Here is a 56252-nt window from a genome sequence, read left to right as displayed (position 1 = left end):
CGAGCTCGATCACTACGTACGGCAGGACGATGCCGAAGGCCAGACCGAGGACCAGCTCCAGCGCGATCTTCCCCAGGGATGCTTCGGCGTGACCGGCGGTCGGTCCGGCCGCGGCGATCAGGATGAGCACGACCGGCAGGGCGAGCCTGTCGTTGATGCCGCTCTCCACGTTCAGCAACTGCCGCAGCTTCGCCGGGACTTCCGTGCGTCCGACGATGGCGGAGGCGAACACCGGGTCGGTGGGCGCCAGCACCGCACCGACCAACAGCGAGGTCGTCCAGTCGAGGCCGACCAGATAGTGCGTGACCAGTGCCATGCCCACGAACGCCAATGGCATGCCGAGCCCGAGAGCGCGGGCGGGGTTGCGCCAGTTCCCCCGCAGCTTGGGGAACGAGACGTGCATGCCGTCGGTGAACAGCACCGCGAACAGCGCCAGATCGGCCGTGGCGGACACGATCTCGCTGTCCGGCGTGATGTGGATCAGCTCGAGGAAGCCGTCACTGACGAGCGCGCCGCCGACCAGGAAGAGAAACGACGTCGACAACACCGTCCGGGCCGCGAGACCAGACAGGAGCACCGCGATGAGCAGCGCTACCCCGAAGACGACGACGAGCACCATGACCCGGACCCCGATCGGCGAAGACACCTCTGTCAAAGACCGCCGACCAGGCTTCCCGGCACACCGCGAGGAACCCTACACGTTCTTTACGCGGCACTGACAGTATCCTGTCGTGCAGTCAGATAGGTCGCGCATTGCCGGATTCCGGCAGGGAGCGCTTCCTGATGTCGGGTTCATCCAGTGCTGCGGCCTCCCTCCGACAGGGCGCGAAGGAGCCCGATCTGCTGCAGGACCGCTCGCACCCGCTCGTTGGCATGCGTAAGGACCAGTCGGGTGCCGCGAGCACGGGCGGCGCGCAGGGCTGTGAACAATGCCGCGCAGCCGTCCGGACTCAGGTACCTCACATTCGCCAGATCGATCTCCAGCACTTGCGGCCCGGCGTCGACGAACCGCACGAGGCGGCGGCCCGTCGCTTCGGCGTTCCGTGCGTCCAGATCGCCATGCAGACGGACCACGTCATGGACGTGGGAGCCCGGGGGCCCGCGTCGTCGGCGGCGGAAGCGGAAGGGACGCATCGCAGGCTCTCCGGGGCAGGCGGGCGTGTGCTCGCCGACCAGGCTTCCCGGCACACCTGTAGGCAGCGTATCGAGCGCTTCGCGCGGGGGCTCGCTGCGTGCGTCCGGGCGGTGGCTTCTGACAGGGCGGCCGTTCGCGTGGCAGCAGGTCCGCCGTGCGACCGGTCATGCGTGGCCGACGACGTCCTGGCTGTCGATGCTTCGGTCGGTGCCCGATGAAGAGGGCGGGCTGTCCACGACCCGTCCGCTTGGTGTGGCGCCGGAGAAGACGGATAGCGACGGGCTCGCTGTAGCGGGCGGTGAGCGGGCCGAGGACGACGAGGATCAGGACATAGGCAGTGGCCAGCGGGCCGCGCGAGGGCTCGATGCCGGCCGTCACTGCGAGCCCGGCGATCACCAGAGTCAGTCGCAGGACGACGAGCAGCAGCTTCTCCGGATCCTCGCTGGAGACAAAGCGGGAGATGTCCGGCCGTAGCGCACCGCGAGAACCGCCACAAGGGCGGCCGCCCCGAGGGCGATGGCTAGTGTGACGCTGCCCGCGGCCAGACCGGTCGGGACACCTTGAGCGTTCGCTTGCCTATCCGGAGTGCTTCGCCGATGAAGACGGAAAAGTAGATCCAGGTGGGAGAGGGCTGGCCGAGGGCGGAGCCTGCTCCAACTGCTGGACCCTGTCGCCAGGTTGACCGCCCCCCGTGTCCCCGGTGGTGGACAGCCAGGACCAGGCCCCCAGCGTCAGAGTGATCGCGGCCGCGGTGGCGATGACGCGGCCCACGCGCCGCAGCCTGGCGCGAGCGTCGAGGTCCCGCCAGGCCGGGCCGCTGTGCGGTTCCTCTGGCTGCCACAGCTCGCCGACCGCGTCCGTCCTCACGTGTGAACGCCGCGTCCCCTCTGGCCCGTCCGTATTCCCCTTCTCGCCGTCGGGCTGCGGGTGCGGATGCCACCCATGTGCCCGCTCCTGTGCGGAGGGTTCCCTGGGGGCAGAAGCACGGATGGCGTGCTCGCTGTCGCTGAGGAACTTCAGCCACTCCTTGTCGGGTATCGATGGCGTGCCCTCCGGCTCGTCGGGTATTTCGCCGTTGCCCGACTCTCGGGTGGTCACCGTCGCTTCGCCCCCTCTGGCCAGGCAGGCCGCGCCCGGCCCTCGGGTGAAGTCGGCTGTCCTGCCGTGGAGTTGTCTCTCGTGCCCCCTCGCGACGACGTGCGGCAGCAGTCGTGGCCTGGCGGCGAGAAACCGTACACAGTGCGGGGCCCGCCGACGGCCGGCGCGCGGTTCCGTTCCGCACAACCCTGCCGGTGTCACTCCTGGGCGCCGAACAGTACTCGGCCGTCGGCTCGGCCCCCGGCTCGATCATTGCATAGTGCAAAATAAGATCGCCAGTCCCGCCGACCCGCTTTCGCGAATCTCTTTTGAAGTCTGCGACAGGACGGCGGCACGTGAGCAGGTGCGTCGAGCGCAGGGTGCGGTGACGATTCCGGATGCCGGAGCCGAGGTCCCTGTCGAGGGTGGGCATCGCGTGTTCTCGGAGCGGGCCCGGTCAGGGGCGACGGGATGTCGTGGCGGCATCGAGCCGGACGAAGGGGATGGCGCGTCCGGCTTCACGGAACGACGCCTCGCTGCCGTCTGCGGGCAGGCCCATGAACGCGCACAGGCGTCGGGCTGTTCTCGGGTGCCGCCGGGCGTAACGGGCCATGACCTCCGCGCCCTCATCGGTCGTGAGGAAGTGGGCGGTGACGGCGTGGTGGCGGTTGCCGAACTGGATGACGGTCTTCGGCTGCGCGCGCAGGTTCTGGTACCAGGTGGCCTTCGAGCCGAACCCGGCGGTAATGGTCCAACTTTCCCCAGAGGGGTCGTAGGACACGACTTCGAGGACTGCATGACGGTCCAGGCCGGTGACGCGGCCGGTGTGATGCAGCAGAAGCAGCCGTTTCCCGAAGATCGGCCCCAGCCCCGCGCGGAACAGAACGATCGGCAGCCGTGCGGCCAGGCGCCGCCATCCGGTGGGGAGTTCGAGGCGGCGGGGTGTTTCGGTGTGTCCGCGCGTCATGGTCGGCCTTTCAGGGGTCGGGAATGTCGGCTCTCGGACTCGATTGGGTAAAGGCCCGGTACGAGAGCCGTCTCGCGCGACCAACATTTGCATAGTCTAAAGGTGTGAGAGGGGCACCTGGGCAGGGTGACCTTCCAGTGTCGCCGCACCACTGGAGTACGCCGTGATCGACGAGAAGCAGCCGCCGAGCGGGACGACTCTGTCCTGGATGCCGGTCGCGGTGATGGCTGCGGTCGCGGGTGTGGACGTGGTGGCCGGCCCCGGTGTGGGGCTGCTGCCGTTGGTGTCGCTCGGGCCCGCGTTCTCCGGGCTGATCGGTGGATGGCGGCGTACGGCGCTGATCGGCGTGGTGGCGTTGCTGCTGTGTGTCGGGCTCGGTCTCTACAACGGGCAGTTCGAGGAGCGCCGGGGCTTCGCGGCTCTGGGGTCGGTGGCCGGGGTGACCGGTGCGGGAATCGCAGCGGCAGTGATGCGTTCGCGCCGGGAGGCGGAGCTGGCCAGTGTGCGGTCGATCGCGGAGGTCGCCCAGCGCGTACTCCTGCGACCGGTGCCGCTGACCGCGGGACCGTTGCAGGCTGCGGTGTCGTACACCTCGGCCGTAGCGGAGGCACGCATCGGCGGGGACCTGTACGAGGTGGTGGCCTCCCCGCATGGTGTCCGGGTGATCGTGGGCGATGTGCAGGGCAAGGGACTGGCCGCGGTGGAAACGGCCGCGGTGGTGCTCGGCGCTTTCCGGGAGGCCGCCCACGACGAACCCGACCTGGTCGGCCTGGGTGAGCGTCTGGAGCGCAGCGTGGCCCGGGAGTTGGAGGGGGAGAAGTTCGTCACCGCGATCCTCGCCGAGATCGGCACCCGCCACGAGGCCGTCTTCCTCAACTACGGTCATCCGGCCCCGATGCTCGTCCGGCGGGACGGCACGGCCGACTTCCCGCAGCCGCCCTCATACGCGCTCCCTCTCGGCCTGGGCGCGCACGGAGCCGAGGGCCCCAATCCGTTCCGCGTGGACTTCGCGCCCGGCGAGCAACTGCTCCTGTACACCGACGGAGTCACAGAGGCCCGCGACGACAGGGGCCGGTTCTACCCACTGGCCGAGCGTGCGTACTTACTGAAGGACTCGGACGCGCACCAGGCCCTGCAGGCGCTGCGCGCGGACCTGGTTCAGCATGCCGCCGGACCGGCCCACGACGACGCGGCGATGCTCCTGCTGCGTTACCACGGTCACGCTCATGGTCATGAACAGGGAAAATCTGCCCCTGCTGGGTGAGTGAGCAGAAGCTTCGGCACGATAGAAAGGATGTATGCCCGAGCATGAGACCCGCCCTGATGCCACAGACGATGTCGATGCGGTCACCCGTGCGGTGCTGACCGCGTCGCGCCTGCTGGTTGCGGTCTCAGCCCGCTCACTGGCCGCGGTCGAGGAACGGGTGACGCTGCCCCAGTTCCGGATGCTGGTCGTGCTGTCCACGCGCGGCGCCACCAAACTTGTCGCGCTCGCCGACCTGCTCCAAGTCGCGCCCTCCACGGCGATGCGCATGGTCGACCGGCTGATCGCCGCCGGGCTCGCCGACCGGCAGACCAATCCCGGCAACCGCCGCGAGACTCTGCTGCGGCTCACCGAGGAGGGGCGGCGCATCGTGGAGGACGTCACCGCGCGGCGCCGCGACGAGATTGCCGCGATCGTCGAACGGCTCACCCCGACGCAACGGCTGGCGCTCATCGAGGCGCTGACCGCCTTCAATGAGGCCGGGGGAGAGCCGCTGGCCCCGGCGCTGGACGATCAGGAACCGCATCCGCTGGGCTGGGCGGTGGATGTCGCGGTGGCTCGCGACGCCTGATGGTCCCGGGAACGGGTGATACCCGGACCGGGGGGCGCGTCTTTTTCCCCCTCGCCACGTTTTGCATAATGCAAGCGAATCGTGAAGGCGACGTGGCCTCACTGCTTCATCTCAGCAGCGCGGGCACGCTTGTGTGTCCGGCACCGGGGAATGCGGATCATCGGTCCGCGCCACCAGGATGAGACGGCAGACGGATGCCGAGCGACCAAGGAAGAACGCGGGGTGGACATGCACATGCGCCGACCGCCTCTACCCCCGTCCCCGTCGCAGCCGCATCTGTTGGACCACGTCCGCACGGTGGTGTGGGGGCCGGCGGAGTTCGTCGGCCTGCCGCCGTGGTGGCTGACTGGGGAAGGGCTCCTCGCAGGGGTACTCGCGGCTGGTGCCATTGTCGGCACGGGGATCGCCGGTGCCTGGTACGGAGTCCCCGGGATGGCGCACGGCGAAGCCGGGCTTGTGTGTGCCGCCGCGCTCGCCCTCTACCTCAGCGTCGTGCGGGCCGGACGGGCGCTGATCGGCGTCGTCGCCGTCCTCGGAGTATTCCTGGCGCTCCAGACGCCCCAGGCGGCCGCGGGCGTGGTTCTGGCGGAACGGGGACGTGTGGAGTCAGCGATGGTGACGTCCGTGGAGGGCGTGGCAGCGGTCGGCTCCGGCCGTGGCCGCTATTTCTGCTCGGTGGCCGACCAGGACGGTGTCCCGCTCAGCGTCCGCATCTGGCGGGGCTGCGAGCAGACCACCCGCCCGGGGGACGCGCTCGCCGTCGTGTATGACCCGAAGGGACGGGTGCCGCCGCGCGGTGTGGAGGGCGACGCTTCCTGGACGCGGCCTCTTCATGGTCTGGGTAGTTGGGCTGCCGCTCTCGTCGCCGCGTGTGTGATCGCGGTCGTACGCTCCTACCGACTCTCGCACACCGGATCCGATGCTCATGCCTCCCCGATGTCCATCGCGGAAGACTGACGCGGCTGCGTAAGGCCGCGTTGCTGATCACCCGGCCGTCGGGCTGGGGGTGGGTGTCGGGGAGCTGGTGTTGACGTCCAGGTCGGGGCGCGGGGTGAGGACGACGACTGGGGCGCCCGGCTGGGGTGCGGGCGGAGTGAGCTGCTCCTTGGGCAGCTTGGGCGGGTTGGTCTGCTGAAAGTTGACCTGGTCGAAGTTGACCATCCCGGTCTTCTCCAGGACTGTGATGTGATCCAGGACCGTGTCGTTGGCCAGGTCGGCCAGTTGACGGACCAGGGTGTTTTCGGTGCTGGCCCGGATCTTGGCGATGACGGGGAAGATCTGGCCGTGCGTCACCCGCATGATGCTGACCGCGGTCGAGTCGAATTCCCTGCCGCTCTTTGAGTCCACGGTCGCCACGAACTGCTGCTGCTGCGGACTTGCCTGGTTGGGCAGGGTGATGTTCAGTTCCGGCGCGATCTTGCGGCACATCACGTCGAGCCCGGCGTGCCCGACCACCAGATGCTCACCGGCCTCCTTCATCTCCTTCGTCGTGCCGCGCTCCATCGCCATCTCGCCCAGGGGGTACTCCCAGAGCCCTGCGGCGCGCACCTTGACCACGAAGTCGCGGTCAGCCTCGGTGAGTGGGCCGTAGGGCGTGTTGGCGATGATCCGGGATGTGTTGGTCGCGGTCTTCTCCACGCCGAGCATGGCCGGATAAGCGAGCGCGGCGAGGGTGAGGACCAGTGCGCCGCCCACGACGGCGGTGCCGATGGTGTTGCGGGAGATGGGCATGGAAACCTCCTATAGCGTTCGGGCTGTGTCAGGAGGTACGGGCGGGGTACCGCGAGCAATCATTGCACTGGGTAAATTTTGCATTCTGCTTGAGGGGCAGGGTCACATGTGCGGCCTGTGCGACTGGACTATGCGCCTTACGCGCACTGGCGCTCCAGCGCGGGCGACGCGCTGGAGCGCTTGGACATGACATGTGAGCGTCGCTGTCAGGCTGCGGCGATGCCCTCCATGCCGGACTCGGCGAAGACGGGCAGTCCCTCGGCTGTCGTGACCTTGGTGAGGGCGCCATCGGCCTCGACACGGAAGCCGTCGACGGTGCCGGAGACGGCGTTCTGGACGTAAACGAACCTCTCGTCCTCGGTGACGGCGAGGTCGATCACGCCCTGGGAGTTGGCCGAGGGCGGCGTGGCGATGCCCACCTCGTTGGTCAGGGACAGCTTGCCGCTCTTGTCCATGCGGTAGCCGGTGACGGTGGAGTTGCCGGTGTTGCCGCCGTAGAAGTACTTGCCCGCACGCTCCAGCCAGCACAGGGTTTCCTGCCCGTTGGGCAAGGGCTGCTGAAGGACCTTCAGCTTGCCGCCGTGGGTCACCTTGTATGTGGTGACTGTGGACTTCTCGGCTTCGGCGACCAGCATTCGCTTGCCGGACGCGTCGAAGCTGATCGCGAACGGGACGCCGCCGGCCGACTTGTTGACGACCGGTTCGGCGACTGCCGGTAGGCCGTTGCGTTTCATCGGGAAGACCACGACGGTGTTGTTGCCCTTGGTGGTGACCACCAGGTTGCGTCCGTCCGGGGTGAACTCGACCTCGCCGGGCGAGGTGTCGAAGCGCGGTATGTCCTCGTTATCCAGGCCCAGCGAGCGATGGGATCCGGGCAGGGGCTTCAGTCCCTTGCCGGTGATCCTGAAGCCCTGGACGCTGCCCGCGCCGCCCGCGTTCATGACGTACGCGATCCTGCCGCGCACCGCGATGCTCGATGGGAATTCCCCACCGGAGTCGAGGACTTGGCGGTCCTTCAACTGTTGTCCTTCGACGCGGAACGAGGTCACCGTGCCGCTGCCGGCGTTGACTGCCAGGAGCATCCCCGAGCGGTCGTCGTAGACCAGGGAGCCCTGGGAGGCGAGGGAATCGGTGGGGGCGTCGATCTGGTCGCCGCCCTTGCCGCCGGTGGCGAACGTTCCCGCAGGTTTGAGCTTGCCGTCGTCGTCCCGTGCGAACACGTGGATGGTGTTGCCGTCCAACTCGTTGCCCTGCACGAAGACGGCATGGTCGGCCCCGGCGGTGGGCCCCGAGTACTGACTGGCCGACGCCAGGGACACGGCCACGGTGGCGGCACCGGCGACGGCCAGAGCGCCACCGCCGATCACGATGCGGCGCGTCCTGGACTTCGCCCGGTGACCGCCCCGCGTGTCGCCGACCCGGCTCCTGCGGCCGTCGTCCCTGTGACTGCTGTGCATGCTCATGTCCCGCTCCTTCGGCTCTGTGCGGTGCTGTTCACGGCTGTGGAGGCACCAGAGTGGCCAGAGTGAGCAGATAGCCGATGCGAAACCGGGACTGCGTCAGATTCTCGTAATGGCTTTCTGGTGACTGAGCGGCAGTGAGGCTCTCTGGGATGCCGGCGCGCATCGCGTAGTTGAACGCCACATGCCACCCAGCCGCTCTGCGGAGGGGATAACTCAGCGGTCGGCTGCGGTGTGCACCGCGCGCAGGGCGCTCTGGTGGCTCAGCCAGCCGACCGGCTTGGTGCGGCCGGGGTCGAGAACCGGCACCCCACTCCCGGGGGCGGTGACCAGGGTATGCAGGGCCTGCGCGAGGGGTTGGTCCGTGGTGACGGGCGCGGGTGGCTCGGCGAGTTGCCCGACTCGCTCTGGGGCGCTCCCCGGCTCCTCCGTGAGTGCCTCACCGACGGCCTGAGCGGTGACGACCCCGACGTAGCCCCCGGTGTCGTCGACGACGGGGAGCGCTCCGTGGCCGGACAGGCTCAGCAGGTCGGCGGCGTCGGCGAGGGGTGTGGATGCGGGCAGGGGTGTGGGCAGCGGTTCCATGACCCTGCCGACGTGCTGGGCGCAGATGCGGGCACCAGGGACGGGGCCTTCGAGGTCGATCCCGCGGCGGCGCAGCTTGAGGGTGTAGATGGTGTCGTTCGACATCAGGCGGCCGGTGGCGGTGGCCAGCACGATGGAGAGCATCAGCGGCAGGATGATCGAGTACTCGCCGGTGAGTTCGAAGAGGATGACCACGGCGGTGATCGGCGCGCGGGACGCGCCGGCGAAGACGGCACCCATGCCGACCAGGGCGTAAGCCCCCACTGCGCCCGCTGCGCCGGGCAGTAGAGCATGGGCTCCGATGCCGTACGCGGAGCCGAGCATCGCCCCGATGAACAGGCTGGGAGCGAACACACCGCCTGAGCCGCCGATACCGATCGTCAGGCTGGACGCCAGCATCTTGCCCGTCAGCAGCAGGAACAGGAAGCCGACTGCGTACCCGCCCTCGGTGGCCTTCTCCAGCACCGGGTAGCCGACGCCGTACATCTCCGGAAGAGCCAGCAGCACCAGGCCGAGCGCCAGCCCGCCGACCGCGGGGCGCAGCCATTCCGGACCTCGCCATAGCCAGTCACAGGCGTCCTCGACCAGGTACAGAGAGCGGGTGAAGCCCACCCCGACCACGGCCGCGACGACGCCGAGCAGCGCGAACAGCCCGTACTGGGCGAAGTGGTCGATGTGGAAGTCCGGCAGTTTGAGGAAGGCCACGTCACCGAAGGCGGCGCGGCCGATCACGCTCGCGGTGACGCTGGCCAGCACCGTCGCCCCGAACGCCTCCGCGCTGAAAGTGCCCAGGATCAGCTCCATGGCGAAGAAGACACCGGCCAGCGGGGCGTTGAAGGTGGCGGCGATGCCGCCTGCCGCACCACAGGCGACCACGAGCTTCATCCGCCCCTCGGTCACCTTGGGCACCCGGCCGAGGGCCGAGCCGAGTGCGGAGCCGATCTGCACGATCGGGCCCTCCCGGCCCACGGAGCCGCCCGAGCCGATGCACAGCGCGGAGGCGAGCGTCTTGACCACCGCGACCTTGGGACTGATCCGGCCGCCGCGCCGGGCGACCGCCAGCATCACCTCCGGTACCCCGTGCCCGCGGGCCTCCTTGGCGAACCGGTGCACCAGCGGCCCGTACAGCAGCCCGCCGAGCACCGGGGCGAGCAGCACGAAGTACGGGCCGAGCCACGGCACATGCGGATTGCTCACACCAGGAGTAGCCGCATAGTCGGCGTGACCGGAGAAGGCGTGCGTGAAGCTTTGGATGCACCACCGAAAGGCGATCGAGCCGAGACCGGCCCCGCCGCCGACCACCACGGCGAGCGCCATCAAGCTCCATGAGGCGCTATGCAACCCCGCGAACCTGATTTGAGACGCGAAGCCGCTCGCACGCCTGTCTCCCTTGACCGCCGGTATGGCATCCATTGCTTTCCCTTCCTCAGTTTTGCATTATGCAAGACTCTGGGATGGTTCCAGGCGGGGTAAGCGCGTTGGGAGATCAACAGCACATGGCAGACGCATCCGCTGTGCGGCGTACACGGTCCACGGGACCGGGACTGGGGCCATGGGACTGTCCGCGGCCTCCGGGGGGTGAGCGGGGCAGAGCGGCGCCTGTGGTCGTGCACCAGCCCTTCAGCGCCGGTGGCCGTCAGGTGTCGGTCAGGGGCAATGTGGTCGGTATGGCGCGCAGTGTGGCAGATGTCCTGGCCGTGGTGAGCTGGATCGGCATCGCTCTGGATCCTGAGGAGGCCGGGACCACGCCTTTGATCGAGTGGCGGGGCGGGGGAGTCGATGTCTGGCAGTAGCCGCGCTGGTGGCAGCGGTCGCTCCTCTGGCGCAGCCGGGGCGCGACCGCCGCAGCTCTGCCCGAGATCTCCAAGATGCGCGCGTCCAGCCGGTGAACGCGGCTGACAGTGGACTTGAGGGTGCGTTCCTCGCGTTCATCATGGCTGGTGCGTTCCAGATCCTGTTCGGGCTGTGCAGGCTTGGATCACTGATCCGCTACATCCCCCACCCGGTCGTGTCGGGCTTCATGGGCGGGATCGCGGGGGCCGTTGTGCAGTAGCTGACCCGGTGTGCGGGTTTGGGTGAACATGCGCGAGACCCTCGTACGCTGCAGGTGATTAGCCGTCACTGCTCGTACGAGGGTCCCGCCATGGATGCCACGACCTTCGTCGTCGAAGTGTTCTGCCTCGTCGACGACTGGCTGCACGACCGGCGCCTGCGCCGCCGTGGCCCGCGTCCGATACTCGCCGACAGCGAGGTGCTGACCATCGAATGCGTCGGCGAGTTCTTCAACATCGACACCGATTCCGGTCTGTATGACCACTTCCGCCGCTGGTGGGGTGAGCGGTTTCCCGGTCTGCGCCGGATCCATCGCACCACGTTCGTGCGCCAGGCGGCGAACCTGTGGCGGGTCAAGAGGGAGCTGCGCCGGCATCTGCTGACGCAGGTGGACTGTGATCCGCTGCTGTCCGTCCTGGACAGCACGCCCATCCCTATCTGCCGCTTCGGCCGCACCTACCGCTGCCGCCGCCTGCGCGAGGTGGCCGCCTTCGGCCGCGACGCGACCGCCAAGCAGACCTTCCTGGGATTACGCGCCCACCTGCGGATCTGCTGGCCCGGCGTCATCGTCGACGGCAGGCTCACCCCGGCCAACACCGCTGACCAGGCCGTGGCACCCGACCTGCAGCGCGGCGCGCTGGGCGCGCGTGCTGTGGTCGAGGAGCCAGTCCGTGACGTTACCGCCCTTACGGTTGTGGGAGGTCAGCGATGCGGCGTTGGCGAAGCCGCCCACCAGGAAGAAGATCGGCATCACGTGGACCAGCCAGGTGATCGGGCGGCCCCACGGCAGCACGGCCAGGGCGCTGAAGCCATCCAGGCCGCGGGCCCCGCCGGTGACCACGATGACCATCCAGTGGCCGAGCACCACGATGAGGATGGCGAGCGCCCGCAGCACGTCGACATGGGCGTTCCCGCCCTGGGGGTGTGTGCTCCGCGAACCATTCTCCGAGGTCGAGGCCGCGCGCGTGCGGCGGAATGCCCGTACGCTGCCTGTGCGGGCTCGTCGTCGGCGGGAGCGCTCATGGGCACCGTTGATCCACGTAAGCAGGGCCGCGAGGCTTACGAGCGGCGGGCGTGGCGGGACGCGTATGAGCAGCTGTCGGCCGCCGACCGGCAGGCCCCGCTCAGGGCTGATGATCTCGACTGGTTGGCGCGGGCGGCGTACCTGGTCGGATCCGTCGACGCGGCAACCGAGACTTGGGAGCGGGCCCATCACGCGTTCCTGGACCGAGGGGATGTGGCGCCGGCCGTGCGGTGCGCGTTCTGGCTGGGGCTCACACTCGTTCTGCGCGGCGAGCACGCCCGCGGTGGGGGCTGGCTGGCACGAGCGCAGCACATCCTCGAGAACACGGCGCTGGACTGCGTGGAGCAGGGGTATCTGCGCATCCCGATGGCGCTGCGGGCTCTGGGCGGTGGCGATCCCGAGGGGGCGAGGCGCTCGTTCGTGGAGATCACCGAGATCGCCGACCGGTTCGACGACGCCGACCTGCGGGCACTGGGGCGACTGGGGGAGGGCCAGTCGCTGGTGGCCCAGGGCCGGGCGACGCAGGGTGTGGTGATGCTAGACGAGGCGATGGTGGCGGTGACCACGGGAGAGGTCTCGCCGGTCGCTTCCGGGATCATCTACTGCGCCGTGATCCTCGCCTGCCGCGGGATCTTCGATCTTCGCCGCGTGCAGGAGTGGACCGTGGCACTTAGCCGTTGGTGCGCTACGCAGCAGGACCTCAAGCCCTACCGGGGCCAGTGCATGGTGCACCGTTCGGAGATCATGCAGTTGCGCGGTGAGTGGTCCGACGCGATGGACGAGGCACGGCAGGCGTGCGAGCACCTGTCCGCCCTGCCCGGTGACCCGGCGATGGGCATGGCGCTGTATCAGCGTGCCGAACTGCTTCGGCTGCGCGGCGAGATCTCCCGGGCCGAGAGTTGCTACCGAGAGGCCCGCGCCTGGGGGCACTCGGCGCAGCCTGGATTGGCCCTGCTCCGGCTGGCACAGGCCCGGCTGGACGACGCGACCGCCGCCATTCGCCGGACCCTCGTGGAGACCGAAGGGGCGGAGGAGCGGCTCAGGGTGCTGATCGGCTATGTGGAGATCGAGCTTGCCGCCGGAGGTGTCGAGGACGCTCAGATGGCGGTGGACGAGCTCGGCAAGATCGCGGCCGACTTCGACTCGCCGTACCTGCGGGCGGTGGCCGCGTACGCGCACGGGTCCGTGCTGCTGGCCGCCGGCGATCCGGAGGCCGCGTGCATCGCCCTGCGCCGGGCGTGGGCCGCCTGGCACGAGAACGACGCTCCCTACGAGGCGGCGCGGGTGCGGCTCCAGATGGCGCGGGCGTACCGTCAGGTCGGCGATCACGACACGGCCGAGATGGAGCTGGAAGCCGCGCGCCGGGTCTTCGAGCGGCTGGGCGCGGTGCCGGCGCTGGAGCAGGTGTGGGAGCTCATGGGCCAGAGGGGTCGGGCAGCGCGCACGAGTCCCGGAGGCTTGACCCCGCGCGAGATCGAGGTGCTCCGCCTGATCGCGACCGGTGCGTCGAACCAGCAGATCGCGGACAGTCTCGTGATCAGCGACAAGACGGTTGCCCGTCATGTGAGCAACATGTTCACCAAGCTGGGTGTTTCGTCGCGGGCCGCCGCGACCGCGTACGCCTACGAGCACAACCTCGTGTAGGACCTGGCCCCCTGCATAGAAATACCCACACGGCGTGCACCGGCAAATTGGTTGACACGGCTGAAGCGGACGTCGCTGCCGGACTCGGACCCTTACCTCGTAGGCACCGAGGAAGGAGGCCGTGATGAGCACTCAGGACAGGGCAACACGACCGGAGCGATCCACCGGGCAGGAGTATCGCGGCCGGCTGCTGGCTGCCATGCCGCTGACCGAACGGCGCGTGCAGCTGGGGACTGTGTCCACCGCCGTCCTGGAAGGCGGGGACGGCCCACCTGTCGTGCTGCTGCACGGCCAGGGCGAGTTCGCCGCCATCTGGATCAGGGTGATCCCCGACCTGGTCAGGACCAACAGGGTGATCGTTCCCGACCTGCCCGGCCACGGCGAATCGGTGGTACGCGATGGCCCGCTCGACAGCGAGGCGGTCCTGACTTGGCTCGACGAGCTGATCGACCAGACGTGCCAGGCGAGGCCGCCCGTGCTGGTCGGCCACCTGCTGGGTGGCGCGATCGCCGCGCGGTACGCGGTGCACCACAGCGACCGCCTCGCCCGCCTGGTCCTGGTCGACACGCTGGGCCTGGGCTGGTTCCGGCCGGCGTCGAGCTTCGCGGTCCCCATGATGGGCTTCGTCGCCCGACCGACTCCGAAGAGCCGGGACCGCTTGTTCAATCACTGCTTCCTCGACATGGACCGGGTGGGCGCGCAGGTGGGGGAGCAGTGGGAGCTGTTGCTGGCCTACGCCCTGGACCGTGCCCGCACACCCAGCGTGCAGGCGGCGATGCGCCGCCTCATCCCAAGGGTCGGCATGCCACCGATCCCGTCCGGTCATCTCACGCGCATCGGTGTTCCCACCGACCTGATCCACGGCCGCTACGGCCTTCAGGTACGGCTGCGGACCGCGGAGGCGGCGAGCGCTCGGTACGGCTGGCCGTTGCACGTGATCGAGGACTGCCGCGACGACCCCGCTGCGGAACAACCGGAAGCGTTCCTGGAGGCGCTGCGCACGGCGCTGGGGGCGTCACGAGAGACCGGGGGATCGGGAGAGGAGGAGCCCGAATGAGTACGAGAATGTTCGAGGCCGCCGGACTCGGAGGCGGGCGCATCGGTCTGACCTCCGCTCGGATTGAGCAGCTCAGCACCCGGCTTGAGGGGCCGCTGCTCGCGGCCGGGGACGAGGGCTGGGACGAGGCCGTCCTGGTCTGGAACGCCATGGTCACCGCGACGCCGATGCTGGTCGTCCAGCCGGTCTCGGCCCAGGACGTGGCCACGGTCGTCCGGTTCGCCGCGGACCAGGGCCTGCTGCTGAGCGTCAAGGGCGGCGGCCACAATATCGCCGGCACGGCACTCGCCGACGGTGGGCTGACCCTCGACATGTCCCGCATGCGCGAGGTCACCGTGGACCCGGCCGCCCGCCTCGCTCATGTCGGTCCGGGATGCCTGCTGCAGGACGTGGACCGGGCGACCCAGCGGCACGGGCTGGCGGCGGTGCTCGGCTTCGTGTCCGAGACCGGAGTCGCCGGCCTGACCCTCGGCGGCGGATTCGGCTACCTGACGCGCCGCTTCGGCTGGGCGGCCGACAACCTGGAAGAGGTCGAGATCGTCACGGCGGACGGAAGGATCAGGACCGCGAGCCGGGCGGAGAACCCGGACCTGTTCTGGGCGCTGCGCGGAGGTGGCGGCAACTTCGGCGTCGTCACCCGCTTCACCTTCCGGCTGCACGAGGTCGGCCCCGTCATCACCGGTGGCCTCGCCGCCTGGAGTGCCGACCGGGTGGACGAGGTTCTCGCGACGTACCGGGAGCTCACCGCGTCCGCTCCCCGCGAGCTGACGGCAGTGGCGATCATCCGGCTCGCGCCGCCCGCGCCGTTCGTCCCGGACCAGTGGCATCTCAAGCCCGTCGCCGGGCTGCTCGTATGCCACAGCGGGACCAATGCCGAAGCCGACCTCGCCCCGCTCCGTGCCCTCGGAGAGCCGATCTTCAACCTCATCGGTGCGAAGCCCTACGCAGTCCAGCAGTCGATGCTCGACGCGATGGAACCCAAGGGGCTGAACCAGTACTGGAAGGCCGAGTTCCTCCCCCACTTGCCGGACGAGTACCTTCCCACCTTCCGGGACGCCGCGCTCGACCTCGCCTCCCCCTTGTCTTTCTCCGTCATCTTCCACCTCGCCGGCGCGCTGAACGAGGTCGACGACGGCGGTGCCGTCGGCAACCGAGAAGCCCGGTTCATCAGCGGCTTCTCCGGAGTGTGGCCGCCGCACGCCGACGGAGACCGCATCGTGGGCGCGGTCCGTAAGGGATGGGAGCAGATCCGGCCGTTCTCGACCGGCGGGAACTACGTCAACTTCCAACTGGCCGAGGACGACGCCAACAGAACCGCCGACGCATACCGGGGCACCTACGAGCGACTCCAGCAGATCAAGGCGCGGTACGACCCCGACAACCTCCTCCGCGTCAACCGCAACATCCGTCCGAGCGGGCCGCCCACACACGAAAGTCACGAGCCACCGCTGGAGTAATAGGCACTGCCCGGCGAAGCAGGCCGACGACACCATCAATTGCGGAAGGAGGAGTCAGGACGAGTCAGACTGACTCTTCCGCCGCACGGCATAGCGGACAGGTCAGCCGCCGCGCCGACTGGTCATGTATCACCTTGCCGGGCTGGGCGGGCTCGCGCACTTGCATTGGTTCCGAGTGCACGTGTTCTGTGCAGACAGCGGCGCCACACAGCCGGCAGATGGCTACTGCTGCGGAGGCGCGCCCCGACTGGGCGCATTCATAGCAGTTCATGGGCGGACCTCTCAGCCGAGGGGGCTGACAGCGAGGGCCTGACTCGCTTGCTGTGCGTCTCGGAGTGTCCCGGTTGCAGCTCCGTAAACGTGGTTGCCGCAGCCCATTCGTGGACCCTGTGACATGCAGTCGAGCAAGCACGCGTGGCGGCGTGAACCGGGGAGATCTCCCCCTGTCCGCGCCGACATCATCGGGGACAACTACCTGGCGCTTCCCACCCTTCCTGGGCTCCTCCGCCGTTCTGTCGGGGCTTATCGATGACAGCGCCTACGCCGCCACATGGGCGTGGCGAGCGACTTCGTTGAAGCCATGGGCGGCGAGGGCGGGCCGGACGTGCTGTGGTGGCTCTGGCCATTGGCGCCGACCTGGGCGACAACCACAGCCATCGGTGCCTGCGCCGACGTCGTCGCGCTCGGCATCGTCGAATAGGGGGCTGTGGTCCGCAGTGACGGTGGCCCACCGTCCGCAGGCAGCCCCGACTATCGGGACGGTAGGCCCGGGGCCCGCCTTACGCCTCCAGATCGATAACCGTCTTGACATGCAGTCCACCGCGTGGCGGTGAAGCCGTCGAGTTCCTTGATGCCCCGCTCGGTGTAGCGGCCGTTGCGGCACATGCCGAACCGGCCGTAGGCGCACGCGCCGCACGGCAGGGGTCGGGGCGGCGGACCACGCCGGCCACCAGGTCGCCTCGGTGGAAGCCGGTGGTGCCCGCCGGTGACCGGAGTACCTGGCCGAGGGACTCGTGGCCGATCACGAACCGGTCGCGGCCCTGGGGCGCGCTGCCGTGCTGCCCCTCGGCGATCTCCCGGTCCGTGCCGCACAGGCCCACCGCGACACCCTTTCACCAACAGCTCACCAGGACCCGGCTCAGGACCGGGCAGGGTTTCCAGGCGCAGCGAATCACGCTGGCCGGGCGCGACCGTCAATGCCTCCATGACCGCCCTGAGTCCCCCCCGCGTTCAGAAGAACACGTCAGCCGCCCGCTCCAGGACGTTCCGGTCAAGGGTGCTTGCCCGGCTTGACCGCATGAACCTCGAAGACGTCACCGCACACTCGGAAGGCGTCCGCCGGTGTCCGCAAGGCCCAAGTCGATCCTGGTGGGTATGCCTGGACCTGTGCGGCAGGACGCCAGCACGGCTTGTCCGTCACGCCCTCGACGACGGTGTGCAGGGCCGCGTAGGCGCTGCCACCGGGGCCAAGAGTCACCGCAGGGGCGTCCGGGCCCTGGCGCTCGGCGGGCTCGCCGATGCGGTTGCCCGCGGAGTCGATCAGGGTGACACCGGGGTAGCCGTGGAGCGAACAGGGCTGTGCGCTCGTGTTGGTGAAGACCAAGGGGACGTAGCGGTTGCCCGCGCCGGGCGAGACACGGCCTAGAGACAGGTCGAGGTGGTCGCGGGTGCAGCGGGAGGGCAGAGTGGTCGACTCGTCACTCGGGCCCGTCGTCGGTGCGCTCGGAGTATGCGGAGCGGACTCGGTGGGCGAGGAGGCCGAGGTGGTCGGCGTCGACGGCTCGGCACCGCCGCCTCCGCATGCCGCGGCCGCCAGGACGGCACTCACGATCACGATGCTCGTACGAGAGTGCCGTATGCGGCACCTCCTGCCAGGCGGGTCGACCGCGCGACGGTCGCCCAACTGATCCGTGTTGGTCATCACGGCTGGCTGGGCAGACGAGGGAACGGCGGATACACGTAGCCGGTCCCCCAGAACGGCGCGTATCCGTAGCGCTGGTAGACGCGGTCGTAGAACTCGTTCCGGTCCACGAGCTCCGGGTCGTACTCGGGCGTGTCGACCACCTGGTCCCGGGTCCGGTCAATGCGCACCCGGTCCTCGGTGACGTCGGCGACGGCGTCGACCGGGATGTAACTCTTCTTCTCACCGATACCGAGGAACCCTCCGTGCTCCGTGACGAGGAAGCGGACTTTGTGCTCCTCTTCGTCGACGAGCAGGTCGGAGACCTTGCCGAGTTCGTTGCCCGAGCGGTCGGTGACCTTCCGGCCGCGGCCGTCCTCATCGGCGGTGGTGATCGCCTGGCGGGAGTCGGAAATCCTCGTCAGGACAGGGATGTCGCCGGATTCCATGTGGCCTCCCTTGAACGGCACAACAGGGCAGGCAGACACGACAGCCGAGCCGGGAAGCCCGGTGCTTCCTCCACCTCCGGTTCCCCTCTCGGTGGATGCCATTCCCGGCATTCCTGGCGTTCTTCTAGCGGGTTCGACGGCGTGCGAGGGTGTCCGGAGGGTGACGGAGCGCCCACCGGAGCAGCAGCAGCCCTGCGGTGAGGGAACCACCGAGCCCGGCGGTGAGGTCGGCGACGGTGTCCTCATAGCCGACCGGAATCCCGCTGTGGAGCACATCGACGGCCAGCCACTCGTACATCTCCCACACGACCGCGACCGCGGCGCCCAGGCCGGTGGTGATCAGCGGGACAGCGGCGCGGCGCAGGGCCGGGTCACCAGGCGTGGGCAGCAGGCGCCACCGGGACAGCAGCAGGTGCAGCGTGGCCGCAGTGGCGCCGGGCGTGACGGTGTGTACGACAGTGTCGTACCAGTCGGCCGCGCGGTACCAGTGGCCCACGGACGACCATGTCGCCCAGGTGAGCGCGGCGCAGAAGACAAGATCGAGGAACGCCGGGAGGCGGGTGGCGCGGGGCACGAGCAGGGCCAGGAACATCAGCCCCAGAAGTACGGCGCCTTCCCCGGAGCTGACGGCCACGGCGATGGTGCCGGCCAGCGCCGCGACGCGAAAACCATCGGCGATGAGCCGCACGACGCTGGCCCGGACAACGGGCATACACCTCCGACTGCCCCTTTGAGCACTGGATAGTCGCGCCGCTCGCGGCGTGCCGCGAGCAAGCCCTTATCCGACGCTGTGGCGAATCGAGGGAGACGGCACCGGCCGGAGACGTGCAGTCACGCGCCATTCGCGGAACCCGGCACGTCTACGGCAGCGACCGGCACCGTAGGAGAGAGGGCCTCGGATGCGTGTTGAGCGGATCCACGCGCGCTGCGGGATCATCCCGTTGTTGCTGCTGCTCGCCACGACAGGGTTCGTGCTGCTGCTCTTCCTCGTGCGCGGCAACTGGGGGCGGCTGCGTCAGGGCGACCAGGCGGTGGCCGACGGGCTGAACGATGCCGTGGCCGGACACGACGTGATGGTGAGCGCTCTACGAGTGGTCACCCACCTCGGCGGAAGTCCGATGCTGGCGTGGCTGATGACCGTGGGCGTGGTGTGGCTGCTGGTGCGCCGCCAGATGCGCGCCGCCTTTTACGCGGCGGTCACCGCGGTGGGCGCCTGGATCCTGGTATCGGTGGTCAAGGCGCTGGTGGGTCGCCTGCGCCCGGTCGTCGACGAACCGCTGGTCTCCGAGTCGGGGCTGAGCTTCCCGAGCGGTCACGCGCTGAGCACTCTGGTGTCGTACGGCGTTCTGCTGATCGTGTTCTGGCCTGCGGCAGGCCGGTCCGTGCGTCGGCTCCTCCTCGGCGCGGCGGTGCTGGTCGTGATCCTGGTGGGCTTCACCCGTATCGCGCTGGGAGTGCACTACCTCAGCGATGTCGTCGCCGGCTGGCTGCTGGGCGCCGTCTGGCTGGCGGTCACAGCCGTGGCGTTCCGGCACTGGCGGCCCCGGCGCCTGCTGGGCCGCCCTGTGCCGCCCGCCGTCGGCGGCGACGCAATCGAGCAGTCCCGCGTGCCATCCGCGCTCCCGGTCCTCGGGTCGGTTCCCGAACTGCGACCGGTGCCGCATCCACATGAGCGCGCCCTGCCTCACCCGTGGGTCGGCGTGGCAGAACTGCTGGTCGCCTGGACTCTGATCGCCGGCGCGCTGTACGGCCTGGGAACCCTCGTCGACGGGGCGGGCCCGAGCTCTCAACCGGCCGGCTGGGACCGCGCGGTGACAGAGGACCTGGTGGACCTGCGCACCTCCTGGATGAACGAGGTGGCCGTGGGGCTGCGGGCCCTGGGGGGCGCCCCCGGGATCGTCGCCGGTGTCGCAGCGGTCGGCCCGCTCGCCGTGGCCGTCACGCGCAGCTGGCGGCCGCTGGTTCTGCTGGGCCTGGCGCTGGTGGGTCAGGTCACGCTCTTCCTGGTCACCTCGGCTCTGGTGGCGCGCTCTCGGCCCGATGTGCCACACCTGATCTCCGAGTTGCCGCCCACGGCGAGCTTTCCCTCCGGTCATGTGACCGCCACTCTGGCCCTCACCGCGTGCACGGCGATCATCGTCTTCCGCGCCACCGGACGCCTCTGGCTGCGGTCGGGAGCCGTGATCTTGGCCGTGCTCGTCACGACCACGGTCGCCTTCGAGCGGGTGTACGCGGGTGCCCACCATCCGAGCGACGTCGCTGCCGCCGTGCTGCTGGCCGGACCCTGGACCGCGGCCTGCTGGTGGGTCACCCGGCCGTCCCCGGCGGCCGAGGCGGCGGAACGGTCGGTCCTCCGAGTGGCCGGATAGCTGGTCGGAGCGGAGGAGCCGCATATCGCGCTGTTGCCGGCGCGGAGCCGCACGACCCGCGGTCGGCGCAACTGCACCCCGAGCGTCGCCTCCCGGGGATGCATCTGACCGCACGGCCATGCTCATGGCCGTCCGCCTGACCGATGCCCCATCGGGTACTCGCCGGCCCTGATCGTTTCCGCTTGCCTGACGAGCCGCAGGGCAGCGAGCCCATGGAGTCGCACTCGGACCCGGCTGTCTGGAGCGATCGGCGGGTTCAGCCTGGTTGTGCGGGGTCCGTCCCTCGGCGTAGATCCTATTTTGCCGGAGGGCGGCAAAGTGCGAGGGGGTGAGACGGCAGTGGCCGAGCACGCTGAGCTGTCGTCCGGCCGAACTGCAGGGGTACTCCGTCACCACATCGCCGGATCGAGAACCATGCGAATAGGGGGTACTGCGCCGTGCCCCGAAGCGGCTTCTCGTTGGCCAGGAGGACCCCATGGATCCTCCTGGCAATGCTGGCCTGCGTGCTCCTCGCTCCCGGCACAAGCGGGGCGCAGACGCCGAGTGTGCTCGTGACGCAGATCGACGACACCATCACACCGGTCATCGCCGACCACCTGGAGGACGGGCTGCGCGGCGCCGAGCAGAACGGGTACGAGGCACTGCTGGTGGAGATGGACACTCCTGGTGGACTGCTCCAGTCCACCAGGGAGATCGTGCAGGACGTCCTGGCCTCCGACGTTCCGGTCGTCGTGTACGTCACCCCTTCCGGGGCTCGTGCGGCATCGGCAGGCGCATACATAGCGCTGTCCGCCCATGTCGCCGCCATGGCGCCGGGGACGCACATAGGGGCGGGCACGCCGGTGACCGGGCAGGGCGAGAAGGCGAGCGACAAGGTCGTCAACGACGCGGTCGCCTTCGCGGTCTCGATCGCCGAACAGCGGGGGCGCAGCACCGAGTTCGCCCGGGACATGGTCCTCGAGGGCAAGTCGGTTGCCGACCAGGAGGCACTGCGCCTCGATGCCGTCGATCTCGTGGCCCCGTCCCGGGACCAGCTGCTGATCGAGCTGGACGGCCGCAGGGTCGTAGTCGGCTCGGACGGTGCGGAGCATGAGGTGGTACTGAACACCGCACAAGCGCGGATCGTCGAGCACGAACTCGGCTTCTTCGGCGAGCTGCGGCAGTGGCTTGCGAGCCCGGAACTGGCGTACCTCTTCCTTTCCATCGGCACGCTGGCGGTGATCTACGAACTGGCCAGCCCCGGCATGGGCTTCGCCGGTGTCATCGGGGTCGTCCTCCTCGTCCTCGGGTTCGTCGCACTCAGCGTCCTGCCGTTCGACGTCGGCGGGTTGCTGCTCCTGGCCCTTGCTGCCGCCCTGTTCGTGGCAGAGGTGTTCACCCCGGGGATCGGAATCTTCGCCGCCGGAGGAACAGTGGCCCTGCTGTTCGCGGGCGTCTTGCTCTTCCGCGGCGAACTCGGCGTGGATCCCGCCGTGCTGTGGCCGACAGCCCTGGTGGTGGGAGCCGGCTCGGTGCTGGCCGGCCGACTGGCCTGGCGAGCCAGGAAGGCACCGACCACGACCGGGCACGAGGCGCTGCTCGGCCGCGAGGCGGTCGTTCGGAGCGCTGCGGGCGGTACCGGTCAGGTATGGCTCGAAGGCGCCTGGTGGACAGTGCGCGGTCGTGACGACGCCGTGGTCGCCGAGGGGCGACACGTCCGTGTCGTGGACCACGACGGACTGGAACTGATCGTCGAATCCGCCGAGCCCGAGCCTGGGCACGGCACCGAAGAGGAGGACGGACCATGAGCGCGAGCCTCGTCGGCATCATCGCCGGCGCAGTCGTTCTGCTCCTGCTGCTGATGGCGTCGGTGAAGATCGTGCCGGAGTACGAGCGCGGCGTGATCTTCCGTCTGGGCCGGATCATCGGAGCCAAGGGACCGGGGCTGTTCTTCATCATTCCGGTCGTTGACCGGATGGTCCGTGTCTCCCTGCGCACCGTCACGATGGACATCCCACCGCAGGACATCATCACCAAGGACAACGTCACCGTACGGGTCAACGCCGTCACCTACTTCAACGTCGTCGACCCCAACCGCTCCGTCGTCGCCATCGAGGACCACATCAAAGGCACCTCGCAGATCGCCCAGACCACACTGCGCAGCATCCTCGGACAGGTCGACCTCGACGAGCTGCTGATCAACCGGGACGAGATCAACCAACGCCTCCAGCAGATCATCGACGACGTCACCAACCCCTGGGGCGTCAAAGTCACCCTCGTCGAGGTCAAGGACGTCGAACTCCCCGAGGCCATGCGCCGCGCCATGGCTCGCCAGGCCGAGGCCGAGCGCGACCGCCGCGCCAAGGTCATCCACGCCAAGGGCGAGTACGAGGCCGCCCAGACCCTGGCGGACGCCGCGGAACGCATCGAGGGCCACCCCGCGGCCATGCACCTGCGCATCCTCTCGACCATGGCCGAGATCTCCAGCGAGCGGAACTCCACCCTCATCTTCCCCCTCCCGATGGAGGTGCTCCGCCTCGTCGACATGCTCCGGCAGCCCTCGGACGCCGCACAGGGCGGCAGTGCGCGCACTGCCTGACCGTAAAGAGAGGTGATCAGCATGGGCTCTTCCATGGACGACCGACGCGTCCTCGCGGACATGGAGCGATGCCTCTCCCGCGACGACCCCGACCTGGTCACGCTGATCGACACCCTCAACCGGCAGTTCCCGGACAACCAGGACACCGACAGTCGGAACGACGGCGGCGGCGGAGGGCACGACTGGCGCTGGAAGGCAACTGTGGCCTTTGTCGTCGTGCTGGTAGTGGGTCTGATCCTCACGCTCATTTTCAGTGGCTCGCCGTCGGCCGAAGACGATCCGGCCTCGCCGAACGGCCGCGCTCCGGAAGTCTCCTCGGTCTCCCCGGTGCGCCCGGGTCAGTGATCCGGCGATGCCCCGGTAGGCGGCGAGGCGTGCGTGCTCCTGGTCGGTACGCCGCTCAGGAATCGCGCGGTGTTGACCAGGCCGACGAGGCTGAATGCCTGTGGAGTGTTCCCCAGTTGGCGCCAGGCGAGGGGGTCGTACCCCTCGCTGAGCAGGTCCACGTCGTTACGCAGGGACAACAGACGTGCGAAGAGCATGCGGGCCTCGTCGCTTCGCCCGATTCCGTGCAGGGCGTCGGCGAGCCAGAACGTACCGGCCAGGAAAGTGCCTTCGTCCCCGGGCAGCGCGTCGACTCCGCCGTCGGCCTCGGGACGGTAGCGCCGCAGCAGGCCGTCTTCGCACAGCTCATGCTGTACGGCCTCGACCGTGCCCATACGCGGATCCCGCCAGGGCAGGAAGCCGACCCTCGGCAGGAGCAACAGCGCGGCGTCCAGGCCGCGGGAGCCGTAGAACTGGGTGAACGTGGCGCGCTCGGCGTCGTACCCGTGTGCGCATACCTCGGCGTGGATGGTGTCGCGCAGGGCGCGTCAGCGGTCGACCGGACCCGGCAGGCCGTGGCGCAGGACGGTGTCGACGGACCGGTCGGCAGCGGCCCAGGCCATGACCTTGGAGTGCACGAAGTGCCGCCGTGGACCGCGGACCTCCCACAACCCGTTCTCCGGCTCCGCCCAGCGGCCTTCCAGGTGGTCCAGCAGAGCGCGCTGCAAGTCCCCCGCGGCGTCGTGCGGGGCGAGGCCGGCGTCGCGGGCCATGTGCAGGGTGTCGAGGACCTCGCCCCAGACGTCCAGCTGGAGCTGGTCGGCGGCGGCGTTGCCGATGCGTACAGGGGAGGAGCCCTCGTAGCTGGACAGCCAGTCCAGAGTGTGTTCCGGGAGCCGACGGGCGCCGTCGACCGCGTACATGATCTGGAGTTTCGCCGGATCTCCGGCGCCCGCGCGCAGGAGCCACTCCCGCCAGGCCGCTGCTTCGTCGACGACGTAGCCCGTGCCCAGAAGGGCCTGCAGGGTGAAGGCGGCGTCCTGGAGCCAGCAGTAGCGGTAGTCCCAGTTGCGCACGCCGCCGATCCGCTCGGGCAAAGAAGTGGTGGCCGCGGCGAGAACCCCGCCCGTGGGCGCGTAGGTGAGGGCCTTGAGGAGGAGCAGCGAGCGCCGCACACCTCCTGCGGCCACCGGCCCTCGTAGCGGCACCGGGACAGCCACGAGGTCCAGAACGCCTCAGTGTCCGCAGGGGCCTTGTCCGTCACCACGGGCTCCGGACGGGGCTGGTGGGAGGGAGAGTGCGTCAGCACGAAAGGCACGCGTTGTCCGGCGCTCACCGTGAGCTCGGCGATTGTGGTCAGGTCCTCGCCGCGCAGTTCCACGGGGGTGTGCAACCAGAAGGCGTCGGGCCCGGCGATCGCGGCCAGGTCCGGCCCGCTGCGCCGCACCCAGGGCACCAGGTAGCCGTAGTCCAGCCGCAGCCGCAGCTCCATGCGCATGGTCACGCGCCCGGACAGGCCCTCGACCACACGCACGACATCCGCCGCCGGGCCGCGCAACGGCATGCAGTCCACCACTCGTACGTCACCCTCGGCGGTGCGCCATTCGCTCTCCAGGATCAGGGTGTCGTCGCGGTATCGGCGGCGGGCGGCCGGACCGCCGGACGCCGGCGCCAGCAGCCATCGTCCGGCCTCCTCGTCGTCCAGTAAGGCCGCGAAGCAGGCGGGGGAGTCGAAGCGGGGCAGGCAGAGCCAGTCAATGGAGCCGTCGCGGCCGACCAGCGCGGCGGTGTGCAGATCACCCAGCAGGGCGTAGTCCTCGATGGCTGCGGCCATAGGCACTCCCGGTGAGGTCGGGTACTTCCGTGGTACCGGCGGGGCGCGGCTCTGCGTGTGCGCGATCGGAACGGCTGATTGAGCCGAGTTCCCTGTAGAGCGTCCTGCACACGGCAGGGATCGGCGCGGGCGGCGTGCCTGAACGAGGGGTGGTTGACGAGGGACGACGAGCATGGGGTGCCGAATGCTCCCTGCTCCTGCTCGATGGGCTCGTCAGTCGAAGTACGACTCGAGCGTGCCGCGGCGCCGGATGTCCAGCGTCGCGCAATGGAACGAGCCGCCGAAGGGCGCGTAGTGCAGCAAGTCGCAGGGGATCGGCTCGAAGCCCCACCGCTCGAGTGCGCGCAGCATACCGGTGTGGTGGCGCTCAGCGATCACGCGCTTCTCGTCGACCATGAGCACGTTCATGCTGAGCCACTTGCCGCACATCGAGGTGATCCTCAGCATGCGATTGTCGATCGGGTCGGGCTCGGGGGCGACCAGGACGTCCCACGAGTTCAGGACGTCGGGCAGGTGGTCGACGTCGACGTATTCGGGATTGACCAGGACCTTGCCGGGCGCGAGCGGAAGAAATGTCGTGTCGATGTGCATGGGTGTGCGACAGCGGCTATCGATCTCGTGGATGCGATACGCGGGGCCGAGATGACGACGCAGCCACTCGATGCCCATCTGATTCGTCACATTGCTTCGTGTGACGAACAGATCCCGGCCCGCGCGCACGAAGTCTGCGGCATCGAAGACCGGCTCGAACTCGGTGAGGATGTGACGCAGCGGCTCACCGGGCTCAGGCGCACGGAAACCCGGCTCGAACAACGCATCGGTGAGCTGCGGCTTCGGCGCCGCCGTCCATCGGGCGCCGCGCCGGAAGTAGTCCTTGAGGAGCGTGCGGTAGGAGTGCGTCTCGAAGTACCGGCACGGCCATGCCATCGGTGTCTCGATGATCTCGTCGCCGATAACGAGCAGGCTGTCGCGCGGACAGGTGTTGCAGAAGCCGCGCGACGACCACTCGGGAGTGCCGAACCGCTGCCTGTGGTCGACTGCGTCTGGGCGCCTGACCGTGATGCCGAGGGACCGCAGCAGTGAGATGAACTGATCGAGTTCCCGCTGCGCCTGCTCGATGAGCATCCACGGATATTTGAGGCCGCCGGCAAGCCTCAGCAGCCGCCCTGTCCATGGCGGGACGTTGCTCGCCACGGCCGGATGGCGGGAGGGGATCGTCGCGCCGTCGAGGCGCCCGACGATGATCTCCTCCAGGGGATCCCACTCATTGTGCGAGTTGACCGGCGAAGCGAGAGGTTCCGCAGCACCGGCGGCCATTGGAACATCGCTTCGTGCAGCTGTCGTCGAGACGTCGTTCCTCTGTACGGCTGTCATCCTCATCCGCTTTCGCTCACATTAGTTCCTACATGCGGCGATTGCCACATTACGTGACGTGAGCGCCTCGGGCTTGTGCACGTCAAGGAGCAGGACCAGCTCCCGCTGACCTAAAGCCCGCAGCGACGGCAGCAGACCTCAACCGGGGGGCAGCTGAGTAAGTGACCCGTGACCAGTGGCCGGCGGACTGGTGGCCATCGACACAGATACCCCGCCAGTCACTGAGACCGGGCCAGACCAAACGCGATACTCACCGGAGAAGCGGTGGCCAGAACACCGCAGACGACCCTCACGGTCGTCGGCGTCAGCACCCGATTGACCCCGACCCTGTTCGACATGAAGTCGTGGATCCGCCACGCGGCATCGCGATAGTTGAACGCCACTACCAACATGGCGGCAGCGAAGACCAGCCCCCACCCGAACTCTGCCCACGCACTCATCGATTCCCCAACAGAGACCCGACGCTCAGTATCGGTCCTGGCAGTACCCAACCCCCATTGGCGCGCCCTGTCCCAGGTCGAACCCCTGCGTGCCGATCGCTTCCCGACCCGCAGGATGTACGTCCCTTCGGAGGGTGGTCCGGCGCGGGTCGACGCTGTTCCAAGGTATTTCCCTAAGGTTGATCGCAAGAGGGCGGACAGCGGGAGCAGCCTGTGATCTTCTTCCGGCGGACTCGTCTGAAGGCGCGCACGGTGAAACTGAGGATGAGGAGGGCGGCGGAGCGGACCACGTGGGCCCTGGACGAGCGGTCGCCGGTCGGTGAGACCGGTGGGCTGCTGCGCAAGGCTTTCCCCGGTCACTGGTCCTTTTATCTGGGGGAACTGGCCCTCTACAGCTTCGTCGTCCTCATTCTGACAGGTATTTACCTGACGCTGTTCTTCAAGCCGTCCATGACGGAGGTCGTCTACAACGGTTCTTATGCGCCACTGGACGGAATGCGGATGTCGGAGGCGTTCGCCTCCACCCTGGACATCAGCTTCGACGTACGCGGTGGGCTGCTGATGCGCCAGATGCACCACTGGGCAGCCCTCGTGTTCGCGGCGGCGATCGGGGTGCATATGCTGCGGATCTTCTTCACCGGAGCCTTCCGCAAACCCCGCGAGGGAAACTGGGTGATCGGTGTCACGCTGTTCGTGCTCGCCATCGCAGAGGGTTTCGCCGGCTACTCGCTGCCCGATGACCTGCTCTCCGGAACCGGCCTGCGGATCGCGCAGGGCATCATGCTGTCGATCCCGATCGTCGGGACCTATGTCGCGATGTTCGCCTTCGGCGGTGAGTTCCCCGGCGAAGAGATCATCGGCCGACTGTTCGGGCTGCACATTCTGTTGTTGCCGGGTCTGCTCCTTGCCCTGGTGACGATTCATCTGATCCTGGTGTTCTACCTGAAACACACTCAGTGGGCGGGCCTCGGCAAGACCAATCGCAACGTCGTGGGCAAGCCGATGCTCCCTCAGTTCGCCACGTCCTCCAGCGGGCTCTTCTTCATGGTGTTCGGTGTGCTGGCGGTGCTCGGCGGGATCGCTCAGATCAATCCTGTGTGGCTGTACGGGCCTTACCGTCCCGACCTTGTGTCGACCGGCTCGCAGCCCGACTGGTACGTCGGCTTCCTGGAAGGCGCGCTGCGGCTCATCCCGCCATGGGAAACCGCGATCGCCGGGCAGACCCTGATGTGGAACGTCCTCCTGCCGGCCGTAGTGCTACCCGCCGCGCTCTTCGCGGTCCTGTACGCGTATCCCTTCATCGAGGCGTGGGCGACCGGCGACCGGCGTGAGCACCATCTGTGCGACCGGCCACGGGACCGGCCCGTACGTACCGGTTTCGGTGTCGCCGGGATCGTCTTCTACGGGGTGCTGCTCCTGGCCGGCGGCAACGACATCGTGGCACTTACCTTCCGCGTCTCCCTGAACGCGCTGACCTGGGTGCTGCGCGTGGCCGTGATCGTCCTGCCCGTGCTCGCCTTCCTGGTAACCAAGCGGGTCTGTGTGGCGTTGCGGGACGCAGAACACGAACGGCTCACCGAGGGCATGGAGACCGGCGACGTACGGCAGACGATCGAGGGCGGCTACACAGAGAGCCACCGGCCGGTCGAGGCTGAGCAACGCCACGTCCTGGAGCGGGGGAGTCTGCCGGTGGCACCGCCCCGCGAACCTGGCGCTTCCGCGGACAAGCGCACGAGGCTTCGGTCGGTGCTCCACAAGTGGTACACGGCCTCCTCGCACCCCCAACGGCTGCCGGGGGACGCCGAAGAGGAGGCCCCAGTCGAGTCGGCCGCCCAGCGGTCCGTTCAGAGCGGCCGGTCGGCGGACGATTCGCGGGAGTCCTGACGGCCCACGTGCTCGAGGACCATGCCGAGGACACCCAGCGCCAGCATTCCAAGGCCGATCAGCAGCAGCCACAGCCCGAAGACCACACCCAGCGCCGCGATGACGAAGCCGGTCGCGACGATGATCGGCCAAGGGCTGTCAGGCGGAAGGAACTCCACCGGGCCGACACTCGGAGCCACTTCGGCATCCTTGCGGTCCTGAGGTCGGCGTCCACGCCGCCGGTACTGGACGGCGAGGAAGAAGGACACCAGTGACGCCATGACACAGGCCACGATCAAGACGGCGGTTCCGGCAGGTTCGGCTGAGAACCATCCATAGATTCCGGCCGTAGCCGCGAAGAACGCCGCCACGCCGGCGAAGAGTACGGCTTCCGTTTTCATCCGTGGCGCCTCTTCTCTTCCTCCTTGATGTCGGGGCGATGCAGGTCGAAGGCCGGCGACTCGGAGCGGATGCGTGGCAGCGCGACGAAGTTGTGGCGCGGGGGCGGGCAGGAGGTCGCCCACTCCAGTGAACGCCCGTATCCCCAGGGGTCATCCGACTCGATGTTCTTCCCGTACCGTGCAGTTTTCCAGACGTTGTAGAGAAATGGCAGCGTCGAAAGGCCGAGCACGAATGAACCAATGGACGAAACGGTGTTGAGCACAGTGAACCCGTCGGCCGCCAGATAGTCCGCGTAGCGCCGGGGCATTCCCGTTTCCCCGAGCCAGTGATGCACCAGGAACGTCGTATGGAAACCCGCGAAAAGAGTCCAGAATTGAATCTTCCCGAGTCGCTCATCGAGCATTTTCCCGGTGAACTTCGGCCACCAGAAGTAGAACCCGGCGAACATCGCGAAGACGACGGTGCCGAAGAGAACGTAATGCAGGTGAGCGACAATGAAATAGCTGTCGGTGAGATGAAAGTCCAGCGGTGGTGACGCGATGATCACCCCGCTCAGGCCCCCGAGCAGGAAGGAGACCAGAAATCCGACCGCGAAAAGTATCGGTGTCTCGAAGGACAGGGAACCGTTGCGCATAATGCCGATCCAGTTGAAGAACTTCACCCCTGTCGGCACGGCGATCAGGAATGATGCCGCGGCGAAGAACGGCAACAGCACCGCGCCCGTGGCGAACATGTGATGCGCCCACACGACGGCCGACAGCATGGTGATGGCGATCGTGGCGCCGACCAGGCCGAGATAACCGAACACGGGCTTCCGGGAGAATACGGGCAGAACCTCTGTGATGATGCCGAAGAATGGCAGTGCGACGATGTAGACCTCGGGGTGCCCGAAGAACCAGAACAGGTGTTGCCACAGGATCGCTCCACCGTTCGCCGCGTCGTAGATGTGCGAACCGAACTTCCGGTCCGATTCCAGGGCGAGCAGCGCTGCCGTCAGCACGGGGAACGAAGGGAGAACGAGGATGGAGGTGAACAAGATATTCCACGTGAAGATCGGCATCCGGAACATCGTCATTCCCGGCGCACGCAGACACGTGATGGTGGTGATGAAGTTGACCGCTCCCAAGGTGGTGCTGACGCCGGTCACCACCAGACCCATCGTCCACAGGTCGCCACCCACCCCGGGGCTGAACACCGCACTGTTCAGCGGCGCGTAGGCGAACCAGCCGAAAGCCGCGGCCCCGCCCGGCACCAGAAAGCCGCTGACCACCATCAGGCCGCCGAAGAGGAACATCCAGTACGACAGAGCGTTCAGACGGGGGAAGGCCACATCCGGCGCGCCGATCTGCAACGGCATCACGGCGTTAGCGAAACCGGCGAACATCGGTGTCGCGAACAGCAGCATCATGATGGTTCCGTGAACGGTGAACCACTGGTTGTACTGATGGAGGTTCGCCAACTGGAGTCCTGGACGGGCGAGTTCAGCCCGCATCAACAGCGCGAGCACCCCGCCCAATAGGAAGAAGCCGAACGCGGTAACCATGTAGAGGTTGCCGATGACTTTGTGATCAGTAGTCCGCGTCCAGCGCACGAGCACCCGCCCGAGCGGCGGCGCCTGCGGCCGGTGAACCTGTGCGGAGTCTTCAGTCACTTCGGTCACGGCTTCGTCCGGTTTTCACCTGGGCTCACCGGGTGCTCCCTCGCGTCTCTCCGCCTTCTCGCCGCTGTGCCACCGACCCCCTGCGGGAGGTGTGAGTGGATGGGTCAGAATGTCATAGTTCTGTGCCCTTGGCTGGGATGCCCGCCCGGGCGGAGCATGACGGCTGGGGTGCAGCGCTGACAGCACGACCTGCCGGGATTCGAGCCTGTGATGTTCGGTTGCGAGCCGCGAGCCTGGCGAGTGTTGCAGGGGACGTTCCCCCCGTTCGTTCAGGTTTCGTCACTGGAGGGAGGATCACCCGGCACGCAGACCTCACAGGGGCTGGACGAGTGAGGTGGCTGCTGTGCGGGCTACGTTCTCGCTGGGCCGCCTGGCCGGTGTTCGGGTAGGCGTGCACTGGAGTGTCCTTGTCATTTTCGTCGTGATCCTTTTGGGGCTGGCAGGGGGCCGCTTCCCGGAAGATCATCCCGAGAGCGCGGCATGGCAGTACTGGTTCGCCTCATCGGTGACCGCGGCGGTCTTCCTGCTGTCGCTGCTGGCTCATGAGATCAGCCACGCATTGGTGGCCCGTCGCAACGGTGTGCCTGTCGACGACATCACCCTGTGGCTCCTCGGCGGGGTCGCCCGCCTCAAGGGCGAGGCGGCCACCCCAGGGGCAGAACTGCGTATAGCCGGCGTGGGGCCGTTGGTCAGCCTGCTGCTCGGAGGCGTGTTCGCTCTGGCGGCCGGGCTGCTGGACGCGGTGTCCGATGCCGGGCTTGCCGTGGAGGCGCTTGCCTGGCTGGCGGGCATCAACATCCTGCTGGCTGTGTTCAACGCCTTGCCCGCCGCGCCGCTGGACGGCGGTCGGCTGCTGCGCGCGATCGTGTGGTGGAAGACGGGCAGCCCGCTGCGCGCCACCGCCGTGGCCACAGGCGCGGGACGGCTGCTGGGCTGGGTGCTGGTCGGCCTCGGTTTGTACCTCGTCCTCGTCGGGGCCGCCTTCAGTGGCATATGGCTGGTGGTCATCGGATGGTTCGTGCTTGCGATGGCCACGATGGAAGGCGGCCAGGCACGATTGCGTGAACTGCTGGGCGGCATCCCGGTGAGCGACGCGATGACGCCCGATCCGGTAAGCGTCCGGGCCACCACCACAGTCAGTGAGTTCCTCGCAGACCCGACTTTCCGCTTCCGCCACTCGGCCTTCCCCGTCGTCGACGACGGGGACCGCGCGATCGGCCTGGTCACTGTCAAGAGCGCCGACTCGGTCCCGGAGGCGGAGCGCGCGTCCACCGCCGTGTCCCGCGTAATGGTGCCGGTCGACGATCTGCCGACCCCTCACCCCGACGACCCGCTGGCCAGGCTCGTGCCCGAGTTGCAGGTCAGCGCCGCCCACCGCGCCCTCGTCCTGGATGGAAGCCGCCTGGTCGGCATCGTCACCTCCTCGGACATCAGCCGGGTCACTTCCTGGCTGAGTTCCTCGTCCGCCTGGCGGGGCCGGGCCTTGTGAGCGGAACAGGTCCAGGCCGCGGTGCCAGCAGCACGAGGACTGCGGAGCCTATTGCGGTGCCGTGACGACAACCGCGTAGCTGCCCACCCCGATGAGTTGGTCGCCGGGGATCTGCTCTTCGTCGGTCAGCAGGTGGCCGACGCGTCCTGACCGCTCGTCGAATTCGACGTCGAGCACGGTCCCCTTGTTGAGGCCCGTTTCGGTCAGTACGGCTTTTCCGATGGGGTCGTGTGCCGCGTGGGCGTGGTCGCTGGGGTCGATGCTCTTCTCGTTGCGGATACGGCCGGCCTCTTCGACGGCGACAGCGTCCGGGCCGAACGACTGGACGTTGTTCCAGTCCAGGGTGTGGTGTCCGCGGCCTCGGGTGCTCAGGCGCAGCCCGGCGATACGTGCCGGTGATGGTGCGACAGTGCACGCGGAAACCGTCCCGACCGTCTCGGCTGTCGCGAGGTCCATGACGGCCCTGCCCTGGGCCTGAGTGAACAGCATCAGTCGCCCTCCTGCGGGTCGTGCTGGAGACGGTTGCGCAGGCTCTCCGCGGCGGCACCGAAGCCTCCCAGATCACCCGCGCTGTACTGGGCTGTGGCGTCCGGAACGAGCACCCTTTCACCGGAGACGGTGACAGGGCCGGTCACCGGCACAAGGACGCGGCGGTGCTCTGCGTTTTCGATCTCGTAGCCCGCAACCACCGGAGTCCTGCCCATCTCGACGATGGCGTCGGTGACGGTACCCAGCCGTGCGCCGCCGCGGGTCATCACGGCCACCCCCAGCACGTTTCCGCCGCCCGGTTCCTTCGCGGCCGATCGGGCGGCCGTGTCGTCCTCCTCCAGCGTGCTCTCGTCGCGCACCATGACCGCGTGCGCCCCCAGCGCATGGACCTTCTCCCACAGTAGTGCACGATGGAGCGGTCCCGCCAGCAGCCCGCGGCCCGCGAGGGTGAAGCATCGGATGCTGCCCGTCGAGGGGTCGAAGACGAGGTCCTTGACCTGCCCGAGGTCTTCCCCGGCCAAGGTGACCACTGGTTTCTTCGTGATCGCGCTGGCTCGCATGTAGGCGGTCACGGCTTCCGCCCTCCTTCCCGCCGGGGACGACGGCCCTGGGCTATGACACCGCCCGAGCGGCGCCGTGCCTGCAGTGACACGAGTGAAGCGGCGGCAGCCAGGAGGATCGCGAGAGCGATGATGAGCCAGGTCCACCATTCCATCGGCGTGCCCCTTTGCTCGACGAGCTATCGCTCGTATGTCCTCTCTTCAGGGTCGGCCCACCAGTGCTCCGGTGTCGACCTGAAGAGTTCACGGTCGGGCCGGACGGTGCCAGGCATGTGGCCGGAGCGTTCGACGGGAAGGCGCATCGGCGGGCGAGGCGGATACGGCGCTCAGGGGCCGAAGCGGGGGTACATGTAGCCGGGCCCCCAGAACGGGACGTACCCGTAGTGGGTGTAAAGGCGGTCGTAGTACTCGCTCTGATCCACGAGCTCCGGGTCGTACTCGGGAGCGTCTGCCACTTGGTCCCGGGTACGGTCGATGCGGATCTCGTCCTCCGCCACGCCTGCCACGGCGTCGACCGGGATGTAGCTCTTCTTCTCGCCGATGCCGAGAAAACCGCCGTGTTCCAGGAGCAGGAAGCGGACTTTGCGTTCTTCCTCATCGATGATGAGGTCAGCCACCTTGCCCAGTTCGTTCCCGGAGCGGTCGGTCACCTTTCGGCCCCGGATGTCCTCGTCGGCGGAGGGGATCGCATGAGGCGAGTCGGAGAGCCTGGTCAGGACGGGGATGTCGCCGGACTGCATGTGACCTCCCTGAAGTGCCACGATTCGGTCACTGCGGCCGGACGCGTGTGCCCGGCCGTCCGTTCCCTTCCCGGGGTTCCCGTCTCCCTCAGAGGCATGCCTGTGCGGGAGGCGTGGATGACATGCGGTCATTGGCTCACGGCAGCGGATCTGGACGTACCCGTCGTGTGCGGTCAGCGGGCCCCTGAGGGGATGGCCCGCTGATCGGCGAGGGCGATGGCCAGCGCGCCGGCGGCCGTGGGGTGCAGTGGAGCGCGGTCCGCCGGCCCCTGTACGTACGGCTGGTCGCTGCACAGGGCGTGTCCACCGAAGTCCGGCTTCACCGGGGTGAAGCCGGACGTCTCGGCTCCTTGCCGCAGAACGGCGTTGAGCGCGGTCAGTCGTGAGCGCAGCACCTGCACCTTTTGCCGGGTGAGACCTTCGTCGCGCAGGCAGTCGACGTTGGGGCCGAAGGGGTCGTAGTACTCGTTGATCAGGACCGCGGGGTGCTGCGGGAGGTCGGCCAGGTGGCGCAGAAGCCTTCGGTAGTCGAGGGCGAACCGGGCGAGGCGGTTCTGGAAGAACGCGGTGGAGGCCCGGTCGTCACAGGATGGGGAGGCCGCGCAGAGCTTGACCAGGTCCGACCATCGCACATCGTTGGCCCCGACACTGACGAGGACGACGGATGCCTGGGTGGCGAGCTGCGCCTGGGCAAGCTGAGGAGGGGCCACCTGGCTGCCGACGATCTGCACGCCGAGGATGCCGTCGCGGACCGTGGCCCCGGAGCAGGCGAGGTTGAGAGCTCGCCAGTCGTTGGCCCGAGCCAGCAGCCGCGGGTAGGAGTCGGCGCTGCGCCGGCAGGCTCTGTCCAGAGGACTGGGGTCGGGCAGGGGGCGGTTGCCGGTGCCTGCGGCCGTGGAGTCGCCCAGGGCCACCGCCCGCACATCAGTCAGCGGCGGCCCCTCCGCCCTGGGCACCGGGGAAAGGGGGCTGTCGCCGACCAGGTCCTGCAGCGACCGTACGTTGCGCAGTTCGTGAGGCGTGTCCGAGGCCAGCAGATAGAAGCCGACGGCGTTGACGGCGGTCACCAGGGCGATGCCGCCGACCAGCAGGAAGACGGTCCGCCGGCGCGACATGCGGCGCAGGCCCGTCCACGCGGCTAGGGGAAGCAGAACCAGCCCGGCAGCCACCGCTGTTTCCCATGCTCCGTAGCGGACCCAGCCCGATGCCAGCTTGCGGCCCACCTCCAGGGTGAGCCGGTCATGGTCGCCGGAGCGCAGGAGCCGGGCCACCTCGGCGTCCTCGTCGATCTGGGTCAGCTCCAGCCGGGGCCGGATCGGCCCGTCGAAACGCGGCTGCGTGGGAATGCTCTGACCGAACAGATCGAGCTGCCCTGGACCGGACCAACTCCATTCCAGCGGCGTCGCGCCCACCCGCACCGTCTGACCGGCCGCCGACACCGTCTGAAGCGGCGTGATGCGTACCGCCAGCCACACCGCGGCCAACGCCAGAACCGAGAGCCCCAGAACGTATGAGGCGGCGACTGCCACCCGACGCCGTAACCCGCTGGGTTTCCGTGATGCGGGCCGTTGGCTCCTGAACCTCACGGCTCCCACTTCCGTCGGCCTGGAGCGGCGCCAACGACGGCTGCCACGGGTCGCGAACGTGGTGAAGGAGGCAACGCGGACGGTGTGTGCCTCCGCCGTCCGCCCGGGCTGACGAGACGGGAGGTCACGAGAACGACTCCGCCGTGCGCAGCTTTCCGAGATTGCTCATGGTCGGCGGCCGCTGCCTTGCTGGCCTCACTCGTCCGGCGACGGGGAAGTCAGTCCTGGCGCGTCGGTGGCGTCCTCGTCGACGTAGGTGGGGATCTGGGAGTGCACCTGCAGTGCGATCTCGCCCGCTCGTTCGAAGCGCAGGGTGATCCACACGAAGTCCCCGCCGCGGATCTGCTGTCGCAGGTCCCTGAGCAGCAGGTGGGCGCGCCCCTTCTCCAGTTCGACGAGATTCCCGGTGGGCAGTTCGACCGGGCCTCGTACAGTGCCGTTCGCGTTCACGATGTCCACGGACCGTGCGACGGTCGTCTCCGCACCGAGCAGCTTGTCCTCACGCTGGCCCTGGTTGAACAGCCAGAGATAGAAGGGGGCGTCGTCGCCGGGCTTCCACGGGCCGTCGGGGGGTTCGGCGATGTGCGCGTAACGGATCAGGACCGGTCCGACACGGGCGTTGGCGCCCGGCGGGTTGTATCCGTCCTCGGAACTTCCGCATCCGGTCACACCCCACACCGCCGCGACACAGCCCACCACGAGAAAGACGAATGCCCTCCGGCACGGCCCTGATGTCCTTGCCCACACGCCCACGCCACCTCGCTCCCGGAGTTCGGGCAGCACATTGGCCACCCCTGTTACGCATGCCCCGCCTGGTGCTGCGGGCGTCAGTGCTTGGGCCAGACGAGGGACCGACACGGGCACGCGGGTTGTACGCGTATGGAGCGGTGAAGCCGACCACTCGCAATCTGCCCTGGCTGGCTGGCTGGCTGGCTGGCGCGGGCGGGGGTGTCTTCCGATCGCCTGGCGAAGAATCGGCGGTCCAGCAGGGGGACCTGCCTCCCTTCAGGCCGGGCATCCCATACCAGTGCTCTCATCCGTCCGCCGCTGCCGGAACGACGGCGACGGGGCAGCTCGCTGTGTGCAGGACCTCGCTGCTGACCGAGCCGAGGAGTAGCCTGCGCAGGCCCGCGCGGCCGCGTGAGCCGACGACCAGCAAGTCGGCCTGCTCGGACATCTCCGTCAGGTACGTCGCCGGATGCGTCCACTCCAGACGCAGCGCGACCGGTACGCCTGGGTACCGTTCGCTGAGTTCGGCGATCCGTTCCTGGATGATGTGCCGGGCACTGCCCTCGGTCTCGCGCACATGGGGTTCCAGTGCGGTGCCGGTGCGTGGGAGCGGCAGCAGCGCGGGCCGGTGCAGAGCATGCACGACCTGGAGGTGGGCCGACCGCCGGTCGGCCTCCGCGAAAGCGAACTCCGTGGCCTCCGGTGAGTAATGCACGAGGTCGACACCGACGACGATGGGCCGGCCCTGGGCATCTACCGGTCTGCCAGGTCGCATCACGAGGACCGGGCAGTGGGCGTGGGTGGCCACCTGAAGGCTCACCGAGCCGAGAGGCAGGCGTGAGAAGCCGCCGGCCCCGCGATGACCCAGCACCACGAGGGACGCCTCCGTCGATCGCTCAACCAGCGTCCCGGCGGGATCGCCGAAAGGCAGCTCGCCCGCCACGGTCAGGCTGGGGAACGCCGATCGGGCGACTGCCTCGAACCGGTCCACCACCACCCCACCCCGCTGCACAGCAGCCCTCGCCTCGGCGTCCTTCTCAGCCGCCTTCCCGAAAGGTGCGGGCAGTAGGACGGCATGGGCGATGTTCAGAGGCACATTGCGCAGAGCAGCCTGGTGGGCCGCGTACCGGACGAGGGCGTCCTGATCGTCGGCGTCGTCGACACCGACGATGACGGGCCTCGCGTCCACCATCTCGCCTCCCAGTAGATCTCTTAGGGCACAGCTGACCCGAGTCGGCCGTCGAGGGCGTGCGATGCCGCGGGCGGAGCCAGCCCGTATGGCTGGGGCGACTGGCGCTCACCGCCGCCGGGCGCCGAGAGGATCGCCGTGAGTATCAGCCCGACCGCGGCCAGTACGGCCAGCGCAACAGTGACCTTGACTGTCCATGAGCGCCCTTCACCGCCTTCGAGGACCTGACCGGTGACGTCCTCCTCGTCGGCGTGCCCGGTGACCGGGCCCAGGTCCCGGCGGTCGGTGGATCGGTCGTCCCGCCCCGACTCGGTGAACCGCGTGTTGAGGGCATCTATGCGGCGGGCCAGCGCCGGGTCCTCATCGGCCAGACGTTGCTCGATGCGAGCGAACGCGCGCTCATCGTCCTTCGGTGAACTCATGTCGGTCACCTCGGTGTCGAGTGACTGCCGGACCCGCCCGACGGGCGTGACAGGCAACCGCGACGTGCTCGTCTGTCAGTGCTGGGCGGGCGCGACAGCCCGTCGACACCCGCCTTCACGCCAGCCACGGCCGGGTACCCCCGACCAGGCGCACGAAGCGCGCCGGGAGGTTGGGATACGTCAGCCAGCCCCGGACGGGCCTCTTTCCGGTCACGGTGAAGGCGGGTTGAGTGGCGCCGGGCTGCCTCGCACTCCTTGTCGCTGCTGCCGCCGCCACCTGCACGGGTTGGGTCAGCTGCTGCCACGGCCCCTCCCGGTGGCGTTGCGGGAATCGCTCGGCGGTCCCGAAGTGGCCTCACTCGTATCCGCTCCCGGCCGCTCGTCGGAGCCGCCGGACGGGGCGGGACGCAGCACGCTGAGCACCACGGAGACACCCAGGACAATCACGATGACCGCGAGACTGAGGAGCGAGTGAATCTCGGGAATCGCGGTGCTGATGACTTCGTGGGACGCCTGCATGACCAGTTTGACTCCGATGAAGCCAAGAATCAGCGCCAGGCCCTTGCTGAGGTAGTGGAAGCGGTCCATCAGACCGGCGAGCAGGAAGTACAGGGCGCGGAGGCCAAGGATCGCGAAGGCGTTGCTGGTATAGACGATGAAGGCGTCACTGCTGACGCCCAGGACGGCGGGCACGCTGTCAACGGCGAACACCAGGTCGGCGCCTTCCACCGCGGCGACGACGGCGAGCAGCGGGGTGGCGACGAGCTTGCCGCCCTCGCGGACGAAGAAACGGGCGTCCGCGTAGTCGTCGCGAACGGGGATGACCTTGCGAAGGAGGCGTACGGCGAGGCTCTTGCCGGGATCCACACTGTCCTCTTCCTTGGTGAGGATCTTGTACGCGCTGTAGAAGAGGAAGGCGCCGAAGACGAAGAGGACGGCGGTGAAGCGGCTGACCACCGCCACGCCGGCGGCGAGGAAGAGGCCGCGGAAGACGAGGGCACCGAGTACACCGAGGAACAGCACGCGGTGCTGGTACTCGCGAGGCACCTTGAAGTAGCCGAAGATCAGCGCGAAGACGAAGAGGTTGTCCGCCGAGAGGCTCTTCTCCAGCAGCCACGCCGTGGTGTACTCCACGCCGGCGGTGGTGCCCACCACGAGGAAGACGAGAGCACCGAAGACGACGGCCAGGCCCACCCAGACCCCACTCCAGGCGGCGGCCTCCCGCATACCGATGACGTGTGCCCGCCGGTTCGCCAGAAGGTCGACGGCCAGGGCCGTCACAACGGTGACCGCGAAGACGATCCACAGCCACAGCGGTACGTCGTGCACGAGCGCAACCTCTCTGTCAGGATCGGTCGGCGGACCCTTCTCCACATGGGCAGGCGCCAGTCGTCATGGGGCTGGGATTCTGAGGACCTCGTCGTCGTAGTCGACGGTGATCGAGCCATAGTCGCTGAGCACGTCCGAACCCAGCAGCCCCTGAATGCCGCTCCCTCCTCTGGGAGGTCCGAGGTCGACGACCGTGACCTCACCCGGCTCGATGGGTACGTCACCGACCCTCCACTCGTCCACCTCGGCGACGGGAACCTGTCCGGTACCCAGGATCCCGCTCACCGAACGGCGCTCGCCGGTGAGTTCCAGACCTGCCCGGTCGGCGACGTCGTCATCGACGACGCTGGATGAGGCACCGGTGTCCAGAGCGAACATGAACGGGCCCTCGCCTTCGATGCTCACCGGGACGAACGCCAGCGTCTGGTCGCCTTGCTCCACGACCCTGAGTCGTACTTCGCGCACCGCTTCAGGAGAGGTCTGCGCGGCGTCCGGGTCGCCGCGGTCCTCGTACCCGACGCACCCCGCGAGCAGCAGCGCGGCCAGAGGCACGGACACCCGCCGGCTCGAAGGTCGGTGCCTCGTGGCGGGCGGTGTGTCGTCCCGCATGCTCATGCGGCCGGGGTGCCCGCCCAGCCACCCCGCAAACGCCGGTGAACGCCGACTGGAAGGGGATCCGTCGGACGCCTGGTCTTCTCCTCGCCGCGCAGCGCCATCGCGTTGCTTGCCGCCCGCCTCGCGTGGATCTGGGCCGGGCTGCGGTTGTGTGGCCTTTCTCCATCGGCGCCGGTCTGCTCACCCTCGCGTCCGGGGTTCGTTTTCCGGCGCGGCGAACGCGATACCTGTAACGAACAGACGCCGAGTCAGGAGGATGGATGGGCCGGACGACACAGCAGACGGTTGTGGTGACTGGGGCGAGTGCCGGAGTCGGACGGGCGACGGCCGGAATGTTCGCTGCCCGCGGGGCCCGGGTGGCGCTTCTCGCCCGGGGGCGGGCGGGCCTCGACGGTGTCGCGGCCGAGGTATGGGCGGCGGGCGGGCAGGCCCTGCCCGTGGTCACGGACGTGGCGCAACCAGACCAGGTGGAGGAGGCGGCCAGCCGCGTCGAGGAGGAACTCGGCCCGATCGATGTCTGGGTGAACAACGCCTTCACGGCCGTCTTCGGCAGGTTCACCGACCTGTCGCCGGACGAGTTCCTCCAGGCGACGAGGGTGACGTACCTGGGCTATGTGCACGGCACTCGCGCCGCCCTGACCCGCATGCTGCCGCGGAACCGCGGAACCATCGTCCAGGTCGGATCCGCACTCGCCTACCGTGGTGTTCCGCTGCAGAGCGCCTACTGCGGTGCCAAGCACGCGATCCAGGGCTTCACGGAGTCGCTGCGCTGCGAGCTGCTGCACGACAAGTCCGGGGTACGGGTGACGATGGTCCAGCTGCCCGCCGTGAACACCCCGCAGTTCACGTGGCTGCGCACGCACATGCCCCGGCACGCCCAGCCGGTGCCCCCGATCTACCAACCGGAGGTGGCCGCCCTGGCCGTGCTGCGCGCCGCCGACCACCCGGAGCGGCGCGAGTACTGGGTCGGAGCCTCCACGGTGGCGACGCTCCTGGCGAACGCGGTCGTACCGGGGTTACTGGACCGCTATCTCGCGCGCACCGGATTCGGCTCGCAGCAGACAGATTCCTTCCCGCTGCCCAAGGGGCGTGGCAACCTCTGGGAGCCGGCGGACGACAACGCGGACTACGGCACCCACGGCATGTTCAACGATCAGGCGCACGCTGCCAGCCCGCAGCAATGGGCGAGCCGTCATCACATCGGGCGAGCCGTCGCCGTCGCCGGTGCCGCGGGGGCGGGCTACGCCCTCACGCGTTACCTCAAGTCCTGACTGTGATGCGGTGCCAGCCGAGACCGTTGTGGTTACGGCCGAATGCGTGGATCTCCGGTTTGTTGCCGTACGGCCAGGGATACACGAACAGGAAATTCATGGCATTGCGGAGGAAAGAGCCTCCATTGGATGGCCGTGCCGTCGTTGCGGAGCCGGCCGCGAGGCGCTGACGTCAGGCGATGCCCAGGGCGGGGCCGCTCCGCCCGGCCAGGAGGGGACACACCCCCGTGCCGACCGTGCCGACAGAGGAAGGCTTCGCATGAGCCACGTGGACCTCCCGTTGCCCGTCGTCCGTCGGTCGTCGGAGGAGGTCGACGTCGTTGCCCTCGAGCGGGATCTACTCGACCGGGTCGACGGCGAGGTCCGCTTCGACACCGGGACGCGCGCGGCGTACTCGACGGACGGATCCAACTACCGGCAGGTGCCCATCGGCGTGGTGATTCCGCGCACCGTCGAGGCCGCCGAGGAAGCGGTGGCGGTGTGCCGGGAGTACGGTGCGCCCCTGCTCTCCCGCGGCGGCGGCACGAGCCTTGCGGGGGAGTGTTGTAACACCGCCGTGGTGCTGGACTGGAGCAAGTACTGCAACCAGCTGCTCTCGGTGGACGCCGACAACCGGCGGTGCGTGGTCGAACCGGGCATCGTGCTGGACGACCTGAACCGGCAGCTGGCCGCATACGGTCTGCAGTACGGGCCGAGGCCGGCCACCCACCCGAACTGCACTCTCGGCGGGATGATCGGCAACAACTCGTGCGGTTCGACGGCTCAGGCATACGGGAAGGTCGTCGACAACCTGCACCGTCTCGAGGTCCTCACCTACGACGGAACCCGTATGTGGGTCGGGCGGACCGATGACGCCGCGCTGCAGCGGCGGATGTCCGGCGAGGGGCGGGAGGCGGAGCTGTACCGCGGGATGGCGGCGCTGCGGGACCGGTACGCCGGCCTGGTCCGTGAGCGCTTTCCGGACATCCCGCGCCGGGTCTCCGGCTACAACCTCGACTCTCTCCTGCCGGAGCAGGGCTTCGATGTCGCCGGGCTGCTGACCGGCTCGGAGTCCACGCTGGTCACCGTCCTGAGGGCAGAGCTGGAGCTGGTGCCCGTGCGCCCGCATACCGCCCTGGTCGTCCTCGGTTACCGGGACATCTGCGAGGCCGCCGACCATGTGCCGGCTGTCCTGGAGCACGCGCCGGCGGCGCTGGAAGGCGTGGACCACCAACTGATCCACTTCCAGCAGGAGAAGCATCTCAACCCGGAGGCGCTGCGGATTCTGCCCGGAGGGCGGGCGTATCTGTTCGTGCAATTCGCGGGGGACACGCGTGAGGAGGTCGAGGGTCGGGCGAAGGCCCTGATCCAAGCGAAGCCGGACGACGTCGACCACACCTGGTACGACGACCCCGAGCACGTACGCGACCTGTGGCAGGTGCGCGAGTCCGGTCTGGGTGCGACAGCCCATGTCCCCGGGCAGCCCGACACCTGGGAAGGCTGGGAGGACGCCGCAGTGCCCGTCGGCCGCCTTGGTGACTATCTGCGGGATCTGAAGCGCCTGTACGAGGAGTTCGACTACGGAAGTCCCTCGGTGTACGGGCACTTCGGTCACGGCTGTGTCCACACCCGTATCCCCTTCGACCTGGAGTCCGAGGAGGGCGTCGCACGTATGCGGGCCTTCGTCGAGCAGGCCGCCGATCTGGTGGTGTCCTACGGCGGATCGCTGTCGGGCGAGCACGGGGACGGTCAATCACGGGGCGAGCTGCTGGAGAGGATGTTCGGACCGGAACTGATCGAGGCGTTCGAACGGCTCAAGGGACTGTTCGATCCGGGCAACCGTATGAACCCGGGGAAGGTCGTCCTGCCGTACCGCCTCGACGAGAAGCTGCGGCTCGGCGCTGACTATCTGCCCTGGGAGCCGAAGACCGTCTTCTCCTTCCCCCACGACGACGGCAAGTTCAGCCGGGCCGCCGCCCGATGCGTCGGCGTGGGGAAGTGCCGCTCCCTGGAAGGCGGGTTGATGTGCCCCAGCTACCGTGCCACCCGCGAGGAGGAGCACTCCACCAGGGGCCGGGCCCGGCTGCTGTTCGAAATGGTGCGTAACGACTCGCCCGTTGACGCGAGCTGGCGTTCCCCCGAGGTGCGCGACGCCCTCGATCTGTGCCTGGCCTGCAAGGGCTGCAAGACGGACTGCCCGGTCAACGTCGACATGGCCACCTACAAGGCGGAGTTCCTGCATCACCACTACAAGGGCCGACTGCGGCCCCTGGCGCACTATTCGATGGGCTGGCTGCCTGCAGTGGCCCGGGTGGCCGCTTTGGCACCGCGCACCGTCAACGCGCTGGCCTCGGCGCCGTGGGTCGCCCGGGTGACCAAGGTGCTCGGCGGCATCGCGCCCGAGCGGGACGTGCCCCTCTTCGCCGAGCAGCGCTTCACCGACTGGTGGCGCAGGCGAGGTGGACCACACGGTGACGGACACCGTGGCGAGGTCGTGCTGTGGCCCGACACCTTCACCGACCACTTCCACCCCGCGATCGGCAAGGCCGCCGTGGAGGTCCTGGAGGCGGCGGGCTTCCGGGTCAAGGTGCCCGACGCGGCGGTGTGCTGCGCGCTGACCTGGATCTCCACCGGTCAACTGGGCATCGCCAAGCGGGTCCTGAGCCACACGATCGACGTGCTACGCGAGGATCTGCGCCGAGGCACACCCGTGGTGGGCCTCGAACCGAGTTGCACAGCCGTCTTCCGCGCGGACGCAGCCGAGCTGCTGCCCAAGGACCCCGATGTGGACCGGCTGCGGAATCAGACGCGCACTCTTGCCGAATTGCTGGTCGAACGCGCGGACGACTGGGAGCCGCCGGCTGTAGACGCGCGGGCGGTGGTCCAACGGCACTGCCACCAGTACGCCGTCATGGGCTTCGACGCGGACCGGAAGATCCTCGAAAGGGCAGGGGTGCACGCCGACGTGCTGGATGAGGGCTGCTGCGGACTGGCGGGCAACTTCGGTTTCGAGAAGGGCCACTACGAGGTGTCCATGGCCTGCGCCGAGGCGGGGCTGCTGCCCGCAGTGCGGAAGGCGGACGAAGCCACGCTGATCCTGGCAGACGGATTCAGCTGCCGTACGCAGGTCGAGCAGGCAGGTACGGGGCGCACCCCGTTGCACCTGGCAGAGGTGCTGGCGGCGGCACTGCGTGGGCGCGACGCCGAGCCCGAGCGTCCCGGGCCCTCAGGACGGCGCAGCCTGTTGCCACTTGCCGCTGCGGGTGCGGCCACCACGGCACTGGCCGCCGCACTGGTCCACGCGTGGCGCTCCGGCCGCCTGCAACGAACGGGCCTGCGCCACCGGTGATCCGCGCCCGCCACCACCGAACGCACCTACTGGATGAGACGCGGACTGCCCCGGCGCTCGTGCCATGGCCAAGCCGCTGACGGAAAGGATCTGGTAGGTGGAGGGCACCTGGTCGTTCGGACTGGCCGTACTGGTCGTGGCGCTCGCGGGCGTCGTCGCGGTGGTGTCCAACCGGCTGAGCGAACGCACCCGTATCCCTGCCCCGGCCTTCTTCCTGGTGGCGGCCGCGGTCGCGGTGGACCTGGTGCCCGAGCTGCGGAAGCTGTCGATGTCGACGGTGCAGGATGTCGTGACCATCGCCCTGGTGGTCCTGCTGTTCCAGGGCGGAATGGAGATCGGCTGGCGGCGTTTCAGACCGGAGGCCCGGGCGATCCTGTCGATCGGTGTGGTGGGGACCCTTGCCACGGCCGGCCTGGTCGCCGGCGCGGCCCATTTTCTGCTCGGGCTGGACTGGCGTCCCGCTCTGCTGCTGGGCACGGCCCTGGCGCCCACCGACCCGGCCGTCGTCTTCTCCGTGCTCGGCCGTCGGAAGATCACCGGCCGGACCGGCGTCCTCTTGCCCGGAGAGTCGGGTGTGAACGACCCTGTGGGGATCGCCCTGATGGCGGGCCTGTTGGGCACGTCAGCAGGCTCGGCCCTCGACACCGCCGGGCATACGGCGCTGGTCTTCGTACAGGAAATGGCGATCGGCGGTGATGGGTGTGGCGGGCGGCTGGGCGCTGAAGGTCTTCATGCGCAAGGTACCCCTGCCAGACGAGGGCCTGTATCCGCTGCGCACGCTCGCCGGAGCGTTCGTCGTCTACGGACTGACGACGGTCGCGCACGGGTCCGGTTTCCTCGCCGTCTTCGTGGCCGGTGTCCTGCTGGGGGACGCCCGTGCCCCGTACAAAAGGGAGATCGAACGCTTTCACGCCGCTCTGGGCAGCCTGGGGGAGATCATCGCCTTCGCCGTGCTGGGGCTGACGGTGCCGCTGTGGACCTTCACGGCGGAGGGGGCGTGGACGGACGGTCTGCTCCTGGCCGCGCTGCTCGCGTTCGTCGTGCGCCCGGTAGTCATGGCCGTGGTGCTGTGGCGAATGCGCCTGCGTGCGGGGGAACGGGTGTTCCTCGCCTTCACCGGGCTCAAAGGGGCCGTCCCGGTACTCCTCGGCAGCTACATCGTCAGCGCCGGCGTGCCGGATGCCGATCGCCTGTACGACGTGGTGTTCGTCGTCGTCGTTTTCTCCGTCGTCGTCCAGGGGGCGCTGCTGCCCACGGTGGCCCGGCTGTGCCATGTGCCGATGCGGGCCGTGGAGCTGGAACCCTGGGCGTTGGGTGTGCGCCTGCGGGACCGCCCGGAAGGCGTCGTCCGTCATGTGGTCGAGGAAGGGTCCGTGGCTGACGGAAGCAGTGTCGACGAACTCGACATCGGTGAGGAGACGTGGATCAGCCTGGTCGTACGTGAGGGGCGGCTCGTTCCGGTGCGCGGGTCCACACGGCTGCGGGAGGGAGACGAGGTGCTGCTGCTCACCGGTGACGACGACGAGCGGTGCGCCGGACTGTTCACCGCCCGGCAGGGCTGACGGCGCCCTCGGCGCTGCCCAAGCGTGCCGAGCACTCCAGCAGCAGGGCGTGGACGAACCCCTGCGGCAGATTTCCGCGCAGCTGGCGCTGCGCGACGTCGAACTCCTCGGCGTACAGACCCGGTGGCCCGCACGTCGAGCGGGTGCGTTCGAACCACCGCACCGCCTCGGTGCCCTGGCCCTGTGCGTGGGCGGCCAGCGCCATCATGAAGCCACACAGCAGGAACGCACCTTCCTCCTCGCCGAGCGGTCTGTCCCCGTGCCGGAAGCGGTATACGTAGCCATCATCGGTCAGGTGGCGCACGACCTCGGCGCGGGTGAGCGCGAGGCTGTGATCGCCGGATGGCACAGCGCCGCGGGCGAGGGGAAGCAGGAGTGCCGCCTCGGGGCCCGAGTCGTCGGCGGCGCGCTGCCAGTGACCGTCGGGGTGCAGGCAGCGCGACCGGGTGGCATCCAGGATCCGGTCCGCCAGACGGGACCACTCGCGGGCTGCCGGGACATGCGTCTCCCGTGCCAGGTCGCGCAGGCCCACGACGCAGCACAGACGGGAGTGCGTCCACCAGCGGCGGTCCAGCTCCCACAGTCCGGCATCCGGCGCCGCCCAGAATTCCGCGACGGCCTCGGCGGCGATGTCGGCGGCCTTGGCGGCCTGGGCGTCCAGGCCGCCAAGGCGGGCGGCCGCCGCGTACAACTGGAGTGCTTCTCCGAAGACGTCGAGCTGGAACTGGTGGCCCGCGCGGTTGCCGGTTCGGTCACTGCCTCCCGGATAGCCGACGAGCGGCAGGGAACTCTCCGGGGGCAGCGGCTCGCCGGTCAGGGTGTAGGCGGGACGCAAGTGAGTGCCGTCTTCGAGGATCCGCTCGGAGACGAAGCGCACTGCGCGGTTGAGCAGCGAGTGGGGGCCGTGCGTAGCGACCGCGATGCAGGCGTAGCACTGGTCGCGCACCCAGGCGTAGCGGTAGTCGTAGTCGCGGTCCGTGCCGGCACGCTCGGGCAACGACGTCGTGGCCGCGGCGACCATGCCGCCGGTCCTGCTGGTCATCCCGTTCAGCACGGCGTAGGCCATTCGGGTGTCGCGGGGTGCCGCAGTGTCGTCGCAGTCGGGAACAGCAGTTGCCCACCAGCGCTCGGTGGCCTCCCACAACACCTGAGGCTGCAGGGGAGCCTCCTGTGGTGCCGTGGCGATCTCCAGCACGAGGTCGCGGCGGCTGCCCTCGGGCAGCCGCAGCTGGGCCCGCAGGGCGCCGTCCCTGCCGGGCTGGGCCTGTTCGGCACCGGTGAACCGCACGTGGAGGGGACCGGTGCGTGCCCGCCACAGGCCACCGTCTCGACCGACGCCGGACATGGGCTGGAGCCCGTAGTCGCCGCGCACGTCGAGTTCCACATCGACGCGGGCGTCACCACGTACGGCACGGATCTGCCGCAGCAGCACGACCCGCGCGCGGTCGGCGGGGACGGCCAGAGCCTCCCGGCAGGAGACGATGCTGTCCGTGGTGACCCACCGGCTGACGCGGATCAGTGTGCCGTCCTCGTAGTAGCCGCCCCACACGTTCCACGAGTCGGAAGGGCAGACGCGGTACCGGCCGGGTCCGCCGAGGAGACCGGAGAAGACGGCGCCGCTGTGCCAGGCCGGCGCGCACAGCCAGGCGATCTGCCCGCGCGGGTCGACGAGTGCACCGCGTTCTCCGTCGGCGATCAGGGCGTAGTCGCGCAGTACCCAGGGGCTGCCCGATGGCGCCGTACCGGTGGGGCCGGTCATGGTGCTGCCGCTCATGTCACGCGGTAGGGCTCGGCGGTCTTCCGGTTCAGAGTGAGGCCATGACCCGGTTCCCCGGACACGCCGGGCTTGATGGTCCCGCCCTGGGGATCGAGCGTGCCGTGGAACAGCAGCTTCTCGATGCGCACATGGTCGTGGAACCACTCCAGGTGGCGGGTGTTGGGCACCGACGCGGCGACGTGGGCGTGCAGGTGCGGGGCACAGTGGCACGAGACGTGCAGACCGAGGCCCTCGGCAACGGCGGCGGCGCGCAGCCACACGGTGATGCCACCGCAGCGAGTGACGTCGGCCTGCAGGCAGTCGACGGCTCCCGAGGCCGCCATCCGGGCGAAGTACGGCAGGTCGTAGCCGTACTCTCCGGCGGCCACGTCCGCGCTGACCGCCTCACGCACCACGCGCAGCCCGGCGAGGTCGTCGGAGGAGACCGGTTCCTCCAGCCAGGAGACACCGAGGTCCGCCATGGCGGCGGCCATGCGCACGGCCTGCTTGCGGGTGTAGCCGCCGTTCGCGTCGACGTACAACTCAGGTCCGTCGCCGATGGCCCGGCGGGCCAGCCGCGTGCGGTGCAGGTCGCGGGCCTCGTAACGCCCCCACGACTCACCGATCTTGATCTTTACCCGGTTGATGCCCAGGTCGCTCCACCCCTGCAACTGCTCCTCGAGTTGCGTGTCGTCGTACGTGGTGAAGCCACCGCTGCCGTACACCGCGACCTCGTCGCGGGCCGAGCCCAGCAGTCGCACCAGGGGCAGGCCGAGGAGGCGTGCCTTGAGGTCCCACAGCGCGGTGTCGACGGCGGAGACGGCTCCGGCCGCGATACCGGGCTTTCCGGTGTTGCGTACAGCCCGGCTCATGCGGTCGTTGGCGGCGGGGACGTCGAAAACATCGTGGCCGAGGACGAGGCCCGCCAGCTCGGCATCGACGACCTGGGCGGTGGCGGCCGACCCGTAGGTGAAGCCGATGCCCGTCTCTCCCGCCGAGGTGAGCTCCACAAGGACGAGGTTCGTGGAGTCCCAGGTCAAGGTGGCGTCACCGCCGGGAAGATCGGTGGGAATCCGGTACACGGAGACGGACATGCGCTCCACGGCGGAGCCGCCGTGGAGCTCCGGGGCACTGCCGCGTGGGTCACTGTGGGTCACTTGTTCTCTTCAGTGCTGTCGTGCTCTCCGGCGCCGGGCCGGTCACCGCGGTGCCGACTGCCGGGCAGGAATTCCTGCACCTTGGCCTTGAATCCCTGTTTCACCATGGCGCCTCGGTCGCTGTCGCCGCGCAGGACCGCCAAGGCCGCGGCCTCGATCTGATCCAGTGAGGCGTGCGGTGGGATCGGCGGGACGGCCGGATCGGTGCGGAAGTCGATGACGAACGGCCGGTCGGCGGCAAGGGCACGCTCCCAGGCGGCCTCTACCTGCTTGGGCTTCTCGACCCGCACACCCTCCAGGCCGATGCGCTGGGCGATCTCCGCGTACGGCAGGTCCGGGATGGCCTGAGACTCCTCGAACTGCGGGGCGCCGGACATGGCCCGCATCTCCCAGGTGACCTGGTTGAGGTCGTGGTTGTTCAGCACGGCCACTACCAGTCGCGGATCGGACCACTCACGCCAGTACTTGGCCGCGGTGACCATCTCCATCATGCCGTTCATCTGCATCGCACCGTCACCGACCAAGGCGATCGCCGGCCGGTCCGGGTGGGCGAACTTGGCACCGATGGCGTACGGCACGCCCGGCCCCATCGTCGCCAGGGTGCCGGACAGCGAACCGCGCATGCGGCCGCGGAAGCGCAGGTGGCGGGCGTACCAGTTGGCTGCGGAGCCGGAGTCGGCGGTGACGATGGCGTCCTCCGGCAGTTTGCCGTCGAGGGCGTGCACGACGTATTCCGGGTTGATCGGGTCGGCGTTGACGGCGGCTCGGCGCTGCATGACCTCCCACCACCGGGAGACGTTCTTCTCGATCTTCCCCCGCCAGGCGCGGTCTTCCTTGCGATGTAGACGCGGAAGCAGCCGCTGCAGCGTCTCACGGGCGTCACCGACGAGGTTCACCTCGAAGGGGTAGCGCAGGCCGATCATGTGCGGGTCGATGTCGATCTGCACCGCCCGCGCCTGGTCCAGCTCCGGCATGAACTGCGTGTACGGGAAACTGGAACCGATCATCAGGAGGGTGTCGCACTCCTGCATCAGCTCGTACGAGGGGCGGGTGCCGAGGAGCCCGATCGCGCCGGTCACATAGGGCAGGTCGTCCGGCACCACGTCCTTGCCGAGCAAAGCCTTGGCCACTCCGGCACCGAGCACGTCCGCGAGGTGCTCGACCTCGGCGCGCGCTCCGCGGGCGCCCTGACCGATCAGGACGGCGACCTTCTCACCGGCGTTCAGCACGTCCGCCGCGCGCTGGACGTCCTCGTCGGACGGCACCGGCGCATAGCGCCCCAGGCCCAGACTGGACGGCACCATCTTGAAGGCGTGGGTGGGCGGACTGTAGTCCAGCTCCTGCACATCGGCGGGCAGGATGATCGCGGTGACGGTGTGCTTGGCGTACGCGGTGCGCATCGCCCGGTCGATCAGGTTCGGCAACTGCTCGGGCACCATCGCCGTCTCGCAAAACTCCGAGGCGACGTCCTTGTACAGGTTCTGCAGATCCACTTCCTGCTGGTACGAGCCGCCCATCGCGCTGCGGTTGGTCTGCCCGACCAGTGCCACCACGGGAACGTGATCCAGCTTGGCGTCATAGAGCCCGTTGAGCAGGTGAATCGCTCCCGGACCGGACGTGGCCGCGCACACGCCCACCTTGCCGGAGAACTTCGCGTACCCCACTGCCTGGAACGCCGACATCTCCTCGTGCCGTGCCTGCACGAACTTCGGCTTGTTGTCGGCCCGGCCCCAAGCGGCCAGCAGACCGTTGATGCCGTCGCCGGCGTAGGCGAAGACATGGTCCACGTCCCAGTCCCGAAGCCGCTGGAGGATGTAGTCCGACACCTTCATGCTGGCCATGGGTACTCCGTTTCTGCTCCTGAGACTTCTGCACGAACGCATACACGTGCGCCCGTGGCGAAGGACATTCCATGGGTAACCGTGCAGGTCGAATGGAAACGCCGCACCTTGAGAGGCCGCATCTGCGGTTCTTGGTACACCCGCGGCCCCCAGCAAGGCTCCGTCAGCGACCAGCCCGAGGCCGTGAACATCACCGCCCGGCGCGTCGGCCCCATGAGAAGGGTTGACGGTCCGCTCACCCGTCCGGACCCTCCGGGCAGGGCGTGGACGGCGGGCGGGGCCAGGATGGAGGTGCTGTCGACGTACGAGGGAGACCTATGACCGAGACCGACTCCGACGAGTCCGGAAGCGGTCCGGCCTCGAGGTATCGCCAACCGACTGCCCCGATGAACGACCTTCGGCGCGTCGGGGCGAACCCGGATTTCTGGTACCCGGTCGCGTTGTCCCGGAGCGTGCGCACAGGACGGGTGCTCGCGACCTCGTTCGCCGGCGAGCGCATCGCGCTGTACCGAGGGGAGAGTGGCACCGTCCATGCGCTGGAGGACCGGTGCGCTCATCGGCAAGTGCCGCTCAGCATGGGCGTCGTGGAAGGCGAGACACTCCGCTGTTGCTATCACGCGTGGGCCTATCGCGGAGATGGCCGCATCTCACAGATCCCCTATCTGTCCAAGGGCGACGGCCGGCCACCGCGCGGCGTGCGCGGCTACCCCGTCTGCGAGGCGTACGGCTTGGTGTTCGTCTTCCCGGGTGACCCGGAAAAGGCGACGGTCACCGCGCTGCCCGACCTGCCGGCGTTCGGCTCGGCGCAGTACAAGACCATGACCTTCTCCCGGTCGGTGCGCTGTCACTACTCGTTCATGCACGAGAACCTGCTCGACATGAACCATCAGTTCCTGCACCGGGGCGTCGTCGGCAGGCTCCACCCCGAGTTGTTGGAATACCGGACGGGCCCACGGTCGGTGGAGGCCCGGTACTTGTTCACCCATACCGGGGGGAAGCGGAACCGCGGCGCCTCCCTGCTGGCCGCCGAGGGCATCGGCGGCAGCGACTCAGCCGACGTCATGACCATCCGTACGGACTACCCGTACCAGACACTCGACCTGGTACCGGAGAACGCCGAACGCCCGGCCTTCCGCCTGTGGACCGCGTACGTGCCCGAGGACGCCGAGCAGCGTACATGTCACGCCTACGGCCTCCTCATGATCGAGAAGCCCAGGATCCCCGGCGCTCTTCACCTGGCCTGGCCGCTCATCAGGCGCTTCACCGAGCGCGTCTTTGCCGAGGACCGCATGGCCGTCGAAGCCGAGCAACGGGCGTGGGAAGAGCAGGGCGAGGACCGCAATCATGAGGTCTTCCCCCTGATCCTGGACGTCCGGGAGGTGTTGCGCGCCAACGGTGTCCCTCTGCGCTCGCGGGCTGCCACCTGCGGTTCGGTCGCCGGCGATGATCCGGCGTCGGAGCCCGGCCACCACCCCGGAGGACCAGGCACGTCTGCCAAGCCGGGATCCGCCGTCGAACTGCCGGGCCGGTGAACGCGGTGAACGTCGTTCGGCGGGTAGGCGGCGGTGGGCCGTTCGGCGGACGTGTGGTTCTTGCTCGCTCGGCGTGGAACCCCTGTGACAGCAGCCGACCGGCCGCTGTCCCCGTCCGCCACCCATCGAGGTGACCATGCGTCTGCTCCTCGTCCACCCCAGCGCCCTGATGTACTCGGAGATCTTCCTGCGTCTGGAGCCGCTGGGCCTGGAGCGGGTGGCCGGCGCGGCGCGCGACGCGGGCCACGAGGTGAGGATCGTGGACCTTCAGGTGACCGGCACGAGAGAACTCGCCCGTGAGTTCGCCTCGTTCCGCCCCGACGCCTTGGGCGTGTCCCTGAACTATCTGGCCAACACCCCCGAGGCGATCGGCCTCGCCCACGCGGCGAAGCGTGCCGCCCCGGACTGCTTCGTCTTCTTCGGCGGGCACAGCGTGTCCTTCGTGGCGGAAGACGTCCTCGCACAGGCAGAAGGAGCCGTGGACGCGGTGGTGCGAGGAGAGGGGGAACCGGCCGTGGCTCCGCTGCTGGCGGCTCTGCGGGACGGCGGCGTACAGGATGTGCCGGGGATCGTCACTCCGGCGGGGCGCGGCCCCGAGCCGCGGATGCTGCACGGGATCGACAGCCCTGTCCCGGCGCGCGACCTGATGCGCCACCGGCGCCGCTACTTCATCGGGGAACTTGATCCGTGCGCGTCGATCGAGTTCACCCGGGGCTGCCCATGGGACTGTTCGTTCTGTTCCGCCTGGACCTTCTACGGCCGCAGCTACCGCAAAGCGTCCCCCGAGGCGGCCGGCGCGGAACTGGCGGGCATCCGGGAGCCGAACGTGTTCATCGTCGACGACGTCGCGTTCATCCGGCCCGAGCACGGGCACGCCATCGCCGCCGAGGTGGAACGCCGCAGGATCCGCAAGCGCTACTACCTGGAGACCCGCAGCGACGTCCTGCTGCGCAACGAAGAGGTCTTCCAGCGCTGGACCCGTCTGGGCCTTCAGTACATGTTCCTCGGTATGGAGGCCATCGATGCCGAGGGACTGGACCTGTATCGCAAGCGCGTCAGCCCCGACGACAACTTCCGCGCCTTGGAAGTTGCACGCCGGCTCGGCATCAACGTGGCTATCAACCTCATCGTCGACCCGGCGTGGGACGAAGAACGCTTCCGTGTCGTACGGGAATTCGCCTTGGCGGTACCAGAGATCGTGCACCTGACGGTGATGACGCCCTACCCAGGAACCGAGATCTGGCACACCGAGTCCCGGCGGCTCACCACCCGCGACTACCGGCTCTTCGACATCCAGCACGCCGTCGTGCCCACCACCCTGCCCCTGGACGTCTTCTACCGCGAACTCGTACAGACCCAGGCGGTCATCAACCGCAAGCACCTGGGCCTGCGGACCGCGATGGGCGCCCTGCGCGTCCTGGGGGGCAACCTCGCCCGCGGGCAGACCAACTTCGCTCGCATGCTGTGGAAGTTCAACAGGGTCTACAACCCGGCACGGCAGTTGGCCGACCACCGCCGCCCGGTACGCTACGAACTCCCGCTGCCGCAGCACCTGGACGTGGGCGACCGCCGCCAGCTGTACGTCCATGCCCGCGCGGCTCCTCGACGTGACGCACGGCAGGCGGAATAGGCCATCTGAGGTATCCGCAGCCACCGATCGATTGGCTTCGCCATCGCCTACGGGCAGCTCCAGGCTGATGATTCAGAAGGGTGTCCGGTTCGGATACGCCTGTGCCCCGTCGGCTCTCTCGGCATCGCCGAGGACGGACGGCCCGCCAAGGTGGGGGCTGATGCGGGCTCTGGCCAGCTGATCCCGGGGGGCCGAGGGGAATTTGGCAAGAAAGCGCAGGAACAGGGCGGTTCGGTCTGTGTACTCGACGGCCTCGCCAGGCGGCTGGCGTTGTTCCTCGTGCAGGACCCCACGGCGGATGTCGTCCTCGCTGGCGCCATGGAGGTCCCTCTGCCGGCCCGCGGGGCACAGCGGCCTTGTTTTGTGAGGAGTTGGCGGGCGGTCACATCGCTGAGCGGCCGGTCCTGCACTTCGGGCCGGAAGGTGGTCTTGGGCGGGGGCACGAAGCCTGCTGGGAGTACCATCCCTGCAAGGTTCTCCGGTCGGCTCTCCGCACCCCCGCAGTGGCGCAGTCGTATGGGGGTATCCGCGTAGAGAGGGCAGAGGGGAATGAGTGTGGCGGAGAGCTGGTCCCGCGTGATGCATCTCCTTCGGCAGCACGCCCCGGCCGATCACGCGGATCTACCTGGGCCCGCTACGGAACTGATGCTCGCGGCCGCTGAGGAACGGATGGGTATCTCCCTCCCTCAGGATCTGCGGGCGTGGCTGCTGCAGAACAATCTGGATCTTCCTGAGGAAGATGTGGACGACGATGTGGCATGTTGCGGCTTCGCCGGGTTCCCGGATGAGGGAAGCTTCTTTCTCGGCATCCGGGCGATGGAGAAGCTCTACGCGAACCACTTCATGCCCGGTGGATTCGACCCTCCGAACCAGCCGGACAATCCGTTCTGGCGTAATGAGTGGATCCCGTTCCTGTCGGACCAGGACGGCTGGACGGGAAAGTTCGTCGACGCGCGGGACGAGCGTGTCGGCAGGTGGTTCGTGGGTGAGGCCGCGGTCACGGGCGAGTACGAATCGTTGGCTCAGTATTTCGACTCCGTGGCGGAGATGCTGAAGAAGATCGCCGATGGAGAATATCCAGTCTGTGAGGTCGCCGAAGGGCGACTCATCTGGTCGTGAAACAAAGATCCATTTCGTCAGTCCCAACTGGATGGCCGTCATCGCCAATGCCGTCCTCGCCCTGGAGAGGCAACGTGAAGAAGCATTTTCAGCGTTGACGACCCATGGTGACAACGGCCGCGGCGATGGCCGTCATGCGGTTGGGGCTGGCGCGGGCTTTGCGGAAGACGTGCCAGGACTTCAGTCTCGCGGCGCTTCGTTCAACTGGTGCTCGTGCCGCTGACAGGGCCCGGTTGACTGTCCGCTGGGTCGGGTTGAGGTCCTGGTGACGCAGTCGCCTGATCGGCGTGGTCACCCAGCTGGATTCTCTGACCTCTCGTCACCTGTCGTGATCCCCCCATATCTGTACCCTGCTGGATTCGCGCTGGATGCCGACGAATCGCGCGGACACCAGCGGTGTGCGTGCCATTCGGCAGGGGCTGTTAACCCAGCCGATCGGGCCTCCAGCACACGTTCTTCACACGAGGAACGCCCGTTGTGGAAACAAAACTCCGCCTGCTCGACGTTGTTGATCTCCGGTGCGATAACGGGGGTGGTCGGCTTGAAGCTGTTCCGTACGGACACAACGAAAAGCGGGGGGGGGGGGGGGGCCCCCCCGGGGGGTGGGGTGGGGGGGGGGGGGGGGGGGGGGGGGGGGGGGGGGCGGGGGGGGGGGGGGGGGGGTGGGGGGGGGGGGGGCGGGAAACGAACC

At 68.6% G+C, this 56252-nt stretch carries 48 protein-coding genes and 5 pseudogenes (1 of these 53 cut by a window edge); 23 read left to right on the top strand and 30 right to left on the bottom strand.

Translation table 11 applies throughout. The features are described from left to right. The 4 genes and pseudogenes from ACIBAG_RS27930 to ACIBAG_RS27915 form a co-directional block, all read right to left on the bottom strand. On the bottom strand, positions 1-619 hold the beginning of the coding sequence (locus ACIBAG_RS27930; protein WP_399108947.1) for a cation:proton antiporter. The gene continues 620 nt to the left of window position 1, outside the view; only the first 619 of its 1239 coding nucleotides appear in the window; its start codon is at positions 617-619; the stop codon falls past the left edge of the window. 173 nt (positions 620-792) lie between these two features. Continuing rightward, positions 793-1134, bottom strand: coding sequence for an STAS domain-containing protein (locus ACIBAG_RS27925; RefSeq protein ID WP_399108945.1), 342 nt, complete (start codon positions 1132-1134; stop codon positions 793-795). Next, positions 1076-1683: pseudogene (locus ACIBAG_RS27920) on the bottom strand (hypothetical protein); the annotation flags it as partial. The gene ACIBAG_RS27925 and the pseudogene ACIBAG_RS27920, both read right to left, overlap by 59 nt. A gap of 986 nt (positions 1684-2669) precedes the next feature. Continuing rightward, positions 2670-3179: a nitroreductase family deazaflavin-dependent oxidoreductase gene (locus tag ACIBAG_RS27915; RefSeq protein ID WP_399108579.1), complete on the bottom strand. Its 510-nt coding sequence runs from the start codon at positions 3177-3179 to the stop codon at positions 2670-2672. A 208-nt stretch (positions 3180-3387) separates the two neighbouring features. Here ACIBAG_RS27915 and ACIBAG_RS27910 point away from each other — a divergent pair, with 208 nt between their 5' ends. The 3 genes from ACIBAG_RS27910 to ACIBAG_RS27900 all read left to right on the top strand — a co-directional run bounded on the left by ACIBAG_RS27910 (position 3388) and on the right by ACIBAG_RS27900 (position 5971). After that, the gene (locus ACIBAG_RS27910; protein ID WP_399108943.1) at positions 3388-4443 is read left to right on the top strand and encodes a PP2C family protein-serine/threonine phosphatase; all 1056 of its coding nucleotides are present in this window, start codon (positions 3388-3390) and stop codon (positions 4441-4443) included. A 34-nt stretch (positions 4444-4477) separates the two neighbouring features. Continuing rightward, positions 4478-5014 carry a MarR family winged helix-turn-helix transcriptional regulator gene (locus tag ACIBAG_RS27905; RefSeq protein ID WP_399108577.1) on the top strand — a complete coding sequence of 179 codons (537 nt, stop codon included), beginning with the start codon at positions 4478-4480 and terminating at the stop codon, positions 5012-5014. Positions 5015-5446: 432 nt separating this feature from the next. Next, a complete protein-coding gene (locus ACIBAG_RS27900; protein WP_399108575.1) occupies positions 5447-5971 on the top strand; it encodes a hypothetical protein in 525 nt (174 codons plus the stop codon). Between the two features lie 27 nt (positions 5972-5998). On the opposite strand, the gene ACIBAG_RS27895 is transcribed toward ACIBAG_RS27900, so the two are convergent. From ACIBAG_RS27895 to ACIBAG_RS27885, 3 genes are all read right to left on the bottom strand, one after another. Then, a complete protein-coding gene (locus tag ACIBAG_RS27895; RefSeq protein ID WP_399108573.1) occupies positions 5999-6745 on the bottom strand; it encodes a DUF4142 domain-containing protein in 747 nt (248 codons plus the stop codon). Between the two features lie 206 nt (positions 6746-6951). Beyond that, positions 6952-8208, bottom strand: a complete 1257-nt coding sequence (locus ACIBAG_RS27890) for a lactonase family protein (protein ID WP_399108572.1) — start codon at positions 8206-8208, stop codon at positions 6952-6954. A 213-nt stretch (positions 8209-8421) separates the two neighbouring features. Beyond that, positions 8422-10107: a chloride channel protein gene (locus ACIBAG_RS27885; protein WP_399108570.1), complete on the bottom strand. Its 1686-nt coding sequence runs from the start codon at positions 10105-10107 to the stop codon at positions 8422-8424. A gap of 350 nt (positions 10108-10457) precedes the next feature. Between ACIBAG_RS27885 and ACIBAG_RS27880 the strand changes: the two genes are divergently transcribed. The 3 genes and pseudogenes from ACIBAG_RS27880 to ACIBAG_RS27870 form a co-directional block, all read left to right on the top strand. After that, a complete protein-coding gene (locus ACIBAG_RS27880) occupies positions 10458-10583 on the top strand; it encodes a hypothetical protein (RefSeq protein ID WP_399108569.1) in 126 nt (41 codons plus the stop codon). 8 nt (positions 10584-10591) lie between these two features. Beyond that, on the top strand, positions 10592-10843 hold the full coding sequence (locus ACIBAG_RS27875; RefSeq protein ID WP_399108567.1) for a SulP family inorganic anion transporter: 252 nt from the start codon (positions 10592-10594) through the stop codon (positions 10841-10843). Between the two features lie 90 nt (positions 10844-10933). Further along, positions 10934-11425: pseudogene (locus ACIBAG_RS27870) on the top strand (hypothetical protein); the annotation flags it as partial. Here ACIBAG_RS27870 and ACIBAG_RS27865 read toward each other — a convergent pair. After that, complete coding sequence (locus ACIBAG_RS27865) at positions 11372-11692, bottom strand: hypothetical protein (RefSeq protein ID WP_399108942.1); 321 nt, start codon at positions 11690-11692, stop codon at positions 11372-11374. The pseudogene ACIBAG_RS27870 and the gene ACIBAG_RS27865 sit on opposite strands and share 54 nt — an antisense overlap. Before the next feature lie 51 nt (positions 11693-11743). Here ACIBAG_RS27865 and ACIBAG_RS27860 point away from each other — a divergent pair, with 51 nt between their 5' ends. From ACIBAG_RS27860 to ACIBAG_RS27850, 3 genes are all read left to right on the top strand, one after another. Beyond that, the gene (locus ACIBAG_RS27860) at positions 11744-13510 is read left to right on the top strand and encodes a LuxR C-terminal-related transcriptional regulator (protein WP_399108940.1); all 1767 of its coding nucleotides are present in this window, start codon (positions 11744-11746) and stop codon (positions 13508-13510) included. 124 nt (positions 13511-13634) lie between these two features. Further along, positions 13635-14567, top strand: coding sequence for an alpha/beta fold hydrolase (locus tag ACIBAG_RS27855; protein WP_399108565.1), 933 nt, complete (start codon positions 13635-13637; stop codon positions 14565-14567). After that, on the top strand, positions 14564-16024 hold the full coding sequence (locus ACIBAG_RS27850; protein WP_399108564.1) for an FAD-binding oxidoreductase: 1461 nt from the start codon (positions 14564-14566) through the stop codon (positions 16022-16024). The genes ACIBAG_RS27855 and ACIBAG_RS27850 overlap by 4 nt, the downstream gene beginning before the upstream one ends. Before the next feature lie 64 nt (positions 16025-16088). Here the strand turns inward: ACIBAG_RS27850 and ACIBAG_RS27845 are convergent, their stop codons facing one another. After that, a complete protein-coding gene (locus tag ACIBAG_RS27845; protein ID WP_399108562.1) occupies positions 16089-16295 on the bottom strand; it encodes a DUF2180 family protein in 207 nt (68 codons plus the stop codon). 285 nt (positions 16296-16580) lie between these two features. Between ACIBAG_RS27845 and ACIBAG_RS27840 the strand changes: the two genes are divergently transcribed. Then, positions 16581-16724 (top strand): hypothetical protein, encoded by a 144-nt coding sequence (locus ACIBAG_RS27840; protein WP_399108560.1) that lies wholly within the window; start codon positions 16581-16583, stop codon positions 16722-16724. Positions 16725-16803: 79 nt separating this feature from the next. Here ACIBAG_RS27840 and ACIBAG_RS27835 read toward each other — a convergent pair whose 3' ends face one another. The 4 genes from ACIBAG_RS27835 to ACIBAG_RS27820 form a co-directional block, all read right to left on the bottom strand. After that, on the bottom strand, positions 16804-17124 hold the full coding sequence (locus ACIBAG_RS27835) for an alcohol dehydrogenase catalytic domain-containing protein (RefSeq protein WP_399108558.1): 321 nt from the start codon (positions 17122-17124) through the stop codon (positions 16804-16806). Between the two features lie 170 nt (positions 17125-17294). Continuing rightward, entirely contained in the window at positions 17295-17852 is a 558-nt protein-coding gene (locus ACIBAG_RS27830) for a DUF4232 domain-containing protein (RefSeq protein ID WP_399108557.1), read from the bottom strand. Positions 17853-17944: 92 nt separating this feature from the next. Next, a complete protein-coding gene (locus ACIBAG_RS27825) occupies positions 17945-18373 on the bottom strand; it encodes a PRC-barrel domain-containing protein (protein WP_399108555.1) in 429 nt (142 codons plus the stop codon). A gap of 124 nt (positions 18374-18497) precedes the next feature. Next, positions 18498-19085, bottom strand: a complete 588-nt coding sequence (locus tag ACIBAG_RS27820; protein WP_399108553.1) for a hypothetical protein — start codon at positions 19083-19085, stop codon at positions 18498-18500. Positions 19086-19272: 187 nt separating this feature from the next. Between ACIBAG_RS27820 and ACIBAG_RS27815 the strand changes: the two genes are divergently transcribed. The 4 genes from ACIBAG_RS27815 to ACIBAG_RS27800 all read left to right on the top strand — a co-directional run bounded on the left by ACIBAG_RS27815 (position 19273) and on the right by ACIBAG_RS27800 (position 23665). After that, positions 19273-20742: a phosphatase PAP2 family protein gene (locus ACIBAG_RS27815; RefSeq protein WP_399108551.1), complete on the top strand. Its 1470-nt coding sequence runs from the start codon at positions 19273-19275 to the stop codon at positions 20740-20742. Positions 20743-21233: 491 nt separating this feature from the next. Then, positions 21234-22529 carry a nodulation protein NfeD gene (locus tag ACIBAG_RS27810; protein WP_399108549.1) on the top strand — a complete coding sequence of 432 codons (1296 nt, stop codon included), beginning with the start codon at positions 21234-21236 and terminating at the stop codon, positions 22527-22529. Further along, positions 22526-23320, top strand: coding sequence for a slipin family protein (locus ACIBAG_RS27805; RefSeq protein ID WP_399108547.1), 795 nt, complete (start codon positions 22526-22528; stop codon positions 23318-23320). Before ACIBAG_RS27810 ends, ACIBAG_RS27805 begins: the two co-directional genes overlap by 4 nt. 12 nt (positions 23321-23332) lie before the next feature. After that, complete coding sequence (locus ACIBAG_RS27800; RefSeq protein WP_399108546.1) at positions 23333-23665, top strand: hypothetical protein; 333 nt, start codon at positions 23333-23335, stop codon at positions 23663-23665. Here the strand turns inward: ACIBAG_RS27800 and ACIBAG_RS27795 are convergent. Both ACIBAG_RS27795 and ACIBAG_RS27790 read right to left on the bottom strand, forming a co-directional pair. Continuing rightward, a pseudogene (locus tag ACIBAG_RS27795) lies at positions 23659-25478 on the bottom strand (glycoside hydrolase family 15 protein). The gene ACIBAG_RS27800 and the pseudogene ACIBAG_RS27795 sit on opposite strands and share 7 nt — an antisense overlap. A 213-nt stretch (positions 25479-25691) precedes the next feature. Further along, the gene (locus ACIBAG_RS27790) at positions 25692-26795 is read right to left on the bottom strand and encodes an amidinotransferase (RefSeq protein WP_399108544.1); all 1104 of its coding nucleotides are present in this window, start codon (positions 26793-26795) and stop codon (positions 25692-25694) included. A 761-nt stretch (positions 26796-27556) separates the two neighbouring features. Between ACIBAG_RS27790 and ACIBAG_RS27785 the strand changes: the two genes are divergently transcribed. Further along, on the top strand, positions 27557-29176 hold the full coding sequence (locus ACIBAG_RS27785; protein WP_399108939.1) for a cytochrome bc complex cytochrome b subunit: 1620 nt from the start codon (positions 27557-27559) through the stop codon (positions 29174-29176). Here ACIBAG_RS27785 and ACIBAG_RS27780 read toward each other — a convergent pair. Beyond that, positions 29137-29556 (bottom strand): cytochrome c oxidase subunit 4, encoded by a 420-nt coding sequence (locus ACIBAG_RS27780; protein WP_399108542.1) that lies wholly within the window; start codon positions 29554-29556, stop codon positions 29137-29139. The genes ACIBAG_RS27785 and ACIBAG_RS27780 overlap by 40 nt on opposite strands. Then, positions 29553-31208, bottom strand: a complete 1656-nt coding sequence (gene ctaD, locus ACIBAG_RS27775) for a cytochrome c oxidase subunit I (RefSeq protein WP_399108936.1) — start codon at positions 31206-31208, stop codon at positions 29553-29555. Before ctaD ends, ACIBAG_RS27780 begins: the two co-directional genes overlap by 4 nt. Before the next feature lie 352 nt (positions 31209-31560). Between ctaD and ACIBAG_RS27770 the strand changes: the two genes are divergently transcribed. Then, positions 31561-32706 (top strand): site-2 protease family protein, encoded by a 1146-nt coding sequence (locus ACIBAG_RS27770; RefSeq protein WP_399108540.1) that lies wholly within the window; start codon positions 31561-31563, stop codon positions 32704-32706. 48 nt (positions 32707-32754) lie between these two features. On the opposite strand, the gene ACIBAG_RS27765 is transcribed toward ACIBAG_RS27770, so the two are convergent. From ACIBAG_RS27765 to ACIBAG_RS27725, 9 genes are all read right to left on the bottom strand, one after another. Beyond that, on the bottom strand, positions 32755-33195 hold the full coding sequence (locus ACIBAG_RS27765; RefSeq protein ID WP_399108538.1) for a PRC-barrel domain-containing protein: 441 nt from the start codon (positions 33193-33195) through the stop codon (positions 32755-32757). Continuing rightward, positions 33195-33767, bottom strand: coding sequence for a PRC-barrel domain-containing protein (locus ACIBAG_RS27760; RefSeq protein ID WP_399108537.1), 573 nt, complete (start codon positions 33765-33767; stop codon positions 33195-33197). Before ACIBAG_RS27760 ends, ACIBAG_RS27765 begins: the two co-directional genes overlap by 1 nt. A gap of 314 nt (positions 33768-34081) precedes the next feature. Next, complete coding sequence (locus ACIBAG_RS27755; RefSeq protein ID WP_399108535.1) at positions 34082-34495, bottom strand: PRC-barrel domain-containing protein; 414 nt, start codon at positions 34493-34495, stop codon at positions 34082-34084. Between the two features lie 173 nt (positions 34496-34668). Then, positions 34669-36024, bottom strand: a complete 1356-nt coding sequence (locus tag ACIBAG_RS27750) for an SGNH/GDSL hydrolase family protein (protein ID WP_399108533.1) — start codon at positions 36022-36024, stop codon at positions 34669-34671. Positions 36025-36276: 252 nt separating this feature from the next. Next, entirely contained in the window at positions 36277-36750 is a 474-nt protein-coding gene (locus ACIBAG_RS27745; RefSeq protein WP_399108531.1) for a copper chaperone PCu(A)C, read from the bottom strand. 364 nt (positions 36751-37114) lie between these two features. Then, on the bottom strand, positions 37115-38002 hold the full coding sequence (locus ACIBAG_RS27740) for a universal stress protein (protein ID WP_399108529.1): 888 nt from the start codon (positions 38000-38002) through the stop codon (positions 37115-37117). A gap of 20 nt (positions 38003-38022) precedes the next feature. After that, on the bottom strand, positions 38023-38421 hold the full coding sequence (locus ACIBAG_RS27735) for a hypothetical protein (RefSeq protein WP_399108527.1): 399 nt from the start codon (positions 38419-38421) through the stop codon (positions 38023-38025). A 291-nt stretch (positions 38422-38712) separates the two neighbouring features. Next, positions 38713-39750, bottom strand: a complete 1038-nt coding sequence (locus tag ACIBAG_RS27730) for a TerC family protein (protein WP_399108526.1) — start codon at positions 39748-39750, stop codon at positions 38713-38715. A gap of 63 nt (positions 39751-39813) precedes the next feature. Then, positions 39814-40302 carry an aspartyl protease family protein gene (locus ACIBAG_RS27725; RefSeq protein WP_399108524.1) on the bottom strand — a complete coding sequence of 163 codons (489 nt, stop codon included), beginning with the start codon at positions 40300-40302 and terminating at the stop codon, positions 39814-39816. A gap of 323 nt (positions 40303-40625) precedes the next feature. Here ACIBAG_RS27725 and ACIBAG_RS27720 point away from each other — a divergent pair, with 323 nt between their 5' ends. The 4 genes and pseudogenes from ACIBAG_RS27720 to ACIBAG_RS27705 all read left to right on the top strand — a co-directional run bounded on the left by ACIBAG_RS27720 (position 40626) and on the right by ACIBAG_RS27705 (position 46526). Beyond that, positions 40626-41636, top strand: coding sequence for an SDR family oxidoreductase (locus ACIBAG_RS27720; protein ID WP_399108522.1), 1011 nt, complete (start codon positions 40626-40628; stop codon positions 41634-41636). Positions 41637-41895: 259 nt separating this feature from the next. After that, a complete protein-coding gene (locus ACIBAG_RS27715; RefSeq protein WP_399108520.1) occupies positions 41896-44964 on the top strand; it encodes an FAD-binding and (Fe-S)-binding domain-containing protein in 3069 nt (1022 codons plus the stop codon). Positions 44965-45061: 97 nt separating this feature from the next. Then, positions 45062-46166 (top strand): annotated as a pseudogene (locus ACIBAG_RS27710) (cation:proton antiporter); the annotation flags it as partial. Between the two features lie 78 nt (positions 46167-46244). Further along, on the top strand, positions 46245-46526 hold the full coding sequence (locus ACIBAG_RS27705) for a TrkA C-terminal domain-containing protein (RefSeq protein ID WP_399108934.1): 282 nt from the start codon (positions 46245-46247) through the stop codon (positions 46524-46526). Here the strand turns inward: ACIBAG_RS27705 and ACIBAG_RS27700 are convergent. Genes ACIBAG_RS27700 through ACIBAG_RS27690 form a run of 3 tightly spaced genes read right to left on the bottom strand, consistent with a single transcriptional unit; the run spans position 46507 to position 51271 of the window. Beyond that, positions 46507-48300 (bottom strand): glycoside hydrolase family 15 protein, encoded by a 1794-nt coding sequence (locus ACIBAG_RS27700; protein WP_399108518.1) that lies wholly within the window; start codon positions 48298-48300, stop codon positions 46507-46509. The genes ACIBAG_RS27705 and ACIBAG_RS27700 overlap by 20 nt on opposite strands. After that, positions 48297-49376 carry an enolase C-terminal domain-like protein gene (locus tag ACIBAG_RS27695; RefSeq protein ID WP_399108933.1) on the bottom strand — a complete coding sequence of 360 codons (1080 nt, stop codon included), beginning with the start codon at positions 49374-49376 and terminating at the stop codon, positions 48297-48299. The genes ACIBAG_RS27700 and ACIBAG_RS27695 overlap by 4 nt, the downstream gene beginning before the upstream one ends. Before the next feature lie 59 nt (positions 49377-49435). Then, complete coding sequence (locus ACIBAG_RS27690; RefSeq protein ID WP_399108931.1) at positions 49436-51271, bottom strand: thiamine pyrophosphate-requiring protein; 1836 nt, start codon at positions 51269-51271, stop codon at positions 49436-49438. Positions 51272-51597: 326 nt separating this feature from the next. Between ACIBAG_RS27690 and ACIBAG_RS27685 the strand changes: the two genes are divergently transcribed. The 3 genes from ACIBAG_RS27685 to ACIBAG_RS27675 all read left to right on the top strand — a co-directional run bounded on the left by ACIBAG_RS27685 (position 51598) and on the right by ACIBAG_RS27675 (position 55561). Further along, positions 51598-52812 (top strand): Rieske 2Fe-2S domain-containing protein, encoded by a 1215-nt coding sequence (locus tag ACIBAG_RS27685; RefSeq protein ID WP_399108516.1) that lies wholly within the window; start codon positions 51598-51600, stop codon positions 52810-52812. A gap of 136 nt (positions 52813-52948) precedes the next feature. Next, on the top strand, positions 52949-54442 hold the full coding sequence (hpnR, locus tag ACIBAG_RS27680) for a hopanoid C-3 methylase HpnR (protein ID WP_399108514.1): 1494 nt from the start codon (positions 52949-52951) through the stop codon (positions 54440-54442). 549 nt (positions 54443-54991) lie between these two features. After that, entirely contained in the window at positions 54992-55561 is a 570-nt protein-coding gene (locus ACIBAG_RS27675) for an SMI1/KNR4 family protein (protein WP_399108512.1), read from the top strand. Positions 55562-55649: 88 nt separating this feature from the next. Here the strand turns inward: ACIBAG_RS27675 and ACIBAG_RS27670 are convergent. After that, positions 55650-55859 (bottom strand): annotated as a pseudogene (locus tag ACIBAG_RS27670) (transposase family protein); the annotation flags it as partial. Between the last annotated feature and the right edge of the window lie 393 nt (positions 55860-56252).

It is taken from the genome of Streptomyces sp. NPDC051243 (genome assembly GCF_044455405.1).
Taxonomy (GTDB): Bacteria; Actinomycetota; Actinomycetes; order Streptomycetales; family Streptomycetaceae; genus Streptomyces.
This window is presented reverse-complemented; position numbering and strand designations above follow the sequence as displayed.

What these genes read in the sequence shown, in the direction of transcription:
- ACIBAG_RS27705 (WP_399108934.1), top strand. Translation starts at nt 46,245, where the DNA reads ATGCGGGCCGTGGAGCTGGAACCCTGGGCGTTGGGTGTGCGCCTGCGG.
- ACIBAG_RS27715 (WP_399108520.1), top strand. Translation starts at nt 41,896, where the DNA reads ATGAGCCACGTGGACCTCCCGTTGCCCGTCGTCCGTCGGTCGTCGGAG.
- ACIBAG_RS27785 (WP_399108939.1), top strand. Translation starts at nt 27,557, where the DNA reads ATGAGGAGGGCGGCGGAGCGGACCACGTGGGCCCTGGACGAGCGGTCG.
- ACIBAG_RS27780 (WP_399108542.1), bottom strand. Translation starts at nt 29,556, where the DNA reads ATGAAAACGGAAGCCGTACTCTTCGCCGGCGTGGCGGCGTTCTTCGCG.
- hpnR (WP_399108514.1), top strand. Translation starts at nt 52,949, where the DNA reads ATGCGTCTGCTCCTCGTCCACCCCAGCGCCCTGATGTACTCGGAGATC.
- ACIBAG_RS27815 (WP_399108551.1), top strand. Translation starts at nt 19,273, where the DNA reads ATGCGTGTTGAGCGGATCCACGCGCGCTGCGGGATCATCCCGTTGTTG.
- ACIBAG_RS27860 (WP_399108940.1), top strand. Translation starts at nt 11,744, where the DNA reads ATGGGCGTTCCCGCCCTGGGGGTGTGTGCTCCGCGAACCATTCTCCGA.
- ACIBAG_RS27845 (WP_399108562.1), bottom strand. Translation starts at nt 16,295, where the DNA reads ATGAACTGCTATGAATGCGCCCAGTCGGGGCGCGCCTCCGCAGCAGTA.
- ACIBAG_RS27825 (WP_399108555.1), bottom strand. Translation starts at nt 18,373, where the DNA reads ATGGAATCCGGCGACATCCCTGTCCTGACGAGGATTTCCGACTCCCGC.
- ACIBAG_RS27850 (WP_399108564.1), top strand. Translation starts at nt 14,564, where the DNA reads ATGAGTACGAGAATGTTCGAGGCCGCCGGACTCGGAGGCGGGCGCATC.
- ACIBAG_RS27865 (WP_399108942.1), bottom strand. Translation starts at nt 11,692, where the DNA reads ATGGTCATCGTGGTCACCGGCGGGGCCCGCGGCCTGGATGGCTTCAGC.
- ACIBAG_RS27735 (WP_399108527.1), bottom strand. Translation starts at nt 38,421, where the DNA reads ATGAGTTCACCGAAGGACGATGAGCGCGCGTTCGCTCGCATCGAGCAA.
- ACIBAG_RS27675 (WP_399108512.1), top strand. Translation starts at nt 54,992, where the DNA reads ATGAGTGTGGCGGAGAGCTGGTCCCGCGTGATGCATCTCCTTCGGCAG.
- ACIBAG_RS27885 (WP_399108570.1), bottom strand. Translation starts at nt 10,107, where the DNA reads ATGGCGCTCGCCGTGGTGGTCGGCGGCGGGGCCGGTCTCGGCTCGATC.
- ACIBAG_RS27925 (WP_399108945.1), bottom strand. Translation starts at nt 1,134, where the DNA reads ATGCGTCCCTTCCGCTTCCGCCGCCGACGACGCGGGCCCCCGGGCTCC.
- ACIBAG_RS27890 (WP_399108572.1), bottom strand. Translation starts at nt 8,208, where the DNA reads ATGAGCATGCACAGCAGTCACAGGGACGACGGCCGCAGGAGCCGGGTC.
- ACIBAG_RS27685 (WP_399108516.1), top strand. Translation starts at nt 51,598, where the DNA reads ATGACCGAGACCGACTCCGACGAGTCCGGAAGCGGTCCGGCCTCGAGG.
- ACIBAG_RS27790 (WP_399108544.1), bottom strand. Translation starts at nt 26,795, where the DNA reads ATGGCCGCCGGTGCTGCGGAACCTCTCGCTTCGCCGGTCAACTCGCAC.
- ACIBAG_RS27905 (WP_399108577.1), top strand. Translation starts at nt 4,478, where the DNA reads ATGCCCGAGCATGAGACCCGCCCTGATGCCACAGACGATGTCGATGCG.
- ACIBAG_RS27755 (WP_399108535.1), bottom strand. Translation starts at nt 34,495, where the DNA reads ATGCAGTCCGGCGACATCCCCGTCCTGACCAGGCTCTCCGACTCGCCT.
- ACIBAG_RS27820 (WP_399108553.1), bottom strand. Translation starts at nt 19,085, where the DNA reads ATGCCCGTTGTCCGGGCCAGCGTCGTGCGGCTCATCGCCGATGGTTTT.
- ACIBAG_RS27720 (WP_399108522.1), top strand. Translation starts at nt 40,626, where the DNA reads ATGGGCCGGACGACACAGCAGACGGTTGTGGTGACTGGGGCGAGTGCC.
- ACIBAG_RS27700 (WP_399108518.1), bottom strand. Translation starts at nt 48,300, where the DNA reads ATGAGCGGCAGCACCATGACCGGCCCCACCGGTACGGCGCCATCGGGC.
- ACIBAG_RS27695 (WP_399108933.1), bottom strand. Translation starts at nt 49,376, where the DNA reads ATGTCCGTCTCCGTGTACCGGATTCCCACCGATCTTCCCGGCGGTGAC.
- ACIBAG_RS27910 (WP_399108943.1), top strand. Translation starts at nt 3,388, where the DNA reads ATGCCGGTCGCGGTGATGGCTGCGGTCGCGGGTGTGGACGTGGTGGCC.
- ACIBAG_RS27810 (WP_399108549.1), top strand. Translation starts at nt 21,234, where the DNA reads ATGCTGGCCTGCGTGCTCCTCGCTCCCGGCACAAGCGGGGCGCAGACG.
- ACIBAG_RS27690 (WP_399108931.1), bottom strand. Translation starts at nt 51,271, where the DNA reads ATGAAGGTGTCGGACTACATCCTCCAGCGGCTTCGGGACTGGGACGTG.
- ACIBAG_RS27740 (WP_399108529.1), bottom strand. Translation starts at nt 38,002, where the DNA reads ATGGTGGACGCGAGGCCCGTCATCGTCGGTGTCGACGACGCCGACGAT.
- ACIBAG_RS27765 (WP_399108538.1), bottom strand. Translation starts at nt 33,195, where the DNA reads ATGCTGTTCACTCAGGCCCAGGGCAGGGCCGTCATGGACCTCGCGACA.
- ACIBAG_RS27880 (WP_399108569.1), top strand. Translation starts at nt 10,458, where the DNA reads ATGGCGCGCAGTGTGGCAGATGTCCTGGCCGTGGTGAGCTGGATCGGC.
- ACIBAG_RS27895 (WP_399108573.1), bottom strand. Translation starts at nt 6,745, where the DNA reads ATGCCCATCTCCCGCAACACCATCGGCACCGCCGTCGTGGGCGGCGCA.
- ACIBAG_RS27805 (WP_399108547.1), top strand. Translation starts at nt 22,526, where the DNA reads ATGAGCGCGAGCCTCGTCGGCATCATCGCCGGCGCAGTCGTTCTGCTC.
- ACIBAG_RS27900 (WP_399108575.1), top strand. Translation starts at nt 5,447, where the DNA reads ATGGCGCACGGCGAAGCCGGGCTTGTGTGTGCCGCCGCGCTCGCCCTC.
- ACIBAG_RS27855 (WP_399108565.1), top strand. Translation starts at nt 13,635, where the DNA reads ATGAGCACTCAGGACAGGGCAACACGACCGGAGCGATCCACCGGGCAG.
- ACIBAG_RS27915 (WP_399108579.1), bottom strand. Translation starts at nt 3,179, where the DNA reads ATGACGCGCGGACACACCGAAACACCCCGCCGCCTCGAACTCCCCACC.